Raw genomic sequence first — 57,671 nt, forward strand, 5'->3', positions numbered from 1 at the left:
ATAAAGAGCCTTCCAGCTGCTGACGAGCCACAGGTTCGGAGACGCCTTGGATGTCCTGAATTAATTGGACGGTGTGATCGACGTCTTTGGACAGAAGCCCGGACTCTTCATTCAAGCCTTCGAACACTTCATGCACGAGTTTAGGATGTTCTTTCAGGAAGCCGTTTCGCACAATATATACCGTATCGTTCTCGGAATCGATGTCGCCTGCGGAGATGACCAGCTCTGCACCGAAGTCGACAAGCGCCACGGCGGTGAACGAACCCCATGTCGCCCAAGCGTCGACTTGGCCGCTTTCAAAGGCCGGTCCTGCTTCCGTTGGCGGAAGATAGACAATCTCGACTTCGCTTGCATCGAGTCCGCCTTTCTCCAGCGCTTTATATAGTAAGTATTCGCCGGTGCCGCCGCGGTTGACGGCGATTTTCTTACCGCGGAGGTCGGAAGGCCCCTTGATGCCGGCTTCCGGCTTGGCGACAATGCCTTGATTATCTTGATCGCCAGGCTGCTTCGTAAAAATCGTAAATTCCGAAGAGCCTCCGACAAGGGCGCTGATGGCTGCCGTAATGGAGCCGATTGTAATATCGATCGAACCGGCGTTTAACGCCTCGATCGCCGGTGACATGGCGGCGAAACCGCCGGTTTTTTCAATGCTCGCTCCGGCTGCTTCCAGTCTCTTATACAGGGGCCCGCCTTCCTCGGATAAACTTAATGGCTGGGCACTGCGCAGTATGCCAAGACGAACGGGTACGGCCTCATCCTTGGCACTAGCTTGTTTCGCTTGGCCGGCGTTACCGCAAGCCGATAACGTAACTAACAGAATTACTAATAGTACATGTAAGCTTATTTTTCGCATAGGACACTTCCCTTTTTGCCGGATCATTTAGTGGATGTTATGAGCCCAAGTGAAGACCTTCTCCTGTTCTTCTTGCTTCGGTGTGGTCACGTCCTGACGGTTATCGCGTAGATGGGGCAGGATGTATTCTCCTACACGGTAAGCTTCTTCAAGCAGTGGAACACCGGAGAAAATAAACGTTGAAATGCCCGCATTCTGATACTCTCTTAAGCGCGCCAGAACGGTTGCCGGACTGCCTACGATCGTGGTGCCCGGACCTGGTCGTACCAGACTCATCCCGGCCCATAAATCCGGATAAATTTCGAGCTCCCTCGCGTCTTTAGGAATTTGGCCGTTGTGATTGCGAAGCATGCGCTGCTGCCCCACCGAATCGCTGTTTCGCAGAACGGATTGCATATGCTCCACGGTGTGCGGATCCATCGTCTTAAGCAGCCGATCCGCTTCTTGCCATGCTTCTTCGTCCGTATCGCGCACGATCAGATAAAGCCGGATGCCATACCGCATAGTACGCCCTTGTTCAGCAGCTAAAGCTTGAAGATCTTTGATCTTCTCGGCAACTTGCGGAGGCGTTTCGCCCCAGCTTAGGTACGTATCGATATGCTTGGCTGCCGTGAGGTGAGCCGCTTGCGATGATCCGCCGAACCACAGGGGCGGCGTTGGCTTCTGCGTGGAGGAGAGCTGTAAGGCTTTGCCTTCGGCGGTAATATACTTGCCATGGAAATTCAGGCTTTCTCCGGCTACCGCTTGTTTCCACACCTGAATCCATTCATCCGTGTAGGCATAACGTTCATCATGCCCAAGCGTTGATCCATAGGCGCGCATTTGCGCCGTGTTCCCGTTCACGATGTTTAATAATACGCGGCCTCCGGAAAAATCATCGAAGGTTTGCGCCATTTTCGCGGCGAGCACGGGGGAAATCAACGGTGGATGAACAGCGATGAGAAAACGCATGTTGTTTGTGCTGGAAATCAAGGAGGAGCCCAGCACCCACGTATCATGCGGGCCCGTTGCCAGCAAGGCGCCGGTAAACCCTAATTGGTCGACAGCCGAGGCAATCTGCCTTAGGTAAGGCAAATCGATTTTGCGCGCACCCTCCGTTGACCATGGACTGCGGCCATCCGGCGCGGTTAAATACCAATACACTTCAACGTTCTCTTTGTGTGCAGCCATGCTATTTTCCTCCAATTTCTACGGGTACGGGCAGAACGGCATCGGAAACGATAATGCTCTTAGGCAAAATATGCTGCCTTGCTAACAGATCGGCAACCCGCTGCTGTTCGGTTATGAATTCCTCGGTAATCGGCTGCAGCCCCCAAGGTCTCCGCCGAAGCGCGGCTTCCCATGAATCCACGGAAGGCCAATCGGGCAAGTCCCGGGCAAACAGCTCCGCCGCTTCGCGCGTGTTATCTTGAATCCACTGATCTGCTTGCTGCAGCGCTTCGACTACGGCCTGGATCAGCTGCGGCTGATTTGTCGCGAAATCCCGGCTGGCAAACCATACGGAACGGTGAGAGATATGGGACTCAAGCGGCACGAGCGTGCGAATGAGACCTTTGTTATGCAGCTCCGTCAGCTGCGGATCGTTGCCGACCCAAGCCTCCACTTCGCCGGCCAGCAATGCCTTTGCTCCCTCATTGCCTATATCCGCACGGACGACATCATCATATAGAAGGCCTGCCTTATCGAGCGCGGTTGCCAGAAAACTCGTATGCCAGGACCCTTCGGACAGCGCAATGCGCAAGCCTTTCAAATCCGCAACGGATTGCACCGGCGATTCCTTGCGAACGACTAAGGCGCCGCTGGCTGTACGGGGATTCGATACTGCAACGTACACAATATCGATATCCGAAGCCTGCGCGGTTAACGGCGGGGTAGACCCTGTACCTCCGAAGTCGATTTCGCCGGAAGCGATCCGCAGAGGCGTCCTTGCTCCGTCGGTGTAATCAACCCAAGCAACGGATGAGTTATGGTCTTTAAGAATCTCTTCCAAAAAGCCCAAGCGGCGCAATACGAATAACGAATGATTATTGGGATGGACACCGATGGTTACGTCTGCTTTCGTTTGAGTCATGTGAGTGACACTCCTTTGGCAATGTTTTGTTCAGCCGCGGCTAACGGTTCTGGAAGAATCCAGTCCCATACGTTGACGGGATGCGGGAGGAAACCATGCTCGAACAGGAACCTGCTCTGGGCATCAAGCGCCGATAAATAGTCTTCCCGTAGTGCAGGTCGAAGCGAAATATTACGATAAGCGGAGGCTACATATTCGGATGAAGCGCCGGTTTCCTTCGTAACAACCCGAATGAAATCATCGGGATGATCTTTGGACCAATCGGCGGCACGAAGCAGCGAAGTGAGAATCTGTTCCACGATATGCTCCTGCTCCGTCAAGGCCGTATCGACGGTCACGGTTCTGGGGACGCCATTGTTGACTCGCACCAGCGGATCCGGATGGAACCCAAGCTCGATCACTTCCTTCAGGCCAACCGTACGGGCGGCCTCCAGCCCGGTAGCTCCTTTGACAAAAACAGCATCGATCTGACGCCGCTGCAGCGCCTCGATTTCGGTATTCCACGAATCCCGTCTTCCTTCGCGAACGGCTTCAAGATCAATGATGTTGACGTCATTCAGCGCTAGATTCGCAAGCGAGAGGGCATTATGAAAACCGCGAAGCGCTTGGGCCGCCCGAAAATCGATCTCTAAATACCGATGACGAGGAATCCCGATTCGTCTTCCGCGCAGATCGCCAGGCTCCTGAATATCCGAGTCGGGAAGGGTGAGGATGGCTTGATATTCATCAACCCAGCTTAGTCCGATCAGCCGCGTATCGCTCCCGGTTGAGCGTGCCCATAAAGCCGGAATGTTGCCTCCTTCCCGCACCAGGAAAGGCAAGGTGTGATTAAAATGCGCATCAGGCAGAGCTTGACGGGTGTCTCTCGTTAGTTCCGCCGCCGTACATCCGGACTTTTCTAGCTCCTGATGAAGCAGCCCGAGATCGAGGGCCAAGCTGGCTGCTGTCGGAACCGGGCAGCGGGTAATCCTAATTTCCTTCACGATTTCTTGCGGGTTATCGATGTTAGGCATGCTTTCGGGCTCCTTTCTTTTCTAGATATCAGAAAGTATAAACTTCGGTGAATCTGCTGCCTGATATCGCAAGAAAAACTACCGCTAAACGCGGTCTGTCTTCTTTGAAAGTACGTCGATAGACGTTTTTCTTACGATTTCACGTCCGGTCAAACGCTCGCTTGTGATCCACCTCCTTCAAGAAATGGTGATCGAAATCCCCTCCCAAGCGGGATGGTGTCAGACACCTATGATCCTTTCTTTAAGGGATAGGGGAGGTCTTCTGCTTCATGTCGGCTTTCCACTTCGGTTATGCCCATGACCCGTTTCAGGATGTGATCGATGAATGCTGCCACTTCGGCATTTCCACGTTGACGGGGGCGTGAGAAAGGAACGGTTCGATCCATCGCAATCCGACCTTCCTCAATGAGCACCACGCGATCGGCCAGGACGACAGCCTCTTCGACATCGTGCGTAATCAAGACCGTCGTAAATGGCTGCTGCTGCCACAGCGATTCGATTAATTGCTGCATTTCAATGCGGGTCAATGCGTCCAGCGCGCCTAAAGGTTCATCGAGCAGCAATAATTTAGGTTGGCTGGCTAACGCTCTGGCTAAGGCGACGCGCTGCTTCTGACCGCCGGAGAGCACGGACGGCCATTCATTGGCCCGGGCACCAAGCCCAACCTGATCTAAAGCGGCTTCCGCTTTATGTCGGTCTTCTTTTCGAAGTCCGATCGCTACGTTATCGATGACCTTATTCCAGGGCAGCAGCCTGGCGTCTTGAAACATCATCCGGGTTTCGGCATGCACCTGGTCGACCGGATGGTCATTGATCCTTATGTCTCCCGACGTGGAGGGTTCCAAGCCGGCGATCACGCGCAATAGCGTGCTTTTTCCGCAGCCGCTTCGCCCGATGATGGCAATGAACTCTCCGGGCTTCACGTCTAACTCAATGCCTCGAAGTACAGGTTGCTCGCCAAAGCTTTTCTGTAATTGGGTTATACGAAGATGCACACCATGGGTAGAGGATTTCAGGGTCGACACATCCTTTCAGAGCTTACTTTTGATAATTCGGGTTCCATTGTAAGAAGCGCTTCTCTAAGAGCTTCGCGATGGAATCGGCCAGCTTTCCAAATAAGGCATACAGCACAATGGTCAGCAGAATGATATCGGTTTGCATGTATTCTCTTGCGTTCATGGCCAGAAAGCCGATGCCCGAATTCGTAGCAATCGTTTCGGATACGATGAGGGTGAGCCACATAATGCCTAGAGCGTAGCGGAGTCCGACCAGAATGGAAGGCAGGGCGCCAGGCAGAACAACTTTCCAGAAGAGCGAAGCGGAGCGCAGCCCGTATACGCTGCCCATTTCGATCAATCCGTTGTCCACGGAGCGGATGCCGTGCAAGGTATTGATGTAGACCGGAAATAACACGCCAACCGCGACCAAGAATATTTTCGACTCTTCGCCAATACCAAACCATAGAACGACTAGGGGAATCATCGCCAGATGAGGAACATTGCGTACCATTTGAATCGTGGTATCCAACAATTTTTCGGCGATGGACGATAAGCCGTTGATAAAGCCCAGTACAAGACCGATCCCCCCGCCGATTAAGAAACCAATGAACGCTCTTTGGAAACTGATGGCGATGTGTTCGATTAACTTTCCAGATAACAGCAAATCCCTGAAAGAAAATAAAACGTCTTGAGGCAGGGGGAGGATTTTCCTCGAAATCACGTCAAGATTGGATAATATAGCCCACACAACGATTAGTAAGATGGGGAGAACCCAAGGCAAACATTTTCCGAGGATGGGATTGGACATGAGCTTTCTCATCACTTCAACTCACCTAGCCTTCAAAAATAGGATCAAAAGAAAAAGGCCACAACGCCAGCACAATATCTGCTGAGGCTGTGACCTCCATTTGAATGGTCGGTATCATTTAATATTTAATAATTCCTATAAGTTTAATATGGATTTGATTATACTTCCCGATTTTGGTTTCGTCAACCGGAAATATGCGAGTCTATAGTCTATGGAAGAGGCTATGTTAAAATATGGTGTAATGTATATTCCCCCATACGGAAAATACGTTCTTAATTGAAGTGATATATAGGAGTGTTTCATATTAACAAAATAATTGCCCTATTGTATGTTGTTCTTGTTGCTTCCCTCCTAACTTCCTGTTCGCCAAGAAACCCGGATCGAATAGAAGAATCCGGCTCGTTGGAGATGGTCAATATCTATTTGTATCGTAATGATACACATCGCGTTCAACCCGAACTGATCAATGTTCAAAGTGACCCTGATTTGCTGAGGAATGCCGCACAATGGGCACAGAGTGGAGAACCCGAACAACTGCCCAATATTCAAGAAATTAAACAAATGTATGTCTTTCAGTTTCAATTTCGCAACGGGGATACGATACAAGATGTCTATTATATGTATGTTACCGACACGAGTAATGAGCAGTACATGAAGGAATTTGAAGGGAGTCTTAAAAAAGATACGGACACATTTGATGCTTCCGAAAAAGAACGGATACTAAATTTAGTAGGACTTGAAGGCTGGAAAAGGATTCCAGCATCAGGCTTATTCAATTCATGATTGTTAGATTGAAGTGTGTCAATGTTCACTAGAAGGACTAGCAGAAGCTTGTTGAACGATATACATCGAGGAGGTTGACCCAACTTTTATGAAAGCAACAATCGAAGGACTTCTCCATGTATTAGGAGAGCACCACAAGGAGGCCCACGGCATTTCTGAGGCGGACATTCAAGCAAAGGAACAAAGCTTGGGTTTCCCGTTGCTGACGGTGCTGCGGGAATATTATAAGATTTTGGGACAATCCCCATATATCACGCAAGGGTGCAATAACCAATATGAACCGCTCCCTCTGCAGGATGTGTTTATTCCTGATGACACGTTTTTTACGACAGATAAGGCATTTCTGATCTTCTATCAAGTAGAGGAGTCCGTAATATATTGCGGGATCCGAATTCAGGATTTGGAGCAGGAAGATCCACCGGTCTATTTGTGCGCGTGGAACTCTCCCGACTGGCAACTGGAAAATCGGTCGCTTCAACGTTTTCTCGCCGGCAAGGGACTTGTTCAGTTAGGCGTTGAGGATCGGCTGCCGTATTGGGCCATTTTCGATGAGAGCATGTGGAGCTTGCCCGACTATCGCGGATGTATGCGTCTGGAGGAAGCGGAGCATGAGATGGAGGAAGGATCGGAGCTGAATGCATGGAAAATCTATCTGAAGGACGATGTGCTGATCGTGTTTGAACTTGACGTATCCGAAGAGGAGGCGGATGACCCGCTGGCCGTATATCTGGCGTCATTTGAGCAAACTAGTTTGGAGAAGCTACTGAGCGAGATGGGGAAGGCAGCCGATTTGCCTGCATTTCGAACGAATCTGTCAGCGCAGTGATGGGTTGAGGGAGTGAGTAAGTAATTTTAAAAAAATGTAGGAATTAGATTTTAACATCGAAGTCACCGTGTTTCCAATGTTGGATAATATCTGCCAGAGCAAAAACACCTCCAAGGTTGTCTCCATATCTCATGACATGGTTGCATTCTCTTGAAGGTGTTTTAATTTATCTCATGTTATGGGGTCAATCCCAGGGAACCCTTACGCTTTTTTTGTTGCACATGGGAGAGTTGTTGAAGAATTTCAGTATTACAAGTACTGCACGGCGATGAAGAAGAACATACCGTCCGAATTGAAGTTACCTGTAATAGTAGGGGCTCCTTTTTTTTCAAAAACAATGCGGTCAGATGGGAAAGCCCCCTTCGTTGCTTTGTATCCGGTCAGATCAAGGCCAAGCCAAGCTTCAGCCTGCTCTGTTGCTTTTGCCAACAGCTGCTTTTCGGTGAGCGCTTTGATGCTTTCTTCATATTTATCAATAGCATCCTGATCCTTGCCATACAGATCATCTGCCAGGGCTCTAGCGTTCACACTCAGTACATCAAGAGTGTTTTTGTCGATCCCTATCCACGTTCCGAAATCACCGTCCACGAACATGAACTCATACACTTGTTTAGTCCCTTTTTTAATAAGAGAGACATTGGCCAGTTCTCCTTGCTCCACACCTTCCAGCTTGTCGAAGACAGCTTCCGCAGCTTGTTGTACAGAAGAGTCTACCGCATCCAGTTGGATTGACTCGGAGGTGTGACTAAGCTTGTCCTCATTGATGTGGTAGGTCCGATTGTCAGTGCTGATGCTAGCGACACTAATTTTTCCTTTTTTATCTAATATAACTTGGCTAAAAGGAGAATTTTTAACGGAATAGGACCATTCCTTCGTGCCGATGGACTCACCTTTGTAAAGTTTATAGGCAGTGCCTGTTATTTTCTTTAATGTTTGCTCGGCTTTCTTGACTGCCGCAGCAGGTGCAGTTGTTGCAGCTTTTTCAGTTGCAGTAACCGTTGTTCCGACACTGGCTGCACTTGCCTGTGTTTGATAATATACCATAGAAGTGGCACCAATGATTCCTGCCAGCGCTACGGTGCTGAGCACTTTGTAAACCTTTTTCATAATGGTTCCTCCATATATTGTGTGATTTGTTCTACACCTATATAACAATCAAGAACCTGTCGATTGTGACACGGATTATTTTTGTTCCTAAAAGCATGCTTTTAGACACATTAGTTTACAAAAAAACGGGCCTCCTACATCGGGAGATCAGAGCTTTCTATGCAGAAGTCTTTCCTCGTAATTCATCGGTGCTCCCTGTTTAGCAACCATTTAACCGTCCAAATGAAGCCTGCCAGTCCTATTAAAAACACCAGAAAATAACTGGTATCTGCTAAGGGAAATGATGCGACTCCACTTTCCTTCAGATGCAACGCAGGTACAGACCAAGGCAGATACGTGCCAATGTCAGTAGATCCGAATACCAATGCCAGCATCAAAGTTGTAAACGCAAAGCCGATCGGCATCAGATAACCGCGCGATATAGGCAAACCGAGCAAAGCCTTAAGCGTCCGATCCGAATACTCACGGCCAAATGTCCAGCTTGTCATCAATCCAAACCCCAGCAGCCCAAACACGGATGCATACAAAAACGCAGTCCGTTCAAAAGGCCAATCGTACCGAGTTTGGACAATCCGGACTGCTCGATGTGCCAGATCCTGTAATGGCTACAAAGCACTTCGCTGCCTATTGGTATTTGATCAACCGAGAAATACCGGGACAGTAGAGGAGGAACAAACCAAACGTATCATCATTGAAGGCGTACGCGTTTTTCTTTGCGCTTATGCACCGCGCACCGTTCAGAACTGAAAAACGCATCTCCATGAGGAGGTGCGTTTTTTTGTGATGGATATGCAGCGGGACCCGATAGAGGGACCTCGTGGAGCATTTTATGAAAGGTATCATCTGATGGGTAAGATCGTTAACGTTCGACTGCCAAACATGGAGGGATCCTTGAAGCTCTGTGTTGGGACCGGAATAAGGATACTCTCATAAAAAAGCCGGTGTAAAGGATGTTATATGCATGGTTGATATTATTACCGTTGTATTTGGTGTAATTGGGACTTTTACTGTTTTTAATTTACTATTTGTTTAGTAAAACGCTTGGGAATGGGTTTTACAGATGGATTATACGGAAAATGCGCTCTCCCGCATTTTTGGATATCTTGGACTTTTCTGCATTTACAATGCTGGGTAATTTTATGGTACAATATGTATATAATAAAGTGGAGTGAGGATGCTGCTAACATCCTCACTCCTGACAACAACCGCTTTTAAGGGCGGTAGGCTGTACAAGGTTCAGAAATAGGTCGTCACCCTTGCCTAGGGCGGCCTATTTCTTTTTGTTTTGGTTCAATGCTAAGACAATCGTTACGACCAAACCGATCAGCGTGACAAGCAGCGAACCGAATTGGATCATTAATGTCAAAACATCCTTAACCTCCACAGGCATCACCTCCCTTCCGGGAGACTAGCCGACCGCCCATACTAGCCATTCTGTTGTATGGGTAATTATACCATAATGGAAGAATAGCGACTATTATGACGTCTCTCAAGTTAGTTAAAATACATCCGCGTTTCTATGGGTTCTTGGAGGCGCTGGGGGACTAACCCCCATACAAAAAAACCACCCCCAAAGCCTACGACAAACGTAGTCTCTTTGAGGGCAGCCCCATTTAATCTTACATACAACTCCAATTACCTTGCCTACAACCTACTTCGCACTCGGCAGCAATTTATTCAACAAGATCGCTGCAAGCGAAGCAGCCAGAATCGGCGAGCCCAACAAATACTGCACGAACGTAGGCAGCGTGTACAAGAAGTCTTTCGGAATGAGCACTAACGCCAACGTCAAAATCATCGGGATGGCGATAATGTACATTTCTTTTTCCCCGATTTTTTCGTTCTTCATAACCTGGATCCCGTTAATCGAGATGATGCCGCAGACGATGGCGAATACGCCGCCGATGACCGCGGTTGGGATCGAGGAGATCAGCGCGGCCAATTTGCCGGAGCAGCCGAAGAGGACAAACCATCCGCCTACCGCCAGGAAGACCCGACGACTGGCCACACCCGTGATGGAGATGATGCCTGCATTGGTGGAATAGCCGGTAACCGGCGTGGAGCCGAGCCCCGAAGCAATCAGGCAGCTAATCCCCTCACCAATAACCCCACGGTTAATGTTCTTATCCGTTAACGGTTTATCAATGACATTGCTGATGGCAAACCATGTACCCGTCGTTTCTGCCAGCAGGACGAGATAAATAATGATCATGGTGATGATCGCCGAGAAGTCGAACGAGAAGCCAAAATCCTTAAACGGAATCTGCGGCATGCTGAACCACTTGGCATTTCCGACAGCGCTGAAATCCAGCACCCCCATAAAGTTGGCCGAGATACATCCGATAATTAACGCGACCATCACAGACGTAACGCGGAATATCGCGCCTCTCGTGCGGAACAAAGAACCCAGGATGACGAACAGAATGAGTGCAGCCGCTGAGATCAGGGCCAGCAGCACGTTCTGATTGATGGTAGCGTCCGTGGCGCCGTAGATATTGTCTCGGATGGCTACCGGCAATAAGGACAGACCGACGATGAAGATGATCGTGCCCCCGACAATAGGCGGGATGAAGGAACTAACGATTTTATTGAAGATTCCCGTATACCCCAAAATAATCACGAGGATCGCGCCAATCAAGCTCGCGCCCAGCACGGAACTCCAACCCATCTCTCCGCCGCCGCTGGCGGCATATATCGCGACAATCGCGCCGAGTGGAACATAGGAAGGGCCCTGCGCCATCGGCAGCTTCATACAGAAATACGTTTGCACGATCGTGGCAAGCCCGGCCGCAATAAACGTGGATTGAATCAATGCGCTGGACTGATTGGGCGCTAAGCCGATTAACATGGCAATCAGGAAAGGGACGACATAGACGTCCATCGCGACGACATGCTGTAAACCGAGAATGGCGGATTTCCCGAATGATATTTTACCGTCGGGCGGAACCGTTAAATGCTGTGATTTTGTTTGCGTGCCATTTAGCTCTTCTGCTTGTGTTTTCACTCCGCTGGACACCTCGAATGTTAGGATGAATTGCTTGTTGAACAACCTCTATTTGTCTTAACGCGTATGAACCTTTTCCCCTTGCACCCACACCTCGCGGATATGCTCAGGCCGTGCCAGATACATGATTTTCTGAAAAATATCTTGTATGTCTTCAAACTCGTCAAAAATCGGCAGCTTTGCGGATGGAAGCCTCGTATCGATCACCTGCACATCCCATGCATAGTTTTCTTGAATGCGACCGATTGGCAGGCTCAGACTTTCACCGCCCCCGGCCGTAGCCAGATAGAATGCCTCATGGACCGTAATCCGCGAGTCGGGTACCCCACGAGCTTCAGCAGGAAGGGAGGTGTTCACGCCATCTTCCAGCATCCGCGAAGACATCACGGCTTGCCTTATATTATCGAAGAGACTGGGCGAGAAGCCGCCGGATAGATCCGAGCCTAAACCGATCTCCACATTTTTAGCATGGAAGCGGGCGACCGGGATGACGCTGTTAGCGAAATACGCGTTGGATATCGGGCAGTGCGCGATCGCGGTGCCCGTGTCAGCGAACAATTCGGCATCTTGATCATCGAGAAAATTACAATGAGCCATAACCGATTTATCGCGCAGCAGGCCAAAATCATGCAAGGCAAACGCATCGTTTTTCTGGAATCGATCTTTCACATACCCGTGCGCCCAATCGCTTTCGCTGCAGTGGGACTGTACATATGTGTCGTATTTGGCTGCCAGCTCGCCAAGACCCTTCAGCCCCTCATCCGTACAGCTTGGGATGAAGCGTGGGGTGACGACGGGATACACGCCTTGTTTTGTGGTTTTGGCGAGTTCCTGTACAGCGATAATAAATTCCTCCGTATCCGCCAGTGCCGTGGATGTGTCCGCATCGCGGTAGTAACCCGGATTCTGCTCGGGGTCGTCCATGACGACCTTTCCGACAAGTCCGCGCTGGCCCTTGCTCGCACAGATTTGGGCTAACAACAAGCTGGCTTCTTTATGCACCGTGGCAAAATAAAGGGCTGTCGTTGTTCCATTGGCCAGCAGGGTGCTTACCACATCGCCGTAAACCTTTTGCGCAAACTCCAGATCGGAGAATTTCGATTCCAGCGGGAACGTATAGGTATTCAGCCAATCGTAGAGCGGAATGTCCAATGCGGTTCCGGATTGAGCCCATTGCGGGGCGTGAACATGCAAATCGACAAAGCCAGGAAGGAAATACTGTCCTTCCTCTAGTCGGTGAAAGCTGTCCGTGCCTTGATACGTATCCAGCAAGGATTGATAGTCGGCATCTTCCGGTGCCACAACTTGCTCAATCATGCCGTCCGTGTTGACGCAGTAAAGATAGTCTCTCAATACTTGAATTTCTTTGGGAGATTTGCTTGAAAAAGAAGTCCCTTGAAATAATAACATATATTTACTCATGTTTACCGCCTTAATGTTCGTTTTTTGGAGCGCTTTTGTCATTATAGTCCGTTAAAAATGAGATGTCCATAGTTTAAAGGCGAATAGGTGGGTTTTGCTGATTCTGATATAAGAATGAATGTAAGGTTGATCCAGGGAAACTAGAAACAAACGGTTTTCAGGATAAAGATCAATCACAACCGAAGTATCAGGGGAATATTTAATTACCTTGATATTAATGTTTGATAATACTAAAAGGATCTAAAACGTCTCAAGGAAAGCCAATGAGTTAAATGAAATTGAGTTAAAGTTTATCCTGAAAAATTAGATAGACATTTATTTACTATTTTTTATAAAAAAACCGTAACTTTCCCAAAGAGTTAATGAATATTTATAATAAGGACATCAATATTCTAGTTAATGATTATGATCAATACTATAACGAACTGAGGAAAGGGAACTACATTGAGGGAGTACTTGATCGAGATGAGGGTTTATCAGCGACGGATATTGCTAAGATTGGGCTCACCCATGCCAACAAAGCAAGAGATGAGGCATTAAAAAAATATCCAAACTCCAGTGATGTCATGTTAAGAGATGCTTACAGACATTTCACTTGGAATTATTTATCTACCAAGGATGTAGGGGCTATTAAAACAAGAACTGCTACGATAAACCATGAATGGGGGCTCGTGCTGTTAAATCCTGTTATAAACTATTACAATAATAGATACAATTACTACGTTGGCAATGGTTCTGGTGCCGCAGGGTACGATGCATTTATTGACACAACACTGTATATTCCGAATTTAAAATTTCAATTGATCCTTGTGTGTCAAGCGAACATCGACACTTTTAAAGGCTTTTTTGATAATGCAAATATAATGGATTTGCATAATAACGTATACGGAAGAGCCTACGCGGCTAGCCATCCATCTGGTTACGACAGTGCCTTCACAAGTGCAAAGAACGCCGGTGATTTGATTCTCAGTGAAAGTAGTGTAACCAATTGGAATTATACTTATGTTTGGCAGAATAATTGGTGGACAGAATAGACAAAAGAGTTCAATTTCCTTTTCTAAATACAAGGGGGTAGGGTAATGATTTACTATATATGGATCGTCTTCTCCCTGTTGCTCTCTGTATATGGTGTTGTCTTTTACTGGCCAAATTACACACTAGACGATGAATTCATTCTTTTTAATGATATAGCAACTATTATAATTTTTACCCCTTCATTTTTCGTACTATGTTTTTCAGTATTACTGCAGGTTGTGCAAATGCTTCTGAAAAATAATAATCGCTTAAAACCATTAGCTTACATTGCAATTTATTTCATTAGCGTAATAATTTTTTCTGTAATCACTGTCGATAAATGGACAGCAGTGATTATAATTTTAGTAAACATAATAGGGTCAATCTTGGGAGTAATACACCATTTCCTTTCTGTCTTAATAAAAAAACTAAACAAGATAAATCCAAAAAGCGACTCATATTGAGTTGCTTTTTTATTTGGAAGAGTTTGAAAACACTTCCTAGTTTATATCAAGGGTGTATTTTTGGCGCTTCCTGTCGCCTCTAGATATGGAAGAGAAAACTCGAAGTCATCAGGATATGTATCTAGTAGTTCTTGAATTGATTTTAATTGTCTACTCACGGATCTGATTAAATAGCGTATCTACTTTTACTATTAAGTAGAGCACTGTAAACCTACTGAACTCCTACTTCAGATATTCAATCAGCCAACACTGCCCATTGAACCCAAACCATTTTGTTTTGAAATATTAAGCAAGCGACCATCCTTTCTCAAAAAAACCATTATCCATCATACGTGTTAAAATAGAACCATCATTCGTTGTTATTGGAGGTATCTTCATTGAACATTCAACTGGGCCATTTTGAAGTGAATTCCGGACAATTGGTTGTGGCCGATCCTTGTTATGAATTGGATGCGAACATTATTATCATGGGCGTGTTGGAAGCCGTATTAAATGGAACGTGGGTAGGGGAAGTGGAGAAGGTGGAGATCCCGGACTGGGGCGAAGCCAACGCCAAGCTGACGGCTTACCATCACTCGGTAGCAGAACAAGGGGCGTTCCTGGAGTGGATCAAGTGTCCTTTTGTGGCTGGAGTGGATAGCGGGCAGGCGGGGATTTTTGATATTCAAAAGTACCGAATTCCGGATGCGAATTCAGCATCGGATAGCTCGGACACGGATACGGAATGGTATTATGCCTGCTGCGACATCACCGAAAGCGGGGAAGAAGCGGGTGTCCTGGATGGGGGCGTCGTATCTCGTACCGGCATCGGTGATGGTGCATACGGCGTGTATAAGGCCGTGAATGAGCAGGATCAAGTGGTTGGCGTGAAAATTGTGTTTATTAAGAGCTAGTCGAGCGCTAAAGGAAACTGAATAAGAGCAAGTGCAAACAGTCATGGAAGGTAACCCTTTTATGGCTGTTTTATTAGGGATACACCATGATGCCAACCAAACCTGTCACTATACTAGATACAATAGAGGCATATTGGGGCTTCTGTACCAAATGGGAGCATGGAGGCCTTACTTCATCCTGCTTGCATACTCTAATGCCTTCAATATGAAGGACTCTGGAACCTTTTCCATATCCTAGAAGATGGATACAATAAGGTCCAATGAAACGTTGGAGAGGATGCGAATGCCTAGAATACTTGTCCTGCCCGAGGTATTAATTCGGGTGTCGGAGGAAGCCGCCAGGGCTGCGGAAGAACTGGAAACGACCAAGAATCGGCTGGACCAGCAGATTACATATATGATGTCTTCGTGGGAAGGAACGACACGTTCGCGGTTTTTCGAAGATTTTCAGCGTGCCCATGGCGAAATGAATAAAACGATTGAGCATCTACGGATCATCGGCCAGGAATTGAAGGCCATTGCTTTCCGGTTCATCTCAGCTGATATGCATGAAGACCTCATGATGGCAGCATCGGCAGCGAGCGCTGCGAACGAGCCCAAAACGTTCTGGGACCATGCAGGGGACTTCTGGCAGGGGCTGCAGACCGGGGCGAAATCCGTAGCAAATTCGGTAAAGGATACGGCTACGTCCTTGGTAGAAGACCCGCTTGGCACTGCCAAGGACATGGCCTATAATGCAACTATCGGGACGGCGGAAGAGATCATCGACACGGCGGTTTGGGGAGGCAAAATGATCTTTGATGCCGATACCCGGGAGAAATTTGCCGCTGACATCGAGGATTCGGGCGGCGCGTCCAATTACATGGGGCAGCAGGCGGCCATGATTCTGGCCGGCCTGGCCACACGCCGGATCGGCGTGAAGACCCACCCGCACCTGAAGCATGATTCGGGTGGGGATGGGGGGAAGGTTGAGGGGACGCCGAGATTTGCGTCATCAAGTGGTGATTTAAGTCAAAACTTAGTTGACCATATACTTAATAGACACTCTGTGAATAGCACTAAGAATCAGCTCCCATATCTACAAAAGAAAATGTCGGATGATCAAATTGATGAAATGTTAAGTAAAAAGTCTTTCTTTAATAAAGAATGATCGGATAATAAAATTACTGAAGCTTCTACAGTGGCTGTTAACCAATTAAAAAAGCAGGGAGTAACTGATGGATTGCATACAGTTACTGTTTTTGGTGAGCCAATTAAAGTATTTATTAAAAATGGAAATGTGGACTCTGTTTATGGAACAAATATGTATAAACTAAGCGATTTATTAGATTAGGAGGACCGCACATGTTTATTATTTCCTTTAAAGCATATGATAATTTTGATGATATTAAACAAATGTCTGCTGAACAATTTGATCAAACTAAACAAGATATAGAAGGTATCATTGAACTGGATTTTAATGGCAATAAATACGGGTTATTCTTTGATGATTGTCCTTTTGGCGAGGAAAGACTTGTTCGATGGTTTGTTGACTTATTAACGATTGCAAAAAAAATAAAAGAGCATAATTACGTTGCGTATCGAATTCCGGATAGTGCAAACCTATGGCTTGAATTTATTATGCAGGAAAAGGAGCTGAGTGTGAGCCTGGTAGAGGATGTTGATCGAGAATCAATAATAGATCTATTTATTGATAAACCATACAAGGAATTTAAATATTCACAATGGAACGGAAGTAAAATCAGCACAGTTTCTTTTGTGGAGGAAGTAATAATAAATGCAAACAAGTTGTTGAATTTTATATCGGTGTTGAATCCTCAACTATTAAGTAGCGAGAATATTCAATTATTAAAAAATAAAGTGAAGAGCGTCCAGTTGAGATGACTCCGATGGACTCTCCTTCACCCGGTTATAATTTTGTGAAGACAAAATATAACTCTACATGGAACCAATACGGTTCATTGTATAAAAAAACTACAGTATCCGACACCACCTACATTGATGTACAATTCTCTGCGGGTACGGCAGTTGCCACTATTTTGTCAGTTATCGATATTATTTGGACAAAAGGTGGACTGACCACCCTATTAAAAGCATTTGCAATTACAATAACAGGATCTGTTATCGATACAGCATGGTATGGAATTCTTGATGCTACTAAGTACTTGACGCAAATCGAAGTGTTTTCACAAGGCAAACTCGGATTAAGAAGTGAACAATATATTTTAGAGGCGAAAGTAAACGGAGTGCCAAAACAAGTGCATGATGGTGGAGATGGTCGTACGTATGATCAAATGATAGATGATGCCATTTATAATGTAATTATTCTAGGTTAAAAGAGAGGGTCTTCGTCATGAAAAACTCATCCAGAACTACATATTTGAGAAGACGGCTTATATCGGACGTTGTTTATTTGGTACTTTGTATTTTAGGGATAATTCTTGTTGCGAATACTAGACATTACTGGCTTACATTAGTCCCTATATTAGCATTAGTTCTTGGAATATTCATAATAAGATATCATCTAAAAGAATACAAAGATAAATCTGATAATGGATGATTTAACGAGCCTTTTAGAGGCTCGTTATTTTTCATGCTGGAGTCCGACAAAAGCTTTTGTTTTAGGGTAATTCGACCTGTGCAAGGATGGAGTGAAAACCGGCTCACACCATACAAGAGATCTATACCGTCGGGAATCCAGAGAAGTTAAGCAGCCTCTAGGATGATTTCCGATTTAAACACGGTATATTAATTGATGAATTCCGTAAGCAAGCAATAATAACCGAGCGAAAACTCAGGGCCGTTCCCTGTATTCGCTCGGTTTTTCGTTATGACAGCCCCTTCCTATGAACTTGAAACAAAATTGAGACAGTCTTTGTTCCATTGTTATATTACACTTAATTGGAGATGTCGAAATTTATCAGATCACGGAGTGTTTCTATGACTCCTCGATGATTGTACTGATGCAAAGGAGAAACCTGTTTATGAAAAAAATGTCCATGCTTCTGGCAGTAACGCTCATTTTTTCGATGGTGCTTGCTCCCTTGGCTTCCGCTCAGCCGGTGGTCCGGGCTGGTAACGACTCGGTTCCGGTTGAAGCGGACGGTTGGGTTCTCGTAGGTACGGCTGAAGAACTGGCCTATATCAATCGGAATCAAGCGTCCTACCTGGATCGGAATATCCGATTGACCAGCGACATCGATATGACCGGATACGATTGGGTGCCCATAGGTGATGAGTTGACCGTCTTCAGCGGTATTTTTGACGGAAGGGGACACCGGATTGAAGATCTTACCATCGATGATGGAGGAGTTCTGCAATATGTCGGCTTCTTCGGTCGCGTATCGGGGACCGTTCGTAATCTAAGCATTTCCGCACAAGTCAATGGCGGCAGTCATGCCGGCGGATTGGTGGCCCATCTGATAGGCGGCAGCATCATCAACTCGTATTCGCAGGGTTCCGTTACGAGCGGAGATACCGGTTTCGCTGGGGTGAGCGTAGCCGGCGGGTTGGCCGGGGGAGCCAGTGGGTATTCGACCATTCTTCGCTCATCTTCATCCGCTGCCGTCAAGAGCGGTGATGCCTCTAACCAATATGCCGGAGGGCTTGTCGGATCCCAAGGTACTGGCTCCATTAGCGACTCTTATGCCACAGGGACGGTGACCAATTCGGATGGCGATCACTATTTCTTTGGGGGCGGATTGGCCGGACAGCTAGTATATGGGGATATTGCCAATAGTTATTCGTCGACAGCTGTCACCCAATCCGGAAGATTCAGCTATGGCGGGATGGGCGGCTTTGTCGGTTTCATTTTCGACGGGACGAATCCCTCGATCCATGCCTCGTATTTCGATTCCGTTGCTACCATGCAAACCAGCGGCGTAGGATATGGTAGTGGTACTGGCTCGGTTCACATTACGGGCCTTACAACCAACGAAATGAGGGAAGCATCCAATTACCAAGGCTGGGATTTCACCGATACCTGGGCCGTCGATGCCGGTATTAATGGAGGATATCCTTATTTTCGTCCGGACATTTTGACAACCGATCTGCCGCGGGCGGACAAGGACGCTCCTTATTCCTTGGTCCTTGAAGCTTTCGACGGCGCAAAGGGGGGCTTGACTTGGAACGCCTCCGGACTTCCCGATGGTCTATCGATGACTGCTTATGGCACGATCGAAGGCAGTCCTACGGTGAGCGGTACGTTCCCGGTTACGGTTTCAGCGACCGATGCAGGCCAGAACATCGCCAGCGCTGTGTTGACTCTGTACGTGGATGAACCGGCACCGGACATCGGGGGGATTGCTATTCGTCCAGGCAGCGCGAACGGTTCGACGAGCGTGACGGCGGTTCCGGGTAATCCGGGGCATACGTATGCTTATTTGCTCGGACCAGATGCCAGTGTGCGTCCTCTAGTGGGGGATGCGTTGCCTGGCGAAGCGGTCTCCTACTCGTTAGGAACGGACATTATGGATCCCATTCCGGGTCAATATCTTCAGGTTTTTGAACTGGATGCACAGCAGCGCATCCAGGCATGGAGCGTTATCCAAGTGGAAGCGAGCCATATTCGTAACACCATCCCCGTTACGGGGGTGAGTCTGGATCAGACGGCTTTGACCCTTACGGCAGGAGGTGCTCCACAGAAGCTGACAGCCGTCCTTATGCCTGCGAATGCGACGAATCAGGCGGTATCCTGGAGTTCCAGCGATTCAAGCGTCACCCAGGTGGACCAGAGCGGCGAGGTGACGCCGGTCGCTGAAGGTACGGCGGTCGTTACGGTGACTACCGTCGACGGCGGGTTCACGGCCACCGCAGCAGTGACGGTACATTCGGCTCCAACGGATACGGGGACGGTGACCGGCGCAATCTACGGTACAGGGAATACACCGCTGGCCGGTGCGGCGGTATCGGTGGGCGGAATGAAGGATATGACCGACGCCGAGGGGAGATTTGCGCTGAACAACGTAGTGCCAGGCCGTCATGAACTTACGGTGACGGCAGCGACGTATAACGATTATGCGACAACCGTAAATGTCCTAGCTGGGGAGACGGTCGACGTAGGGCGCATCGATATGAGAGCCGCCTATACCCCAGAACCGGAATCCCCATCCTATAGCTGGGTTCCGGTTCCTGCCCCTTCCCCTGCGCCGGACCCAAGAATGATCGTAACGATCAACGGCAAACAAGTTCGGGTCACCGCTAAAAAAGAGCAGGATCATGACGGGCGCACCGTTCTGAGACTGATACCGGACTCCGATCTGGTTCGGTCATGGGCCGCTGGCGGGGAGGATATCGTCATCGACATCGATAATGATGATCCGGTGGTGAAGGTCGATTTTCCGGCTGAAGCGCTGCAGGTTCTCCTTGCGGCCAAACCGAATGCAGCCATTCGGATTGGGGTGAACGGGGCAAGCTACAGCGTTCCGCTGCACGTGCTGAGCGACCTCCCGAACCGAACGACCGTCACGGTTGTCATCGCCAGAATGACGGATTCTGCAAGCCGTGAGCTGGATGAGGAATTGACCCGTCAAGGCTATGACATGCTGACTAGGCCGACGAGCTTTGAGTTATACAGCGACGGCAATGAAAAAATCGAAGGGAAAGGCACGTATTTGGAGCGCACATTCTCAATGAACGGTGCGGCAGAATCCGACCATTCCACCGTCGTGCGGGTGGATGGCCCAGGGAAGCCGCGCTTCGTCCCTTCCGTTTTTGAAGGGGAGACAGCGACTTTTTATGACGCATATAACGGCTTGTTCACCGCGGTTCGCTCCAACCGAACCTTCGAGGATATCCAGGGACATTGGGCGCAAAGCGACATCGAGCGGATGGCGAACAAGCTGATCGTGAACGGATCGGCTGACGGCACGTTTGATCCTAACCGTACGGTGACCCGCGCGGAGTTCGTCGCGATGCTCGTGCGTACGCTCGGACTGGCCGAGAAACCGCAGCTAGCTTCCTATTCGGACGTGGGGCCGAACGAAGTTTGGTATGCCGGTGCGATAGGGGCCGCATCCGCGACTGGTTTGATTGAAGGCTACGCCGACAGTTCGTTCCGACCGGACGCTGCGGTCACGAGAGAGCAGGTGGCGGTGATGCTGGCCAGAGCCGTTCTATATGCCGGCGAGCTTCCGCGGCAGGACACATCTGCGTTGGAACGCTTCTCGGACCATGACCAGGTATCCGAGTGGGCTAAGGGATCGGCTGCCGACCTGCTGGCCGCGGGCATGATCGAAGGCGTTGGGAACGCGGCGTTCGCTCCGCAGGCGTATGCTACGCGCGCTCAAAGCACGGTTCTGCTGAACCGGATGTTGAACTATCTGAATTTCATCAATTAATTGCAGCCAACAAGCTAACGCGCACATTCCAGCCAAGAATGTGCGTGTTTTTTTGCGTCTTTTGCGTTATGAAGCCTATTCGTAGACTCGAAACATAGTATAGTATAAAAAATAATAGGTTTAGTAGCTATAAGACTCAACGGACGAGAAGCGGATGGAGTGAGGATGTAACGAATGGAGAAGATTGCAAAACATCGCATCATCGGTTTGGATCGGGAAATGATGAGTTTCACGGATTGGCTGGCAGATCCCCGGGCGCAGACATCCATTTTTTCAATATCTGGAATTGGCGGCATTGGCAAAACAACGCTGCTGCTGCAAATGGCCCGCACGGCAAGGCAGTCCTCGGTGCGTTCCCTTTGGCTGGACGGGCAAGGAGGCTTAACGACGTCGGGCGCTTTTTTGGCGAGTCTGGAGATGAGTCTTGCAACCGAATACGGCAGAACCAGGGCTCCGGAATCCGCGCTGCTGCCATACATCGTTAACGAGCTGCAGCTGCAGCGTACCGTGTTGTTCATAGACAATGGCGAGGAGATCGAAAAGCTGGAAGGGTGGCTGTTCTCCAGCTTTCTTCCTGAGTTGAAGTCCGCTCGCGTGTTGATCGTATGTGCCTCGCGCAATGGACTGCCGCTCAAGTGGCAGACGAATCCCGAATGGAAGTCCCAAATCCAAAGGCTCCCTTTGCGGCTGTTTACGCGAGAAGAGGTCTACGATTATTTAGACGGCAGCGGCTTGTCTGCGGAATGGCAAAGGGCTATTGCCGAGAAGACGGAAGGCCATCCGTTGTCGCTTGCCTTGACCGTGGATATGCTGCTTTCCGAGTCTGGGGAGCAGTGGGATGTATGGCGAGAGGTTCCGGCTGTATTGAGCGCCGAATTTTTACGGGAAGCGGCTTCTCCTGGCGTGTACCGCGCGCTGACGGTTTTATCGCTTCTGCCTGCAGCCGACGAGAACATGCTGAACCGGATGTTGGATACACCCTTGGAAGGGGCGGACTATTACCATCTGAGGGCACTTTCGTTCGTACGGGATACAGTGGATGGGATAACGCTGCACCAGGTCGTTGCTCGAATGTTGCGGGATGACTTTGCGCGCAGAAACCCAGCACAATTCGAAGCGGTTCGCCATCAGGCGTTCGTTCTGCTAGCCGAACGATTCCATTCGGTCGATCAACGGATGCAGATGCGCCTGAGCGCCCACATCTTGGAGCTGTACCGCGAATTTTTGCCTTCGGCCCATGCATATGCCAATTTCTCGTCAAGCCTGAAACCCGGCGAACAGAAGCCGTTCCGGCAGGAGGATATGCCGTATTTGCAGCGTTTTTTGCAGGCGTCTATTCGGGGTTCCGACTGGCAGTCCGAACTGGCCGACTCTGCCGATTACCCGGTTTTGCTGGAGGAGATTGCAGCTCATTTTCCTGAAGGAATCTTTATCGTGCGGGATGAAAAAGGGACGCCGTTGGCGTTCTGCGCAGGCGTATGGCTGCATGCCTTAAGCATGCCACTGTTGGAACGGTATGCGCCTGGGTGCAGGGGGATGCTGGGAGAAGAGGCTTCTTCGCTGCATCGGCTTCCTCCAGAGGCGGCCGATACGATATTTGTGCTGTTATCCGCGGTAAATGCCGAACAGTCCCTGTATCGTCCCGAAGAGCTGGGGGCTTTGCTGATGCAGCAATGGCTGGTTCGCATGACTGGCGGTTTGCGGGGGATATTGGCGGCGGGGGATCCGCAGTTGAATTCCTTATTGTCGATCCTGGGATTCAAAGCATGCGGGAAAGTTACGGGATATGCGGGCATCGAATTGACGACATGGGAGCTGGATTTTAGGCAAACGAGCTTTGATCAGTGGATTCAGCGGATCATCCGGCAAACGGAGACAGCAGCAGGACAAACGGCACATCAGCGGGAGGATGAGTATCCCCGGGCCATTGATAGAAGCGTAGTGAAGGAAATGCTGGAAAGGCTCTTCGACCCGGACAAGCTGGAGGGACTCCCTGTCATTCGGCGATTGGGTTGGGACGGGATGCAGGTGAGGGACATCATTCAAGGGATTCTGGCCGACGGACGTCCGATGGAACCTTTGACGCTGTTGGAGAAGGAGATTCTCATCGCTAGTTATCTGCGCAAGGACCGGAACAAAAGCCAGCTCGCAGCATCCTTCCATATGAGCAGAGCCACCTTTTACCGCCATATGCGTTTGGCCGAAAAACATCTGGCTTTTGTGCTAAGCGATATGATGAGGTCCGGATTCTGAGCACGCATAATAAAGGCGTAGTTAAGCTGTAGGATCCCATAGTTCATTTACACGGGTTGCAGCATAGGACAAGCGAAATACGCATCTCTTTAGGAGGTGCGTTTTTGGTGATCCATTTTATTAGAGATACTTACGCTGCTGCTAAAACGGAAGTTGCCATGATACTAGAAACATAGCGCTGTGGGGCTTCTGAACCATATAGGAGCATGAAGGCTTCGCTTCATCCAACTTGCATACTCCCATGCCTTTGATATGAAGGACTCTGGAACCTTTTCCATATCCTAGAAGATGGATACAATAGGGTCCAATGAAACGTTGGAGAGGATGCAAATGCCTAGAATACTTGTCCCGCCCGAGGTATTGATTCGGGTGTCGGAGGAAGCCGCCAGGGCAGCGGAAGAACTGGAAACGACCAAGAATCGGCTGGACCAGCAGATTACGTATATGATGTCTTCGTGGGAAGGAACGACCCGTTCGCGGTTTTTCGAAGATTTTCAGCGTGCCTACGGCGAAATGAATAAAACGATTGAGCATCTACGGATCATCGGCCAGGAATTGAAGGCCATTGCTTTCCGGTTCATCTCAGCCGATATGCGTGAAGATATCATAATCGCGGCAGCTGCAGCGAGCGCTGCGAACGAGCCCAAAACGTTCTGGGACCATGCAGGGGACTTCTGGCAGGGGCTGCAGACCGGGGCGAAATCCGTGGCAAATTCGGTAAAGGATACGGCTACGTCCTTGGTGGAAGACCCGCTTGGTACTGCCAAGGACATGGCCTATAATGCAACTATCGGGACGGCGGAAGAGATCATCGACACGGCGGTTTGGGGAGGCAAAATGATCTTTGATGCCGATACCCGGGAGAAATTTGCCGCAGACGTCGAGGATTCGGGCGGCGCGTCCAATTACATGGGACAGCAGGTTGCCATGATCCTGGCCGGCTTGGCCACACGCCGGATCGGCGTGAAGACTCACCCGCACCTAAAGCATGATTCGGGTGGGGATGGGGGGAAGGTTGAGGAGGGTAAGGTAAAACCTCATTATTTAGAAACAGTTAATAAATTTGAAGATCACATTCGAAATAAAACCTTGGAGCATGGTCAGTTTTTTGATAAAAATGGAAATTCAATTGGGGAGACTGTGGTAGGCAACGAGAAATCTATAAACATTAGCATGCATAAAGATATTGCTAAAGATAAGGTATTTACTCACAACCATCCTACGAATGGTCCGTTTAGCCTTGAAGATATAGCCACAGCTGTAGATTTTAATATGTCAGAAATAAGAGCTGTCTCACCTAATGGTACTAATTTAAGTATGAATAGAGGGACAGACGGTTGGAAAGTAAACGCTGAGGAATTAGGGAATATATTTGCTAATGCTCAAAAAGAGCTGAGAAACGATCCCATAGCCAAAGAATATTTTAGAACAGGAAATAAAGATGCTGTATGGGATATGCTGTATGATAGAGTCGCCGAAAAAATAGGTGGAGAATATAAAGTACATAGAAAGTAGGTAAACAATGAATAAAGATTTTCTTTATAGTAAGCCATATGTTCCTGGAATAATAGACGATACACCAGTGGATTTAGATTCATGGTTTTTAGATGATTCGAGAGAGAGGATGGAGGAAAAATTAAGAAACAGTCCTCTAAGTGAAATGATTATTGAATTTATATATATCTTTAAGGAAGGCGAGCCCAATTACCAAGTAATCTTAAGTTTATTAGGTGAAAACGTTGTTAAGGAAGTTCGAGGCGAGAAAAATCTGTATTGTCTAACTGGTACTATGCGATCTTATAACGATATAAAAAGAGTTGAGATAGAAGTTGATGTGGAAGGATTGAAAATAAAAAAAATGAGTTTATTCGTTAATTCGGACACTTATGGAGCTTTTGAGGACGAAATAACTAGTTCAAACCGTGATGTACACATTCAAAAAACAAGTGATGTTTTATCAATTTCTGTCAATGATAAGACCATCGAAGTATTGGCGATTTAGTTACTGACGGATACATGGGGGAATATGGTATTTACAATACAACTAGCGCTATTGTAAAGCTATTATGCAACTTAGAGTAAGTAATCAACAATCCAAGCACACTAAAAAATGATAGGATTGAAATAAATGAGTCAAACCATTAAAGAGATTTATTCATTGAATCAAAACAATCAGAATGCTGAACCCGAGTATGCATTGGATACATGGTATGCTAGACTAATTAATAAAACAGCGGACGAGATTGATTTGGAAGATGTATCGAGGATGTTATCTCAGAATGTATTTATGGACCTTGGCATAAAAAAAGCGATGGAAATCTTATCGGAGGATCCGATTGCTGGCGTATTTTATGATGGTCAATTGCTGGAGTTACTTAGTGCTGTCGATTTAGATGAATTTAAAGATTTGTCCCAGCTTAAACTTCTTCTACAGAAGATCAATAATAATCTTTCTAATTTAGATTGGAGTAGCGAAGAGGATCAGATCGAGTACAATGAGTTGTTAACCAATTTTTTGAATAAGATTAATCTGTAATATAACTTGAGAAATACGTGAAAGTTTCAAAAAGCTTATTCCAACTTGACGATGAGTTAGGAATAAGCTTTTTTTTTGTAAGTTATAAGGGATTGGGACAGCCCTTGTTTTTCATTGTTGTATTACACTTAATTGAAGGTGTTGAATTCTTTCAGATTCTGGTGTGTATCTACGACTCTTCGGTTGTCTGATGCAAAGATGGAGGATGCCTGTTTATGATTAAGTACAAGTATAAATTAAAATATATGGACGAGGATCCATTTTACGACGAACATGAAGATGAGGTTGAAGCGATCTGTAAACTAGAAACAATTGAATTTGTAAAAATTATATTAGTTTGGGCTTATGAAATCTATAAATATAAAAGGAGAAAGGGAGTTATTGCTCTAGAGGAAGCAGAAGTTGCTATGAATGGGATTAAGCAAAAATTGAAAGAAGTTAAGAGTTTAGAGAATATTGAGTGTCAATAATACATTAATGAACATAAATAAGATAATTTTGAAGGAAATCCAGAGTGAAACTACTTGAACGTGCTAAGGGGACTTACGCCGATAAGCAGATTCCAGGGAAAGTTGAAATATGGATTAACAATGGAAAGGTAACGAATTAGGAGGAATCAAAATATGGCTCGATTACAATGTAAGTGTGGGGAGTACTTATCCACGGTTGAGGCTCCGAACGATGTTCAATTGCATGTCTATACAGATAGGGAATGGGACGAGATTATAAACATGGGAGATTCTATAGACCCGCTATTAATACCTGATCCTAAGAGAGAAGTATGGAGATGTACTAATTGTGATAGAATTTACGTTTTTAACGAGGATAATACAGTAAGTAAAGTCTATGTAGTAGAACAACAGTAAGAAGATCAACATGATGAATGCTTATTCCAACTTAGGTATGAGCTTTTTCATGCTCAATGAAGCGGTCTTGCCATTCGGGGTAAGGGATAAGTTACTCTAAGACCTTAAGGGTGCGGGGCGCTGTGGAAAATTGCAATAAGGAGTAATGGCTTATAAAACTTGTAGGTACAATCGAAAAAATTATCGTAGTTGGTTATGAACGACTTATTTATATAAGCTTCACTGCAATAGAAAAAAAGTTATGGTGTCTCTTCATTCAACACGAGGAGTATTTGGAGAAGGTGAAAACCTCTGAAATTCTTCATGTAGGATCTGGTTAGTATAGATGGTCATCATCATTTGCTGAATTGTAAAATTATAATGTCCCCTCTTCATGCACATAGAAAGCCAAGCAGGTATAATGTTCCCCAATTGGGGGCGGCTGCCGGAATCCGGCAGCCATTTAAAAGTGACAGCGCTTTGGGGAGGCAGGCTGTAGGAAAAAGATCTCCCGTTCCATTCCGCTTTAAAGGTCAGCTCCGCGGTTCCCGGATTGGCGGCGATCAGAACGAGAGAGCCGTCGGGATTCTCATAAGCCACGGGTTCCAATTTCCCCTCGTAACGGGTGGATGCGATCCGGACAGCTCCGGGATCTACAAATTTGCTGGCATGCCCGAGGGCATAATACTCCGCGTTTTTCTCCACGTCTCCCGTTTCCGGATTCACCGTAACCACACCGCGACAGTCCTCGCAGCCCCCGTTGGTCGGGCCCCCATCCGGGTCAAGGGCCAGGTTCCAGAACAGAACAGTTTTGGCAGCGTTGCGCGGCGCACCGATGATAAGATTGCTCATTTGCCAGCTCAAGTTATCGCCGAAGTCCGGGCTCCATTGTCCGCCGCTGCATTCCGTGAAATAGATGTTTTTGTCCGGAAAATCACTTTGAACGGCCAACATGGCCTCCGGTGAACCTTCATAACAATGGTACGCAGTCCCGTCAATGTAAGAAGCGGCCCCGCTGTCTCCAAGCACTTTCCCGGCGTACGCTTCGCCAAGCTTCCAATTGTGGTCGAAAGCGATAATTTTAGTCTTGATCCCTTGCTGGATAAAGGCGGGGCCGAGATAATTCCGGATGAACCTGGCCTGCTCCTCGGCTCCCATGCTCATGCTTGGATAGCCCGGGGACGTGAACTCCGGTTCGTTTTGAACCGTCAAGCCATAAATCGGAATTCCTTTTGCCTCATACGCTTGAATATATTTTACGAAATAATCCGCATAAGCATCATATACCGTGGGATTGCTATAATCCAGATACCAGCCGTTGTAGGTGTTCTCCCCATATTTCATCCACGGCGGGGCGGTCCAGGGGCTGCCCAGTATTTTGACCGCAGGATTGTTCTTCAGCATGTTTTGCAGCAGGGAGACCACATCCGCATCCTTGTCTATGGAGAAATGCTCCAGACCGTAATCCGTTCCCGATTCGATATCATCATACGTATAGCTGCTCGGTTGGCCGTTTTCGTCCACGGAAAAATCGGAAGCGCCGATCGTATGTCTGACAAAGCTGAGGCGGATGCCGTCTTCCGTGAACAAATCGCCCAGAAGGGAGTTCCGCTGAGCTTCGGTCATTTTATGGTTGATCAGATAAGCCGAAGAGCCAGTAATCGCTGCGCCAAACCCGTCCATGGTTTGATAACGGACCTCCGGACTCACCTTGACGGTGAGCATTTCCTCGCTTGAATCTTGGTCCGTGAATACGACCGGCGCTTTTTTGGTTAAAAGGTTGGTCCGGTCCCCAGTTGTTAGCCATACCTCGGCAGAAGTTTCGCTTCCCGTCCCGGACGGGACGGCCAAGGAGCAGAACAGCAAGGTGAGAACCAGCAGTGCGCTTAGCAGGATCCATTTACGCCGCTGTACGTTTTCCGGTTTCATCGCTCTGTCCGCATGGAGCTTGGGGCCGGCTTTGTTCTTGTCTTCCATTTTTCTTCCTCCTTTCTCCTAAACAAAAAGTCCCGGGGCGAACAACGCCCCAGGCTGAAATATAGAATGAGTCGTATGATTTACTTGCCGGAGCCTTTAACGGTGACGCTGCCTGTAAGACGAATGTCGTCGGAGGCACTGCCCACATAAATCGGCACTTTTCCGGAAGGCATAACCCAGGCCTTTTTATTTTCATCCCAATAAGAGAAGGCCTTAGGATCGAGTTCAACCGTTTCGCGCTGCTGTTTGCCTGGTTTAAGCTCGATTTTGGCAAAGCCGGCCAGCTGTTTGGACGGTGTATCTACGCTAGTTGGGAGTTTCCCGGTATAGACCTGTACAACCTCGGCGCCGGTTACAGCTCCGGTATTCCGGAGGTTAAGCGAGACTTCAATCGTGGAGTCCTGTCCGGTGCCTTTGGCTTTCGTCTTCAGGTTTCTATAGTCAAAGTTCGTGTAAGAAAGACCGTGCCCAAACGCAAACGCCGGTAGGATGCCTTCTTTCTCATGACCCTTATATCCTACGTAAATGTCTTCGGAGTAATTCGCGTCTCCGTTTACCCCTGGGAACTGCTTTTCATCCGATACTGGAGTGGAATGCTCGTCGACAGGGAAAGTCACCGGCAGTTTACCGGATGGATTCATGTCGCCGAATAGCACGCTGGCGATGGCGTCGCCCTGTTCCTGCCCGGCATACCAGGCTTGCACAATGGATTTAACGTCATCTTTCCAGCCGTCCATTTGCACGGCTCTGCCGCTCATTTGAACCACAATCGTATTTGGGTTGGCTGCAGCCACCTTCTTGATCAATTGTTCCTGGTTATTCGGAAGATCCAAGTCGGATCGGTCAATGTAGCCTTCGCTTTCATAGGTGCGCGTCACGACGACGGCAACGTCGGATTTGTCCGCAAGGTCAACCGCCTTCTGCATCTTCGAATCGGTCACCTCTTCCGGCGCTTCCCAGCCGAAGCGGACCAGTCCGCCAAAATCGCTGTCGCCATCTGTCCAATCCGTGCGGTATTCAATGCGCACGTTGTGGCTTTCGCCGGCTTTCAGCTGCACCGCCGCTTTCTCGGTAGCCACGTTCTCCCCTTTATTGTCGATCATAAGCTTGCCGTCGAAATACATCTTGCTGGAGCCGAAGCTCGAGAGCGAAAGGGTGTATTCGCCGTCCTGCGGAGCCGCAATCGCGCCGGTCCAGCGTGCCGACATTCTGCCGTTCAAATCGCCAGGGACGGGAGTCAGCTTGGAGGACTGTCCGTTTAATCCGTCATAATTATAAAAACCAAGGTTCATATTCACTTGGCCATCCGTTCGTACCACGGAAGGTTGGCCTTCAAGATTCGTGTTATTGAAATATTCCGCGCGAAGTCCATGCTCGCCTTTAATCACATTACCGTTTTCATCAACGGGGCTCAGCAGCGAAGATGGAATGGCCGATGGCCCATTCATAATATCCGCTGTGGAAATCGGATCGGTACCGGCTGCGTAATTTACTTCAACGCCCTTTCCGGCACGTTTGCGGATGGCCTCCAGCGGGCTTACCGTATAAGTCGGCTTCACAAGCGAGCTGCCGCCAACCGTTGCGTAGTTGTCCGCATCCGGACCGATGACAGCAATGGATTTCAGACTGCCTGCTTTCAGCGGCAGAGCCTTGTCTTTGTTTTGCAGAAGCACCATGCTTTCTTCGGCAATTTGCTGCGCTTTCGCGCCGTGCTCAGCTGCCGGAATCTGCCTATTTACCGCAGGGTGATCAAAAAGCCCTTTGTCAAACATCTGGAACAGAATGTTACTTACCTTCTCATCAATGACATCCTCACTAACTTCACCTTTTTGAACGGCGTTCATGAGCTTAGAACCCCAAAATCCGTAAGGGTCTCCGGGCGTTTCCAAATCGAGGCCCGCGTTGGCGGAAGGAGCCGTGCTCAAGTTGGCGCCGTAGTCACTCATGACGAAACCATTAAAGTTCAGCTGGTCTCTGAGCATCGTGGTCAACACGTCTTTATTTTCACAAGCCGGTGTGCCGTTGATCTCGTTAAAGGAGCACATGGCCGAACCCAGGCTGGCTTTCTCGATGGCTGCGGCGAATGGACGCAGGTATACTTCCTGCATCGCGCGTTCACTTGCGATCGAGTTCACCGTGAAACGCTCGGTCTCCTGGTTGTTCAACAGAAAATGCTTGGCTGTCGCGATAACCGGGTATTTTTGAACCGCATTGACATAAGCAACGCCCATCTTCGACTGAAGCAGAGGATCTTCGCCCATGGATTCAAAATTCCGGGAACCCCAAGGCAGACGGGCAATATCGAATCCCGGGCCGAGCAGGACGTTATGGGTGGTGTTGAAGGATTCATTGCCCACCAGGTCCCCGTACTCCGAGGCGGTTTTCGTGTTCCAGGTTGCGGCCAGCGCAATCGGAGTAGGGAGAGCCGTCGATTTTTTATCCTGAATATCCGGATTGGCGACCCGCACGCCGGTTGGCCCGTCGGCCATGGTCAGCGCGGGGATGCCAAGCCGTTCAATAGGGGCGTTATAAAACCCGTAATAGTTATTGACGTTGCCTGTAACAAAATCAATTTTCTCGGAAAGCGTCATGGCGTCAAGCAAAAGCTCCGTGCGTTTCTCAGCGGATTGAGAGGTATCCATCCACGGACGCGATCCGCCGTCATTCGATTCGGCGCTTGCAATCTGCAGCGGAGCGGCAGCGATGGCACCAATAACGGTAAGTGCAACTAGTTTAGAGAATAATCGAGATTTGAGCTTCACTGGTATAAATTCCTCCTTAATTTAGCGTTTGCCCCTGCATAAGCCGTGCTATGTACTCAGATACATTCTTGGTCGCTTGTTATCAAGTGATCAGAGGGGCGTCAAAGTTGAGATTCCTTACCCGGCCTTGTCATCCTAAATTTAATATTTTCCGATGGGGTAAGTTGGATAATGGAAAACAGCTAGCACCTTCACCTGTTTATGTTGGCCGTAACATGCTGATGATCTAAGGTATTGTGCCCCTTCAACCTATATTGGGGGTTGCAGGATTTAAGGACAAGCAAGACCGGGAGCCCATCCGATTGATCTGCGGCATCCCTCTTGGGTGAACTGGTTAGCATCTCGGCAATTAGACTATCGTACTTTTTGAAAAAGTGCACCGACCATTTCCTGGATATTAATCCTTTATAAATGACAGCAGTGTCATAAAATTGGGTCTAAAGATTACAAAAACGTTAATAATTAGGCCCCATTCCTCTTGAATTTACCTCGTCCGATTTAGTCTGGCAAAGTGGATGTCGGTCTCTTGTCTTAGAAAAATAGGTCTGATTTATTTCAGAAAATTAGATATATTTTTCAGAAAATGGAACGAAAAGGATGGGGAAAAGAGCTGCTTCCGATACTCTATTGGAGGCAGCTTATCTAGTCTTCGTTGTGGCCGATGTTGATTGTAGAATCGTATATACTCTTCAATTCTTCTTTATGCTTCATCCATATTTCGGTCATAATGGTAGAGTCCTTCCGTTTTGAGATGCGAGAAGAAGCCCTCCATAGAGGCATTGTCATAGCAATTGTCTCGGCGAGACATGCTGATTCGGGCGCCAACCTTTGGCAGCATGTCATGATAGGCATGGGACGTGTACTGGAATCCCTCATCGCTATGAAAGATCAGTCCACTCACGTCTTTATGACGTGAAATAGCCCCCTTTGCTAATAATAAAAAGAGGAAACAACATCATATATTCGAATATACTCTAGAAACCATAAGAAGAGAGGGATACGCTGATGAATATGCAGATGCTAGCCGAGAAAACGAGTGCCGGCTTGTTTAACGATATCCTAAAACGTGACTTTTCGCAGGACATGATTTCGGAATTGGAACAGATGAATGCAGTTCAATTGGAACACAAATTGAAAGACACGCTAGAAGTGCCGATAAGCATATCCAAGCAGAGGGTATTCGAATATCTTCAACTGTATTATTCCGCATCCTGGCAGAATCTCTTCAAGGAGCTGAATGTGCCCCGTGCTTTAAGTCTTTTGGAAGTCGGTGCAGGCGATGTCATTTACATTCCCAAGGCTGTAGACGCCTATTCCCATGAAGCGGGGGCCTACGTGACGGCCAATCTCAACAGGGAGCTGACACAACATTTTTGGGAGAAAACAAAAGGAATGGACGTCAGCATACGGGTGGTTGAGGACGATGCAGCCAATATCGGTTTATATTATCCGGAGTCCTCTTTTGACGTTGTCGCTTTTCATCACGCTATTAACGATATCATCCAGACCATTATCGCGGATCGTGAAGGCATTGATACAGTAAATCAAGATTGGTTGACGATCGAACCTCTAATGCTGCAAGCAGTGATGGATTATCACCGCAAAGGTACGCTAAAAGATGCAGCGTATCAGGCGTTTATCCAAATCATAGACACAAGCTGTAAGCAGTTAAAAAGCGGAGGATACATGATATTCGATAATATTACCTATGCCGGATATGATGAAATGGGTTATTCCTCCGAATTTCACAACGACTATATACAACTGGCTAGAAGTTGGATCAGCGAAGCGAATCTAGGTCTGGAAGAGATCGAAGTTGATTCGTATGATAAACAATGGTGGATGATATGGAAAAAAGTATGAGCTTCTTATCGAAGTCATCGTCAGGAGGGATTTAGTAGTGAGTAAGCCGATTATGCAGGTCGCTCTGGTTGTCGGACCGGATTGCGATATGGAGAGCCAAGCCGTAAGGGCGGCTCTGGAGTATTTCGGGGTGCGCGTCTTTACATACTGGATCGGGAGGCCGAATGATCTGATCTCCGTCTTGTCAGGCGATGATTTATATGAAGGCACCGATATGATGTTGTTGAACTTTCACGGGGATGAGGGCAGCATGATCATGCCGGAGCTCGGTGAAGAGGTATACGAGGAGGATGAGCCGAGGGGCGGCTTCGGGCCAGGCGAGATTATGCGATACGCGAAGCTGGAGGGGAAGACAGTCATCGCGAACGGCTGCTCGCTGGGGGATCCAGCACTGGCGGAAGCTTTCCTGGAGCGGGGCTGCCGGATGTATATCGGGCCGGATGACTATCCGGACGGCAACGATGCGCTGATGTTCGTTCTCCGGCTGTTCTATGAGATCGTTCAGCAGGGACGGGACGTGAAGGAAGCCTTTGCGCAAGCGGTGGCGATGAGTGGTGAGCTATCCATGTACCGGCTGTATGAACGACAGGAATCATAGATAAGAGATTCTACACCCCTACTGAAGCTAGCAGGGGTGTGTGCAAATATAGAGTACCTCTAGCATCTAGATTTCCCGTTCTATCCGTTCTTCTCCTCGAAATATTCCTGATACTGGCTCGGAGTGACGTGGGCGTACTTCTTGAAGATGCTGATAAAATACTTGTAGTCGCTGAATCCGATATCCTGCGCGATGGTATAAACCTTGTTGTCGCCTGACTTCAGTAACTCGATCGATTTCTGGATACGGTAACGGTTAAGAAATTCATTGAAGGTATAGCTTGTCTCTGCCTTGAATTTCTGGTTCAGGTAATAAGCGCTTAAGCCGAGCTCTTCCACGAGGTCATGAATGCTGATCTTCTTGGCATAGTTCTCCTGTACATAGGCGATCATTTTGGACACGTATTTCGAGGTTTTGGTTTCCTTCTCCAGAAATTTGCTGTTCAAAATCTCTTCTTTTTCCTGCGGATGATTTGAAATTACTTCATATTTGCGGATTAAATCCACTTTGGCTTTGGCTGACTCGAGTGCCGCCACCAGCTGCTCATCCTCTAAGGGCTTCACCAGGAATTCGGTGACGCCTAACTGGAGTGCCTGCTGCGCCAGGTGGAATTCATTATAACCGGAGATAATGATGCTGCTGAAGGTATGCTGCCGCAGTCCTTCCCGAATCATCGAGATGCCGTCCATGATCGGCATGGTGATGTCGGTTATGACGATATCCGGCCTCAGCTCGCAGATCTTCTCGTAGCCGTCCTGTCCGTTCAGTCCTTCTTCAATGACGATGCAATCGTATTGAAGCCAATCGATGCTGAACCGGATGCCCCGGCGAATCATATCCTCATCTTCGACTAGCAGTACTTTAAACATGATATTCACTCCATTCGTAAGGAATCGTAAGGACGACACAGGTGCCTGTTCCTTGCGTGCTGTCAATATGGATGCCGGACGCTTCGCCATATAGAAGCACCAGACGGCGATGAACGTTGTACAGCCCGATATGCTGCGTCGTGTTTGTCTGGCTTTGCAGAATCTGGTTCACTTCCTGCAGTCTCTCTTTACTCATGCCTTGCCCGTTGTCGCGAACCTCGAGCATGAGCTTGCCGGCGGAGGTGTAGATGTTAATCTCGATCAGCACATCACTTTGATTCTCATACCCATATTTGATAGCGTTTTCGATAATCGGCTGCAGCAGAAGCTTGGGGACGTATACATCCAACGTTTCCTCCGCTACGGTAATCCGATAGTCCAGCCGGTCATTGAACCGGATTTGCTGCAGCTTCAGGTAATCCCGGATATAATACATGTCATTCTTCAGCTGGACGCTGCGATCATGTCCGATGCTGTACCTTAGCAAACGGGATAGAATCAGCACGATCTCCTGGGCTTGATTCGCGTCAATCTTAATGGCATAGCGCAGCGTTTCGAGCACATTAAAGATAAAATGCGGATGGAACTGCGATTGGAGCTGCTTCACCTCGATAATCGTGCGGAGCTCCGACAGCTCTTTATTTTTCTCGATCAATTCCTTCAGCCGATCCAGCATCACGTTGTACTCGTTGCCGAGTATTTGAAACTCGTCATTCGTCTGAATGTCGACATAACCGTTGAAGTTCCCTTCGCGCAGCTGGGCCAAAGCGTGTATGAGTTTATCGATCGATTCGGAATTGCGCGCCGACATTTTGTTCGCCAGGAACTGGATCAAGACCCAGAGCAGCAGGCTGGCCGCAAGGACAAAGAAAGAAACCGTATAATAGGTGTACTGCTCCGATTTGTAGGAATTCAGCGTAATGACTTGAATCGGCGTGCCAGGAATTCGTTTGGAATATTTGTAGTACTTGCCCCCGTTCAGCAGAACATGTCCCTTGTTATCCACCTTGGGGTTGAATTTGTTGAGCACGCCTTTGGTCACATTGCTGGTCGTGGCAATAATGGTGTTGTGTTCATCGGTGATCAGGGCGATTTCATTATTTTGCTCGAAAATCACCTTCTGGATGTCCGATTCGTACAGCTGATAGATGATATAGCCTATCGTCTGCCGGTCCTTCACGATGGCTTTGCCGAACGTGTAGCTCGTATCGCGGTCATGCGAATAGCGGAAGCTGTTCATTTCGGTTAGCGTGTCGCCTGGCCGCTGTTCAATCCGGTGAATGAGGTTGCCGAAGGCAAAATTGGAGTACAGCGCATCCGCCGGGGCGGAACTGGCCAGGAAAACGCCATTCGTATTGACGATATGAAAAATACTCTTGATCTTCTGCCGGTTGTTGAAATCATAGAACTCGGAATATACTTGTTCGCTGCCCAGATGGGAGCTTACATAGTTGATCACGGTGGGAGATTCGGCCATCCGCTGAATCTCCTCCTCATACTGCCGATATACGCCGGATATGGACTGGCTGATGGACTGGGCGGCTTCGGTTGTTTTTTGGGTTAAGTTCAAACGGCCGTTCATAATCGTGAACGCTAAGAACAATATGATTAAGATGGAGAAGGGGATCATCGCATAGACGCGAAACAAATGACGGGTGGATTCCTTGAAATTACGATAAGGTGTTGGTTTCATGCTGCCCTCCATCTGCGATAAGAACCTCGATCCTATTATACTGAATCGCGGTTAAGCGCAGATAATCCAAATACATCCAAGCGGCCCTTCATGCTGCAGGCGCCGGCTTGGATGTAGGTCTACGATATGATGACATTACATTTACATGGAAACTTCCTTTTGTCCGGATAGCTTCAGGAAGACGAGCAGCGACACGACCGTAATGACGGTAAGAATCGTGGAGAGTGCTGCCGCCACGCCGTAGTTTCCGCGAATGACCTCGGTATAGATGGCGACCGTGACGGTCTTGGTTTTGCCTGTATACAGAATGATCGAAGTGCTTAATTCGGTAATGATGGTAATCCAGCTCAGGATCGCGCCGGAGACGACGCCTGCCAGCATCATCGGAAGCGTAATCCTGAAGAACGTCTTCATCTGGGAGGCGCCCAGGCTGATCGCCGCTTCTTCGATCCCGTCGTTAATCTGATGCAGGATGGCTGCGCTGGATCGTATCGTATAGGGCAGGCGCCGGATGACAAACGAGATGATCATGATGACGGCCGTCCCGCTTAACGCCAGCGGTTTATTGTTGAACGTGATCAATAGGGCGATCCCCAGTATGGAGCCGGGAACGATATACGGGAACATGGTGAAGATATCCAGCGTATTCGTCAATGCATTCTTTCTTCGAACGGTTACGTAAGCAATCAGTATCGCTAACAGAATGATGACGACCAGCGACACGATAGCCAGGAAGAACGTGTTCAGAATGACGCCGCCAATATTACTGAAGGCATCACGGTAGCTTTGGAGCGAGAACCCTTCCACGAAAATTCTGCCGTTGGATTTCAGGAACGAAGTATAGATGACATAGAGCTGCGGCAGCAGCGCGATCAACGTATACAGATAGATAACCGCATGAGCCGCGATATTGCCGATGCCCTTCTTCTTCTTGGCTTCGATCGGATGCAGTGCGCTCATCGTAAAGGATTTGCGATTGGCTACGAATTTTTGCAGCAGGAATATCGTGGTGGCGAACAGAACGACAATGACGCTAATCGCCGCCGCAAAGCCGTCATCGCCGCCGACCTCACTGATGAACTCGTTAAAGATCAGCACGGGCACGGTCTTATATCCCTCGCCGATCAGCATCGGCGTACCAAAATCGGCAAGCGCGCGCATGAAGACGAGCAGTCCGCCCGCCAGCAAGGTAGGCGTAATGAGCGGGAGGAGCACTTTGCGCATTTTGGCTAAGCCTGTATAGCCCATGCTCTCGGCAGCTTCCATCAGCGATTGGTCCATATTCTTGAGTGCGCCTGATACATACATGAAAATCAGAGGGACCATCTGCAAGGTCAAGACCACTAAGATCCCCGTAAATCCGTAGATATCCGGCATCGTGACGCCGAATGTGCTGCTGACGAATTTCGTAATGACGCCGCTTCTTCCGAGCAGCAGGATCCAGGAGTAAGCGCCAATGAACGGAGCCGACATCGACGAGATCAGAATCAGTACGCGTATGGCCGAGCTGCCTTTAATCTTCACCGTAGCCATGATATAAGCCAGCGGCGTTGCGATAATCGCGGCAAGCAAGGTTACGCTGACGGTCACCTTAACGCTGTTGAACAGGGCATTTAAATAGTAGGGCTTACTGAAAAATTTCGTGAAATAGGCAAGGGAAAAATCGCCTGTCGTGCCATTGTACACACTCTTGAACAGCATCGTAAACAAGGGCAGGGCCAGAAACAGAATATAGAACACAAAGATCAGTAATGAAATGTTGGTCCAGACATCAAATCGTTTGCGCGTCTCTCTCATAGCCGGGCGCCCCTTGTATAGTTCAGTTCGCCGGTCGCATCATAGACATTAATTTTATCTTGTTTCACCTTGAGATAGATGTCTTGACCCGGCTCGAGGATCTGGGACGTTTTCGATTCCTGCGTGATCTCCACGCGTTGACCGGATGCCAAATCCACAAAATAATGGGTGTTCTGCCCCAAAAATACGCTGTGTACGATCGTTGCTTTCATGCCGGTCTGGTCCTCGGTCAGAATGAACTCTTCCGGCCGAACCGAGATTTGAACGTTAAGCGTATCAGCCTTGGCATCTGACTTCGGCACCTCGATGTTCGTCATCTCTTCCGAATAGCCGGAGCCGAATGCCAGGGCATAGCTGCCTGCGGATTTCGTTATACTGCCCTTAAGAATGTTGGTCCGACCGATAAAGGTTGCAACGAATACGTTTGCAGGACGCTGGTAAATCTCCTGCGGCGTTCCCAGATGCTGAATCACGCCGGATTTCATGACCGCGATGCGGTCGGAAACCGCCATGGCTTCCTCCTGATCATGCGTGACGTAGACGGTCGTAATCCCGACTTCCCGCTGAATGTCTTTAATCGCGTTACGCATGTCGACCCGAAGCTTGGCATCCAGATTGGACAGAGGCTCATCCATCAGCAGGACGTCCGGCCGGATGACGATGGCCCTGGCTAGCGCAACGCGCTGCTGCTGGCCGCCGGACAGGTTCTTCGGCATGCGGTCTTTATAGGGCTCGATCTGAACGACCTTGAGGATGTCATCGACCTTGGCGTTAATCTCCGCCTTTGATAATTTCCGATTCTCCAGCCCGAACGCGATGTTTCCTTTGACGGTTAGATGAGGAAAGATCGCATAGCTCTGAAAGACCATCCCGATATTCCGCTTGCCCGGTTCCACCTGGTTAATGACGCGCTCGTTAAAATGTATGGTTCCGCCTTCAATGCTGTTGAAGCCGGCAATCATGCGCAGCAGTGTCGTCTTGCCGCACCCGGAAGGCCCGAGAAGGGTGAAGAATTCACCCTTCTTGATCTCGAGGGACAGCTCGGGAATGACGGTTGTGTCGCCGTATTTTTTGATTAAGTCTTGAATGGTTATGGTTACGCTCATGGTTGTCACCTGATTCTATAGTTTATTTAACGCTAGTGAACAAATCGACATAACGCTCAACGATCTCGGATTTATGCGCACTGACGTAGTCCGTGTCTTCATCGATCATGTGGATCTCTTCATAAGGCTTCATGTGGTCGCCAAGCTTGGTATTTTGGCGAAGCGGGCGATTCGTTAATTGCGTGCCGAACGCATCCTGCGCTTCTTGGGACAGGATGAAGTCGATGAATTTCTTGGCGTTGTCCATATGAGGCGCATCTTTGATGATGGCAGACCCCGCATCCAGGAATACGGCGCCTTCTTTCGGATACACGATTTCTACCGGTGCGCCGTTCTTTACATAGGTGCTGGAAGGGTCTTCGTAAGTAAGGCCCACTACGTATTCGCCGTCCGCCACGCTTTTGTGGACGGCGCCGGAACCGCTGGCGATTTTGCCGTCCAGGTTCTCGATCAGTTGACCGACGTAATTCCAGCCCTGCTCACTCTCATAATCGCCGCCCATGGCTTTCAGCATGTTCGTTAACTGTGCGAAAGCGGAACTGGAGCTTGCCGGGTCGGCCGAAGCAATCTTCCCTTTAAGCTGCGGGTTCAGCAAATCCGCGTAACCTTCGATTTTGATATCGCCGATCAGATTTTTGTTCACGAGCAGCACGCTGCCATCCGAGATATAAGGGGTGGCGAAGCCCGACGTATTGCGGTGTCCTTCCATTAAATTCTTGTCTTCAGGCGATACGTAAGGCTCGTATAAAGCTTCGTTTTCGCGGAAGCCGGCCATGGAACCGCCGAACATCACGTCAGCGTACGGGTTCTGCTTCTCGGACTGTAAGCGCTTAATAATTTCGCCGGTGCCAGCCGTTACAAGCTCAACCGTGATCCCGGTCTGCTTTTCGAACATCGGAATGATGGTTTTGATGATCTCCTCGCTGTTCGGACTGTAGATCACGAGCTTATTCGACGAACCCGAATCGGACTCGCTGCTTGCACAACCGCTCAGCGCCCCTATAATGAGCACGCAGGTTAACAGTAAAATCGACAGCTTTTTCATGAATAATCCCCCTTGAGCAAAAGCTCGTTTCGTAATTGCATGTTCATTGTAGCAAGCTTGGTACCGTTTACATAATCCCATAATCCGCAAACATCGTCTAAAATTCGCAACCTATTTTCGATTAGTAAGAAATCCGAACCGGCATATTTTACAGAATTCTTTTAGATCCGTTAGGGCAAGATATGGTTTGGAACAACGTCCGGCAAGATGGAGCTGTTCCTGTCACAAATTGCGAAGGGGTGAGATGGATGGCTAATAAAAACGATCGTAATCATAAGGCTGATTCTGACCGCGACACGACCAACATGGGCGTTGACGCTGGAGAAGCTATCGGAACCGCGGGCGGCGGCGTTGTGGGTGCTGCTGTAGGCTCCATACTGGGTCCGATCGGAACGATTGCCGGTGGTATCGCAGGCGCAGCATTGGGTAACAAAGCTGGCGAGGCTGCAGAAAATGACGACAACGATTCCAAATAAACGGCGTTAACACGAGTAAAATAAGGGGCTTGGGAATCCGGTGGGCCCTAAATTATTTGTAGCTGTATGGTTGGACAAAGAACCGCGCTCCTGCGCGGTTCTTTCATTTTACATATATGTTCTATGCAGCAGTAAACTTCATTTCCCTTCGCTTGACATATCACTACGTGATGTAGTAGGTTATAATTACTACATCGTGTAGTAATTAGTTCGTTATGGACGCATAAACGACGTAAAGAGGTGTTCACCGTGAACCAGATTCAAAAATTATCGGATACTGAAATGGAGTTAATGGAGGTGATTTGGGAGTGTACGCCGCCTGTCACATCCACCGAATTGCTCGCACTGTTCGCACAAAGAGGAAGAGAATGGAAGGCACAGACCATGTCCACCTTCCTGTCGCGTTTGGTGGACAAAGGGGCACTTACGGCTGCGAGGGATGGACGGACCAATAAATATACGCCGCGCATTTCGCCTGAAGATTATAAGCTGATGGAAGCGCAGCACGTCCTGGACGGATTATATCAAGGCTCGGTTAAAAACCTAATTTCGGCTTTGTATGACGGCGAAAAGCTTTCAGATGAAGATATTGCAGAGCTGAAGCAATGGTTCTCGCAAAAGTAGGGGGTGCTTATGAATACTATTCTTGAATTGCTGTTAACCCTTACCGTTGCTGGAAGTGCCATTGTAGCCTGCATTCTTGTCCTGCGGATCGTATTCGTCAATGCCTTTCCTACAAAGTGGCGCTATGAAATTGGCAAAATGGCAGTAGTCTTTTATCTTTTACCGGTCGTCCTTGGTATTCAGTGGATCTCGCCGCTTTTTACATTTAACGCCGCAGCAACCGTTCCCAGCGTGAACGAATTGTCTTCAACTGTGCAACATGCGCTGCCCGGTCCATATTCAGGGATTGGTTTGGAGCCGCTCATCCCGGCAAAGACCATATCAGCAAACGTAGCCCTTCCCCTTATTGTCTTATGGGCACTCGGCGCTATAGCTTTTGCTGCATGGCAGATGTATTGTTATCGCAGATTTTTAAAGAAACTAGAACATTCGCGTGTCACCGTTCCGATAAGCAGCGAAGCAGCGAAACAGCTTGCCTTCATCAAGGAAGCCCTTGGTGTGAGAAGCAGCGTCGGGCTTGCCTACAGCTCCATCATTCGGAGCCCTGTTCTTGTCGGCCTGTGGAAACCTACCATTTATCTCCCTATAGAGAATACCGTTAACATGGACATGGTAATCCGTCATGAGTTGATCCATCTGAAACGGAAAGATTTATGGGTCAAAGCGTTCACGCTCGGGGCAAGCGCCCTGCATTGGTTTAACCCTTTAGTGCACATTCTTCGCAAGGACCTTCATATATGGAGCGAGCTGTCTTGCGATGAAGAAGTCGTGAAAGAGATGTCCTATGCTGAGCGGAAACGCTATGGGGAGACGATTTTAAGCGTCATGACAGGGTCAAGGAATTTACCCGTGCAATTTATTGCCTCCTTATCCGGTGACGGCAAACAATTGAAAAGGAGATTGATGATGATGCTGAATGTAAAGAAGCCTAAAAAGAAAACAGTGTATCTCACAATAACAGCGTTGTTTTTAGTGGGTGTAATTAGCACATCCGCAGCGGCATGGGCGTCTGGCAATTCGCCCAAAGTCGTTGGCAATGAGGAAAGCCAGCCGGAAGCTAAACCAAGGGAAGCGGCCCCTAAAGCGGCACCTTCTGAAGCCGTAATTGAGAATGAAGGAAACCATGTTGTAGATTATCCCAAAGAAGCTCGTCCTGCAGCTATCGCTAAGAATGAAGGAAACGATGTTTCAGCTTCCCCAGAAGAAGCTCGTCTAGTGGCTGTCGCTGAAGGAAACGATGTTGTTGCTTATCCAACAGAAGCTCGTCCTGTGGCTGAAGTTAAGAATGAAGGAAGCAATGTGGTAGCTCCTTCAACGGAAGCTGCCCCTTCGGAGGCGATTGTTGAGAGTGAAGGAAACCCAGTTGTAGCTCCTTCATCAGAAGCTCGTCCTGTCGACCAGGGATATAAGTCTTATCCAAACGAGACTCCCCGAGTACTTCCATTACGATAAGATCCATGACGCTTGAAGAACTTGCTGAGAGTGATCGATGCTGCTGAATGACGCATTCAAACATGAGGGATGAACATTATTTAGAGCAAAAACGAAAGAAGAGGGTTCTCCCTCTTCTTTCACTTTATATAGAATGGCATCAGATCGCATTTATAGCTGTAGCTGTAAATGCCAGCCTATGGTACGATGTGAAGGATTGGCAAGCGAGCAAGCTGGCAAATCGTCATACGATCATAGACATGGGATTGGGGATAACATCTTGAAGACGTTTAAGAAAGTTTACATAGAAATCACGAGCATTTGTAATTTGGCCTGCACGTTCTGCCCGCCGACGGAGCGTAAAGCCAATTTCATTAAAGTGGAGGACTTTGCGAGAAGATTGGATGAGATCAAGCCGCATACGAGTTACATTTATCTGCATGTGAAGGGAGAGCCGCTGCTTCATCCGAAGATCGACGAGCTGCTGGATATCAGCCATGAGAAGGGGTTCAAGGTCAACATCACGACCAACGGCACGTTGATCGCGAAGAACCGGCATAAGCTGCTGGGCAAGCCGGCGTTGAGACAGATGAACTTCTCGCTCCACAGCTTTGACGGACATGTCGGCTCCACGGACCGTGAAGGATATTTGCGGGACATCCTCTCTTTTGTGCGGGATGCGGAGGAACATAAGGTCATCTTCTCGTTCCGTCTGTGGAACCTAACGCAGGACAACCAGACGAACCTGGAGAAGAACCGAAACCGCCAGACGCTTGAAATGTTGGAGCAGGAATTCAATCTGGACTACCGCATCGAGGAAAAGGTTGAACCCGGCGGTGGCGTAAGGGTAGCCGAACGCGTCTACCTGAACCAGGATTATGAGTTCCAGTGGCCGAGCCTGTCGGCCCCGGAGGATGACGGCAAGGGCTTCTGCCACGCGCTGCGCAGTCAGGCGGCCATTCTTGTAGACGGGACGGTCGTGCCTTGCTGTCTGGACGGGGAAGGGGTCATTAACTTGGGCAACCTTCATCAGAAGTCCTTCTCGGACATCGTGGATGGGGAGCGGGCAAACAACCTCCTGGACGGATTTTCGCGCCGGGAAGCGGTTGAGGAATTATGCAGAAAATGCGGATATCGGCAGCGGTTTGGGGCTTAAAACGGAGGCGGAGGAAAATTCCGCTTCTTTTTTTATGCCGATCTGTGGTATCGTTATATGTTATGACGTCAATATAGATATTCACCATAAAGGAGATCCCATGACATTTGAAGATTTAAATATATCCCCTGTCATTCTCAAGGCTTTGGCCAAGGAGAATTACAAAGCGCCGACGCCGATTCAGGCTCAGGCGATCCCGGCTGTGCTGGCCGGCAGAGATTTACTGGGCTGTGCCCAGACCGGAACGGGGAAGACCGCCGCTTTTTCGGTGCCGATGATCCAGCTGTTGAATCAGCAACCCCCTAAACCGGGCATGGGGCGCCGCATTCGCGCATTGGTGTTGTCGCCGACGCGGGAGCTTGCCCTGCAAATTTCGGATAACGTCAAAGCTTACAGCCAGTTCACCAAGCTGCGTTCGACGGCCATTGTTGGCGGCGTTTCGCAGAAGACGCAGGAACGCGCGCTTCAGCAGGGAGCGGACATCCTGATTGCGACCCCAGGCAGGCTCCTGGACCTCATGAATCAGAAGCACGTCGATTTGCAGCATGTGGAGATTTTGGTGCTGGATGAGGCTGACCGGATGCTTGATATGGGCTTCATCCATGACGTGAAGCGAATCATCGCCAAAATGCCGAGCAAAAAACAAACGCTGTTCTTCTCGGCCACGATGCCTGCGGAAATCACCCAGCTTGTCCAAACCTTGCTGCACAATCCCGTAAAAGTCGAGATCACGCCGGTCTCCTCTACGGCCGAACGGATCGAGCAATCGGTGTACCTGCTGGAAACCGGGAATAAGCAGCAGCAATTGAATGAGCTGATGAAGGACCCGTCTATCGTGTCGGCATTGGTCTTTACCCGTACGAAGCGGGGAGCTGACCGGGTTGCGCGCGGTCTGAACAAGGTGAATATTACGGCTCAGGCCATTCACGGCGACAAATCGCAAACCAGCCGCCAGACGGCGCTCAACAATTTCAAAAGCGGGGCGACCCGCGTCCTGGTGGCAACGGATATTGCCGCGCGGGGGATCGACATCGACGAGCTGTCGCATGTCATTAACTTCAACCTCCCGAACATTCCGGAAACGTATGTGCACCGGATTGGGCGCACGGGGCGCGCGGGACTGAGCGGGACGGCGATATCGTTCTGCGAAGTGGACGAGGTTCCTTTTCTTCGGGATATCGAGAAGCTAATCGGAAAGTCCATTCCGGAAGTGAAGGACCATGACTTCCCGATGTCCGGGGCGTTAAGAGCCGCCAAGGTGGACCCAACGCCAAAATCCGGCTCGTCCAAGCCCGGCAAAAGCAAGTCAGCTGCATCGAGACCTGCTAAACCGAAGGCGGATGCGACCCGCAAACCAAAGGCCGACGCGGCACGCAACCCGAAGACGGGTGCACCCCGCCAATCCAAGACGAACTCGGCGCGTAAGCCCATGACGGAAGCCGTCACGAATCCATATTCAGAGATGGCACGCAAGCTGAGCTCGGAAGCAGCTTCGAAACCTAACAACGGCCAGGCCCGGAAACGCAAGTCCGGCGGATTCAACAAGGGAAGCAGAGCCGGCAGACCTTCATAAGTGGAAGCGGCGATTGGGGGATGACTTCTTACCATGGTCAACAGCCATTCATGCATGCCCTAAACCACGCACCATGCGCATGAATTATGCAGCCGTTTCCGACGAACCCATTAAACATAAAAAGCACCCTTTTTCACTTGTGAAGTGGAAGGGTGCTTTTTTTCTTGATGCCGCTAGTGAGCTACTCGCTCTTTCTTCCCGCAAGAAACAGAAACAACGGAATTCTGCGCCTGCGCTCATAGGTTTCCTCGTTGACAAAATACTCTCGCATAGGATGGGACTCTCTCAAGCGCTCCACGATAAAGCCGGCTTCCTGCATCGCCCGGAAGTAATCCTCGACGGTTCGATGGTACTTATGAACGGTGCCGCCGAGCCATTGCTGCTCCCGGTAGCCTTGGATGAAGTAGTTGTCCACCACCCAATTCGTTCTGGTGCCGGACGGCTGCAGCGTGGAGGTAATGACGGGATGCTCGACCGAGAAGACGAACCTTCCGCCTGGCTTCAAGGTCTGGTGAACGCTTCGAAAGATACCCCCGATATCCTGCAGATAGTGAAGGGCAAGCCTGGAGAGCACTACATCATAGGTGTCGCGCGAATACGCGTAATCTTCCATCCTCATGTGTTGAACGGTTCCGTTCTTGTAATCGGCCAGGTTGCTCGAAGCGGCCTCCACCATGTTGCGGGAGCCCTCGATTCCGGTATAGGAGGCACACCCCTCTTGAAGCAGTTCCACGCCGAAGCCGGCATCCCCGCACCCCAGGTCCAATACATGAAGGCCCGCGATATCCCCCAGCAGCTGCCGGATGACGGGCTTCTCCAACGTATCGTTGGCATTCTCCTGCCACTGCCGCCGTTCCATGTATTTCTCGAAATTCTTGTCGTTGTCGTAAAAATCGGATCCGTGATAGCTCATAGACGCCTCCTTCGGATAACAGCCTAATTCATCTTGATGTACTGTACCACATCGCAGACGCCATATGAACGAATAAGCCGGAAAAAATATTACTTCATCATGGTATTGATATTTGCCGAGTTCTTTTGCGTTCGTTGAGCGGATCGTTCCTCACGGAACAGGATCCATGTCACCACGAGGATATAACCCACAGTGCCGATATGAATCCACGCGCTGGCCGGAGCTGCCCCGTCACTACGCAGAACTAATATGGCATCTATAATAGGCATCTCGATGCTGAGGATGGACAGGACGATGAGCACTCTGCGCATGCGCAATAACAATAGTGCCCCAATGATCAGACCGATATATAAATCGCGATTGGCCTTGATGTAGATGATGGCTGTATCCGATGGGTGGAAAAGAGTCAAACCAAAGCCTTGAATGGCAGCCTCCGGCTGAATAAACGTATTGGTTCCTAGAAACAGCATAAACAGCGAAAGTGAAGCGACCAACCAGTAGGAATAAGAACGCGGACCCCAATTCTGCGATGTCCAAGAGTTGCTGGAACCATATGAATTCATAACATAGCCCTCCTATTATTTTCGATAGCTTCCAAGCTGCGGTATAACGTATCCTGTCATGCTCCGGTTTGCATTGACTTTAGACTAACATGCGCCATAGAATCTTGATAAGAACGCACTTTCGAGTAAGGAGCTTACTTTAAAGTAAGCCATAGAGGAGGGCTGTATGAAAACATCTGCTAGGGCTTTCGTTAGCGAATGTCCCATTGAAACGGTCATGCATGTACTAGGCGGGAAGTGGAAGCCTCTGATCCTATGGCATCTGATGGAATCCACCAAACGCTTCAGCGATTTGGAAAAGGACATACCCGAGGTAACGCAGAAGATGCTGGCCCAGCATCTGCGCGAATTGGAGAGTGACGGGCTCGTCGTTCGGACCATACACCCCTCGGTTCCGCCAAAAGTCGAATATGCTCTGAGCGAATATGGAATCACGCTGCTGCCCGTGCTGGAATCGATGTGCAACTGGGGGACGATTCACAATCGAATAGCCGCAGGAAGTTTCTGTGATGCAAAAATGAAATAAAGGATTTATTTCTGGCATCCGACAATAGGCGGTTTGGAATGGTTATTTCCGCGAAATCGGGAAGGATCTTAAAGCCTGAGGAGGAAGAAGAAGATGAGGATTGAGGTGCCACTGTATTAATGATTCACTACGTTCAGGCATGGGGTGATTCCCATGGCGAAGGAGCGGAAGAATCATCAAGAAGCCAAGTAAAAAACATACGCCCGCCCATTCATAAACGAGGGTTAAGGAGAGCTCGTTTTTCAAGACACCCGAGCACCCCATCGTGATCAGCATCGCTCCTGTCATCAGCGGCGTACGGATGCCGGTGACCCGTCCGATGTAGGCTTGTTCCGTTTGCTGCATGACCAAGGCGTGGTTTCCGATAAAAATCGCCGGCTGCAGGAGCGCGATGATGAATTGCGAGAGCATGGTCAGCCAGAGGACCGTCGACAGACCTAGCATGAGAATGCCTGCGCCGTTCACGATCAACCCCATCATAAGCAGCCGCCCGGGGGCAATTCGGGATGCGAGCATAAACGTGACGATTCCACCCAGAATTTCGCCTAATCCGTAAGGGATGGTGATCCACTGCAAATGCTGGGCGGACAAGCCGAGACGTTCGGTGACCAGGAACACGCCGAGCGGTGAAATCAGTCCGACGCCAAGACCGACAACCATGAAGCAGAGGCTAAGCAGCAGCAATTCTCTTTTGAATAGGACATAACGAATGCCATCGGCCATATCGCGCATAATGGAGCGAGCTGCCGCTGTTGGATGGGTGGTTGCTTCCCGGTCTTTAGGCACAAATAGCATCGCGAAGGCAGATAACAGGAAGAAGACGCTCGTTAACAAGAGGGCAATCTGAGCCCCCCACTGCTGATACACCCATGTGCCCAGCACCGGACCGAGCATCATGAAGATCGAAAACAGGGTTTGCAGTAGGGACATTCCGATCGAGGCATCCTCGTCCCGCACATGGATTTTAAACAGCTTCATGCCGGAAGGCTGGGCGAACTGCGACAGGATGGAAGAGCATAAGGCCGCGAAGAATACGGCCTCCCAAGAGCCGGATTCCAGCATCAGAAACACGATAAAGACGGAGCAGGCACTGAGCATCTCGCACCAGACGATGGTTGCCTTGGGACGCCAACGGTCGGCAAATACGCCCCCCATGAATGAGAACAGAAAAATCGGTCCATATTCAGCGACGGAAATCATGGAGACGGCAAAGGCATCTCCGCCTGTCCTATCCATGACAAAGAGCAGAACGGCAAAGTTCCGGATCCATATTCCGAGCTGGGAGCACACATTCGATATCAGGATCGCTCGGACGAAGCCGTTGCGGAGCAAACGGATGGAGCTTGGCATAGTATATTCCTCCTTACAGAATCAATGTAGAGCCTATTGTGAGGTCTTCTGTAAGGGGAGAGTCAATGGTAAGATCGTATCAAGCGGAAAATAGGCTGTTGGAGGAGGGAGGACATGTTTATCGTCAACGTGGAAGGAGCCGTGCATAAGGACGGGCAGTGGCTGATGATAACGCGCAGCTTGAAGGAAGAGAACGCCGGCGGAACGCTTTCGTTCGTGGGAGGCAAAGTCGACAAGGAAGGCAGCACGCTGGATATTCTGGAGCGCACGGTAAAGCGGGAGCTTTACGAAGAAGTTGGGGTCGAGGTGAAGGAAAGAATTACGTATGTCTACAGCTCTTCATTTGTCACGGGCGATGGACGTCCTGTCATCAATATGGTGTTCTTGTGCGAGTATGATGGAGGAACGCCGTATTGCAAAAGCCCGGACGAGGTCGATTCGGTGCAGTGGATGACGCTGTCGGAAATTAGGGATCATCCCCAGACGCCGCCGTGGACGATGGAAAGCGTGCGGCGGGCGGAGGAGGCGCGAAGGAAGCTCAAATAAGCATGGTTTTCGAAAAGAAAAGTCCTAAGAAACGGGGGAAGGGTATGAGCAGCCTATTGCAGGTTCGAGTCACCGGGATTTTGATCGAAGAAGAACGGATTCTGCTGGTCAAACAGAGCGTTTCGTCAGAACGCGGCTGGTCGCTTCCCGGAGGAAGGGTAGAGCAAGGGGAAACGCTGGAGGAAGCCATGATTCGGGAAATGGAAGAGGAGACCGGACTTATTACAAAAGTGACGAAGCTTCTGTATTTATGCGATAAGCCGGATTCATCGCCATCCCTCTTGCATATTACGTTCTTGCTGGAACGCTTGGAGGGGGAAATCCGCCTCCCGACGAATGAGTTCGATCTCAATCCTATCGGCGATGTGGTCATGGTCCCGATCGCAGATTTAGCAAACCACGGGTTTTCCGAGAAGTTTATGACGATCGTTCAGCGCGGATTTCCGGAGTCAGGAAGCTATCAAGGGCTCAAGCGCAATATTGGATTATAGGGAGGTGCCGATCCTATGAAAAAAATATACATCGTACGCCATTGCCAAGCGGAGGGACAAGCAGCGGATGCTCCGTTAACCGAGCAGGGGCTTCAGCAATCGCTTGAACTTGCTGAATTTCTGCACGACAAAGGGATTGACCGTATTGTTTCAAGTTCTTATCGCAGAGCTCACGACACCATTACACCTTTGGCTGATCGCATAGGCGTGGCCGTTGTGTTGGATGCGAGGTTGACCGAGCGAATACTGTCGGGTCGAAATGCTCCTGAATGGCGGGAGATGCTGCGCAGAACCTATGAGGATCTGGACTTGTGCCTTGAAGGTGGAGAGTCGAGTCGTACAGCCATGCATCGTGCGGTAAGCGTAGTTCATGAGGTCCTCCGGAGTTCAAGCCGAAATGCCGTTATCGTATCCCATGGCAATCTGATCTCGCTTCTGCTGAAGTATTACGATAATCAGATCGGCTTCAACGAGTGGGAGGCTTTCTCCAATCCCGACGTGTATAAGCTCAGCTTCCGTTCAGATGTACCGGAGATCCAGCGGGTATGGAATTCATAGCCACGAAAGAAGGCGTATGTAAAAAAGACTTCATAAGCATTTATTCCCTATATTTGGCGACGGCCCGTCCCCTATAATGGAGTTGCACGGATATCCGGCTTGTCCATCCTAAGGACTGAGCTTCGTATAACAAAGAATAATCGCGGCGGAGGCAAGCGGCGTGCATGGGTTCGCAACAACATTCGAGATTATGAAATAAAGGGGATATGAAGATGGCCAAAACAAAACGGGGCCGCGCACTATGGAACATGCCATCGCGCGGCCGCGGCACATGCCCGGTATGCAGCACGTCGCGCATCAAACTTCTCTACGTCGCCAACAAATCGGACGGCACGGCGCTGAAGGTATGCAAAAGATGCCAGAATGCCGATCAGTCCAGAGTGGACGCAGCGGTAGTGTAAGAAGCGGCTTAGCTGATATCTAGGTCGACAGCAACAGAGCAACCGTGTTCCGTACGTGGAGCCGCAACATCCGAAAAACCCGTTCCTTCATGAAGAAGGGCGGGTTTTTTATGGTGCCAGAGCCTTCATTCTTCAAGAGAGGTTTACTTTGTAATCCGGATGGTTTAATATCTGATTTAACAAATCATAAATTAGATGAATGTTAAATTTATATAAGGAGTTGAGTCGATAACCATGCAATTGGATAAGGTGGTCAGTTATCACAAGGCGCTCGCAGACCCGACCCGAATCAAGATGCTCATCCTGCTTGCGGAAGGCGAAATGAACGGCCAGCTTCTGGCCGAGAAGATCGGCGTCACGCCGGCTACGATTACGCACCACGCGGCAAAGCTGCGGGAAGCGAGCCTCATCAACGAACGCAGGGACAAGAACACGATCTTTTTTTCGCTGAACGATTATTTTATTAAGAACAGTGCGACAGCGACGGAGAATCTGATTTACCAAAGAGTCCGGTCCGAGGGCGGTCCGGAACACTTGCAGGAAGAGGCACGGCGGACGAGGGATTCCGTAATCAAGAACTTCTTCACTTCCGACGGGAAACTGAAAAGCATCCCTGCCCAGCTGAAGAAGAAACTTATCGTGCTTACGCATATGGTATCCCGGTTGGAGAAGGGGCGGAAGTACAGCGAGAAGGAAATGAACGAGTTTATCAAAGAGTATCACGAGGACTTTGCAACGATCCGCAGGGAGTTTATCATGCATCACTTCATGTTCCGGGACAACGGGGTGTACGAGCTGAATCCGCAGGAGATGTGGGCAAGGTGGGAGGATCTGTCCTGATGAAAGAGGTGAATCGAATGACGATAGACAACCCATTAAACGAAGCACCCAAGCTCCAATCCTTGAACAAGCCGTTGCTAAAGAAGGTTCATTGCAATTATCTCCCGGTAAGGAATCTTCCGCTAGCGGTAAAATGGTACTCGGAGCTATTTGGCCTTACGGTGAGAAAATGCGACGATACAGGCGCCATCTTGATCTTAGGGGACGGACAGTGGTTATTCCTGCTGGAAACACTGGATAACCGAACAGCCAACTTCATAACCAACCAATGGGAAGGGGAGAATTATGAGATGTTCTCGTTAACCTTCGAGGTCGAGAATATTACGGAGCTGCATAAGCGGCTGCGGGAAAATGGAGCACAGGTCGAGCCGCTGGTAGATCACGGTTCCTGCGGATTGCAGTTCAAATTCAAGGATCCCGACGGCAACAAGTTTAATGTTTGGCAGGATGGACCCACGAGCTGACCCATCGAACCACAAGAATGGAAAGGCAAGCGCTGGCTTTTAATGAGTCAGAGGGCTTGCCTTTTTTTATTTCCGCGATTCCGATTGGAAACGGCGGCATCTTATGACGTCTAATGAATATTCACTCCAGGACCATCTGTCGGTTGCAGGTGGTGGTCTAATTCTCCGTTAGCGTTTACAATAGGCAATATAAGGGTTAAATGCCAAATGAGGTGATTCGATGGAATTTTACCGCTGCATGAACCATTCCGAAAGGGCAGCCGTCGCCCAGTGCACGCGCTGCGGGAAGCCGGTGTGCGACGAATGCCATATTCCGGAGACGGGCCGCTGCCGCTACCGCTGCGGCGAAATGCCCCCCGCTCCCGGCATGCCCGGACGATCCAGGAACATATGGGTGACCGTGATCGTCTCCATACTAGCCATCTTGGGCGGGCTTACGCTGCTGCTGCTCGCGATTTGCGGAACGATCCTGTTTTCCTATTAAAGAACGCGTTTCGAACTCGAACAAGGTCTTATTTTCAACTCAAGTTTTCATTCAAGGAGTGGGCGGATGGAATTTCCTGTTTATTTGTACCTGGGCTCCTGGCGGATTCATCCGCATGTGTTATTTGAATCGCTGGCCTACTTTATCGGATTTCGGGTGTATTTATGGACCCGCCGGCCGAGCGGCATGACAAAGCTGATGAGCCTGCAGCTGCTGGCGGGCATCATCGCCGGGGCTGCCATCGGGGCCAAGCTGCTGTACTGGTTTGAGGATCCGGCGGCCACTTGGGAACAGCTGCGCCAATTCCATCTCCTCTGGGGTGGCAAGACGATTGTCGGCGGTCTTCTCGGCGGATTGATCGGCGTTGAGCTGACAAAACGCTGGGTAGGCTGGAAGCATTCCACGGGCGATGATTTTGTGTACCCGCTGATGCTGGGCCTGGGTCTTGGGAGAATCGGCTGTTTTCTGACCGGCCTCGACGACCACACCTATGGCACGCCGACAACCTGGTTCACGGGCGTGGATTTCGGCGACGGAATCTATCGCCACCCGACTCAGCTGTATGAGATCCTCTTCCTGATCGTGCTGGCCCTGCTGTTGGTGCCGCTGTACCGCCAAAGCCGCGGCAGATCGACTCGCGAGGGCTATGTGTCCGGGCGGATGTTCCAATGGTTCATGGCCGGGTATCTGCTGTTCCGCCTGGCGATCGAATGGATCAAGCCGACGCCGCATCCTTACCTGGGATTGAACAATATCCAGCTGGCCTGCATCGCGGGCCTCATCTATTACGCATGGCTGATCGGCGGCAGAAACCGGGTTCGCCGCTTCACGCCGGATTCCCGTCTTCCAAGCTGACCAAAGGAGTTTTGATTATGCCAAAAAACCGGCCTTATCTGTATCATGAACTGACGAACAGCATATGCACGACCTGTTATCGCAAAGTGGAAGCCAAGATCATCGAGGAGAACGGCATGGTGTATATGCTCAAAAGATGCCTCGTGCACGGTCCGGAAAAAGTGCTGATCGCAACCGAGGCCGAGTATTACCATCAGACGCGAAAGTTCATCAAGCCGTCCGAAATGCCGCTCGTCTGGAATACGCCGATCCGTTACGGCTGCCCTTACGACTGCGGACTGTGTCCGGACCATGAGCAGCACAGCTGCCTCACGCTGCTGGAGATTACGGATCACTGCAATCTGCAGTGCCCGATCTGCTTCGCCGAATCGTCGCCGCACCGCACCTCCTACCGGTCGCTGGCACAGATCGAATTCATGCTCGACCGGATCGTGGAGAACGAGGGGGAGCCCGACATCGTGCAGATCAGCGGCGGCGAGCCGACGACGCACCCGGATTTCTTCGACATTTTGGATATGTGCAAAAGCCGTCCCATCAAGCATATCATGGTGAACACGAACGGCATCCGCATCGCTCAGGACCGCGATTTTGCGCGGAGGCTGGCCGAGTATATGCCCGGCTTCGAGATTTACCTGCAGTTCGACAGCTTTGAGGAACATGTGCTGAAGGAGCTGAGAGGGGCGGACCTGCGGCGCATCCGCCGGCAGGCCATCGAGCACCTGAATGAATTCAACATCTCCACAACGCTGGTCGTCACGCTGAAGAAAGGGCTCAATGACGGCGAAATCGGCGACATCATTCAGTACGGGCTTCAGCAAAAGGCGGTGCGCGGCGTCACCATTCAGCCGATTCAGGCGGCGGGACGGCTGGAGGGGTATGATCCGGCAACCGATCGCCTGACCGTAAGCGAAGTCCGGCGGATGATCATCGACCAGTCCGAGGTGTTTACGGATGCGGACATTCTGCCGGTGCCCTGCCACCCGGATTGCCTCGCCATGGGTTATGCGTTGAAGCTGGGCGGGGAAGTGCTGCCGCTGACGCGGATGATCGACCCGGAAATCCTGCTTGAAGGCGACAGCAACACGATTGTATTCGAACAGGACCCGGTTATCCGGGGCAAAATGTTTGAGCTGCTGTCGACGGGCCACTCGCCGCAATCCTCGGCGCTTTCCCTGAAGAGCCTGCTCTGCTGCCTGCCGCTGGCCGCCGTGCCGGAGCAGATTACGTACGACAACGTCTTCCGGGTCATTATCATGCAGTTCCTGGATGCCCATAACTTCGATGTCCGGTCCGTCAAGAAATCCTGCGTGCATATCATGCATCCCGACGGGCGGATGATCCCGTTCGACACCTATAACATGTTTTACCGGGATGACAAGGAAGAGCTGCTGAAGGAACTGAAGGAAGAGGTTGCCACCGCGTGGGACAGATAAGCCGTTCTAAGGCAATGTACTTCAATTCGAGCTTACATAGGGAGGCGATACATGGTGCAGAACAATAGCCCTGAACCTGAGAAGGTGTCTCCGTTTCAGTTAGATCAGAACATGAAGATCGATAACGCCAAGGCGGACGAACTAATATGGTTATCCCCATTGGAAGAGCCATTCCGAGTATCCGGCTTTGCCTGGTTCGACACCGAACGCATCTATCGCAGGCTGCCCGCCGTACCTGAGGTCCCCGTCCGACCGGAGGTGGATACGCTTGCGAACTGCACATCGGGCGGTCAAATCCGCTTCCGAACGGATTCGCGGAACGTATCCGTCCGCGTGCGGTTGACGGCAGGATCCGGCATGTACCATATGCCCTCCACCGGGGAGTGCGGAGTGGATGCGTATATCGGCGGCCCGGGCGAGTGGAAACATGCAGGAACCGCCCGTTTCCAGCCAGGTCAGGCAGAGTATGAGAGCAGCCTTTTCACTGTCGAGGACCGCAAAGCACGCTCGTTCCTGCTCAACATGCCTTTATACCAGGGCGTTGAGGAGATTTGGATCGGAACGGAGCCGGGAGCCGAGGTCCTCGCGCCGGACCCCTATGATTCCAGCGCGAGAGTGGTGATATACGGAACCTCCATCACGCAAGGCGGATGCGCGTCGCGGCCCGGCATGTCGTACACGAATATCTTAAGCCGCAGGCTCCATCTGGAGTTTATCAACCTGGGCTTCTCGGGGAACGGCAAGGGAGAGCCGGAGCTTGCCGAACTGGCCGCCCAAATCTCGGAGCCGGCCTGTCTGGTGATTGATTATGAGGCGAATTGCGGAGGGACCGAAGCTTATCGGCAGACCTTGCCGCGGTATATCGAGATCTACCGGAAGTTCCATCCCGAGGTTCCCATCATCCTGGTATCCCGCATCCCTCATGGAGCCGAGTCGTTCATGCCGGAGTTTCGCGAAGGACGGCTTGAACGGAAAAAGTTTCAGATGGAGCTCATTCGGGAGCTGACAGAGGCCGGAGACCCTAACCTAACGTTTGTGGATGGATCGGATTGGTTAGGCGACGATCCCGGGGAAACGACCGTTGACGGGGTTCATCCGACGGACCTCGGCTTCAAGCTGATGGCGGACCGGCTAGAGCCTGTGCTAAGACAAGTGATCGGCGATATGGCTGCAGCAGCAAGGCGATAGAACCGTTAACAGGGTAGACACTTAGCGTGCAAACAGCGTAACGAAACGCGTAATGAAACATTCATAAGCTACAATCGTGAGAGAGCCCGTTTCTGGTTGAAACGGGCTTTTTATCTGCGCTATATCTGCTTTCAAAAGTTTTAATTGTTTACCTAATAAATGAGATGTTATGATAACAATTAACTAATAACTTATCGATTACCTTAAAGGATGTGTACAGGTTATGGCAGGAAAAGTCACGATGCAGCAAATTGCCGATCATCTCGGCCTTTCGAAGTTCGCTGTTTCTAAAGCGCTTTCAGGAAAATCCGGCGTCAGTCTCGAGACCCGGGAGAAAATCGTGAACGTCGCGACCCAGCTCGGTTATTTTGCCAACAAGTCGCCGAAGGCAGGAGGCAAGAAGAACGAAGCCAACCCCGACGGCAGCCAAGCCGCTAAGGAGACCGTCATCGTGCTTGTGCCGAATGTCCGCTACCAAACGCGGGATTCCCTGTATTGGGGGCGGATTATCGACGGCATCACGAATGAGCTGGAGGCAAGGGACACGGGGATGGTCATCGTGACCGATCAATTCAAGGACAGCTTCGCGAATTTGATTAATCCGAGCGGGGTAAGAGGCATCATCGGCGTCGGATTCATCTCCTCGCAGCTGCTGCTCGAAATCCGCAGCCTGGATATTCCCTTCGTTTTGATCGATCATGAGGATCCGCTGATTCCGTCGGATGCCCTGTTCATGAACAATGTGGAGTGCATGAGACGGGTGACCAATTATTTGATCGGGTGCGGGCATCGAAGGCTTCAGTTCGTGGGGAACGTCCGGTTCTCGCGCAGCTTCGCCGATCGTTATCAAGGCTATCGTTC

At 49.6% G+C, this 57,671-nt stretch carries 55 protein-coding genes (2 of these 55 running past the window's edge); 32 read left to right on the forward strand and 23 right to left on the reverse strand.

Going from position 1 to position 57,671, the window contains the following annotated elements; all coding sequences use genetic code 11:
* From BMX45_RS23735 to ssuC, 6 genes are all read right to left on the reverse strand, one after another.
* Window positions 1-853 carry the 5' portion of an ABC transporter substrate-binding protein gene (locus BMX45_RS23735; RefSeq protein ID WP_090912509.1) on the reverse strand. 134 nt of this gene lie to the left of the window's left edge, so only the first 853 of its 987 coding nucleotides appear in the window; its start codon is at window positions 851-853; its stop codon lies off the left edge, out of view.
* Window positions 854-880: 27 nt separating this feature from the next.
* Window positions 881-2,023, reverse strand: a complete 1,143-nt coding sequence (locus BMX45_RS23740; RefSeq protein ID WP_090912395.1) for an LLM class flavin-dependent oxidoreductase — start codon at window positions 2,021-2,023, stop codon at window positions 881-883.
* A 1-nt stretch (window position 2,024) separates the two neighbouring features.
* The gene (locus tag BMX45_RS23745; RefSeq protein ID WP_090912397.1) at window positions 2,025-2,924 is read right to left on the reverse strand and encodes an aliphatic sulfonate ABC transporter substrate-binding protein; all 900 of its coding nucleotides are present in this window, start codon (window positions 2,922-2,924) and stop codon (window positions 2,025-2,027) included.
* Window positions 2,921-3,937, reverse strand: coding sequence for an ABC transporter substrate-binding protein (locus BMX45_RS23750; RefSeq protein WP_090912399.1), 1,017 nt, complete (start codon window positions 3,935-3,937; stop codon window positions 2,921-2,923). The genes BMX45_RS23745 and BMX45_RS23750 overlap by 4 nt, the downstream gene beginning before the upstream one ends.
* Window positions 3,938-4,164: 227 nt before the next feature.
* Complete coding sequence (locus tag BMX45_RS23755) at window positions 4,165-4,962, reverse strand: ATP-binding cassette domain-containing protein (protein WP_090912401.1); 798 nt, start codon at window positions 4,960-4,962, stop codon at window positions 4,165-4,167.
* 13 nt (window positions 4,963-4,975) lie between these two features.
* Entirely contained in the window at window positions 4,976-5,755 is a 780-nt protein-coding gene (ssuC, locus tag BMX45_RS23760; RefSeq protein ID WP_090912403.1) for an aliphatic sulfonate ABC transporter permease SsuC, read from the reverse strand.
* 411 nt (window positions 5,756-6,166) lie between these two features.
* On the opposite strand from ssuC, the gene BMX45_RS23765 reads away from it, so the two are divergent.
* Both BMX45_RS23765 and BMX45_RS23770 read left to right on the forward strand, forming a co-directional pair.
* Window positions 6,167-6,526 carry a hypothetical protein gene (locus tag BMX45_RS23765; RefSeq protein WP_254778220.1) on the forward strand — a complete coding sequence of 120 codons (360 nt, stop codon included), beginning with the start codon at window positions 6,167-6,169 and terminating at the stop codon, window positions 6,524-6,526.
* A gap of 88 nt (window positions 6,527-6,614) precedes the next feature.
* Window positions 6,615-7,352, forward strand: coding sequence for an SMI1/KNR4 family protein (locus tag BMX45_RS23770; protein ID WP_090912407.1), 738 nt, complete (start codon window positions 6,615-6,617; stop codon window positions 7,350-7,352).
* 249 nt (window positions 7,353-7,601) lie between these two features.
* Here the strand turns inward: BMX45_RS23770 and BMX45_RS23775 are convergent, their stop codons facing one another.
* The 5 genes from BMX45_RS23775 to guaD all read right to left on the reverse strand — a co-directional run bounded on the left by BMX45_RS23775 (window position 7,602) and on the right by guaD (window position 12,885).
* The gene (locus BMX45_RS23775) at window positions 7,602-8,459 is read right to left on the reverse strand and encodes a hypothetical protein (RefSeq protein WP_090912409.1); all 858 of its coding nucleotides are present in this window, start codon (window positions 8,457-8,459) and stop codon (window positions 7,602-7,604) included.
* A 182-nt stretch (window positions 8,460-8,641) separates the two neighbouring features.
* Complete coding sequence (locus tag BMX45_RS23780; RefSeq protein WP_254778221.1) at window positions 8,642-8,974, reverse strand: hypothetical protein; 333 nt, start codon at window positions 8,972-8,974, stop codon at window positions 8,642-8,644.
* A 755-nt stretch (window positions 8,975-9,729) separates the two neighbouring features.
* A complete protein-coding gene (locus BMX45_RS31985) occupies window positions 9,730-9,843 on the reverse strand; it encodes a putative holin-like toxin (protein WP_254778222.1) in 114 nt (37 codons plus the stop codon).
* Window positions 9,844-10,110: 267 nt separating this feature from the next.
* Window positions 10,111-11,463 (reverse strand): uracil-xanthine permease family protein, encoded by a 1,353-nt coding sequence (locus BMX45_RS23790; RefSeq protein WP_090912511.1) that lies wholly within the window; start codon window positions 11,461-11,463, stop codon window positions 10,111-10,113.
* Window positions 11,464-11,520: 57 nt separating this feature from the next.
* Entirely contained in the window at window positions 11,521-12,885 is a 1,365-nt protein-coding gene (gene guaD, locus BMX45_RS23795; protein ID WP_090912411.1) for a guanine deaminase, read from the reverse strand.
* A 362-nt stretch (window positions 12,886-13,247) separates the two neighbouring features.
* Here guaD and BMX45_RS23800 point away from each other — a divergent pair, with 362 nt between their 5' ends.
* The 11 genes from BMX45_RS23800 (at window position 13,248) to BMX45_RS23855 (ending at window position 26,853) form a co-directional block, all read left to right on the forward strand.
* Complete coding sequence (locus BMX45_RS23800) at window positions 13,248-13,919, forward strand: hypothetical protein (RefSeq protein ID WP_090912413.1); 672 nt, start codon at window positions 13,248-13,250, stop codon at window positions 13,917-13,919.
* A gap of 821 nt (window positions 13,920-14,740) precedes the next feature.
* Window positions 14,741-15,256, forward strand: a complete 516-nt coding sequence (locus BMX45_RS23810; RefSeq protein WP_090912417.1) for a DUF4241 domain-containing protein — start codon at window positions 14,741-14,743, stop codon at window positions 15,254-15,256.
* Window positions 15,257-15,539: 283 nt separating this feature from the next.
* Window positions 15,540-16,406 carry a WXG100 family type VII secretion target gene (locus BMX45_RS23815; protein WP_254778224.1) on the forward strand — a complete coding sequence of 289 codons (867 nt, stop codon included), beginning with the start codon at window positions 15,540-15,542 and terminating at the stop codon, window positions 16,404-16,406.
* 194 nt (window positions 16,407-16,600) lie between these two features.
* The gene (locus BMX45_RS23820) at window positions 16,601-17,140 is read left to right on the forward strand and encodes a hypothetical protein (protein WP_090912419.1); all 540 of its coding nucleotides are present in this window, start codon (window positions 16,601-16,603) and stop codon (window positions 17,138-17,140) included.
* 5 nt (window positions 17,141-17,145) lie between these two features.
* Window positions 17,146-17,592 carry a hypothetical protein gene (locus BMX45_RS23825; protein WP_217648130.1) on the forward strand — a complete coding sequence of 149 codons (447 nt, stop codon included), beginning with the start codon at window positions 17,146-17,148 and terminating at the stop codon, window positions 17,590-17,592.
* 648 nt (window positions 17,593-18,240) lie between these two features.
* Window positions 18,241-21,594 (forward strand): S-layer homology domain-containing protein, encoded by a 3,354-nt coding sequence (locus BMX45_RS23830; RefSeq protein ID WP_090912424.1) that lies wholly within the window; start codon window positions 18,241-18,243, stop codon window positions 21,592-21,594.
* A 174-nt stretch (window positions 21,595-21,768) separates the two neighbouring features.
* The gene (locus BMX45_RS23835; RefSeq protein ID WP_090912426.1) at window positions 21,769-23,847 is read left to right on the forward strand and encodes an ATP-binding protein; all 2,079 of its coding nucleotides are present in this window, start codon (window positions 21,769-21,771) and stop codon (window positions 23,845-23,847) included.
* 330 nt (window positions 23,848-24,177) lie between these two features.
* On the forward strand, window positions 24,178-25,362 hold the full coding sequence (locus BMX45_RS31990) for a WXG100 family type VII secretion target (RefSeq protein ID WP_254778226.1): 1,185 nt from the start codon (window positions 24,178-24,180) through the stop codon (window positions 25,360-25,362).
* A gap of 7 nt (window positions 25,363-25,369) precedes the next feature.
* Window positions 25,370-25,849: a hypothetical protein gene (locus BMX45_RS23845; protein ID WP_090912428.1), complete on the forward strand. Its 480-nt coding sequence runs from the start codon at window positions 25,370-25,372 to the stop codon at window positions 25,847-25,849.
* Between the two features lie 126 nt (window positions 25,850-25,975).
* Entirely contained in the window at window positions 25,976-26,383 is a 408-nt protein-coding gene (locus BMX45_RS23850) for a contact-dependent growth inhibition system immunity protein (RefSeq protein ID WP_090912429.1), read from the forward strand.
* A gap of 215 nt (window positions 26,384-26,598) precedes the next feature.
* Window positions 26,599-26,853, forward strand: a complete 255-nt coding sequence (locus tag BMX45_RS23855; RefSeq protein ID WP_254778228.1) for a hypothetical protein — start codon at window positions 26,599-26,601, stop codon at window positions 26,851-26,853.
* 648 nt (window positions 26,854-27,501) lie between these two features.
* Here BMX45_RS23855 and BMX45_RS23865 read toward each other — a convergent pair.
* The 4 genes from BMX45_RS23865 to BMX45_RS23885 form a co-directional block, all read right to left on the reverse strand.
* Entirely contained in the window at window positions 27,502-29,205 is a 1,704-nt protein-coding gene (locus BMX45_RS23865) for a glycoside hydrolase family 30 protein (RefSeq protein ID WP_368087179.1), read from the reverse strand.
* An 80-nt stretch (window positions 29,206-29,285) separates the two neighbouring features.
* Window positions 29,286-31,967 carry a beta-glucosidase H gene (locus BMX45_RS23870; RefSeq protein ID WP_090912434.1) on the reverse strand — a complete coding sequence of 894 codons (2,682 nt, stop codon included), beginning with the start codon at window positions 31,965-31,967 and terminating at the stop codon, window positions 29,286-29,288.
* A 550-nt stretch (window positions 31,968-32,517) separates the two neighbouring features.
* Window positions 32,518-32,661, reverse strand: a complete 144-nt coding sequence (locus BMX45_RS32280) for an IS3 family transposase (protein WP_090912515.1) — start codon at window positions 32,659-32,661, stop codon at window positions 32,518-32,520.
* Window positions 32,662-32,667: 6 nt separating this feature from the next.
* Window positions 32,668-32,868, reverse strand: a complete 201-nt coding sequence (locus BMX45_RS23885; RefSeq protein WP_175495193.1) for a DDE-type integrase/transposase/recombinase — start codon at window positions 32,866-32,868, stop codon at window positions 32,668-32,670.
* Window positions 32,869-33,011: 143 nt separating this feature from the next.
* On the opposite strand from BMX45_RS23885, the gene BMX45_RS23890 reads away from it, so the two are divergent.
* Entirely contained in the window at window positions 33,012-33,830 is an 819-nt protein-coding gene (locus BMX45_RS23890) for a class I SAM-dependent methyltransferase (protein ID WP_254778230.1), read from the forward strand.
* A 37-nt stretch (window positions 33,831-33,867) separates the two neighbouring features.
* Window positions 33,868-34,428: a delta-aminolevulinic acid dehydratase gene (locus tag BMX45_RS23895; RefSeq protein WP_090912442.1), complete on the forward strand. Its 561-nt coding sequence runs from the start codon at window positions 33,868-33,870 to the stop codon at window positions 34,426-34,428.
* A gap of 80 nt (window positions 34,429-34,508) precedes the next feature.
* Here the strand turns inward: BMX45_RS23895 and BMX45_RS23900 are convergent, their stop codons facing one another.
* From BMX45_RS23900 to BMX45_RS23920, 5 genes are all read right to left on the reverse strand, one after another.
* Window positions 34,509-35,297: a response regulator transcription factor gene (locus tag BMX45_RS23900; protein WP_090912444.1), complete on the reverse strand. Its 789-nt coding sequence runs from the start codon at window positions 35,295-35,297 to the stop codon at window positions 34,509-34,511.
* Window positions 35,290-36,990, reverse strand: a complete 1,701-nt coding sequence (locus BMX45_RS23905) for a sensor histidine kinase (RefSeq protein ID WP_090912446.1) — start codon at window positions 36,988-36,990, stop codon at window positions 35,290-35,292. Before BMX45_RS23905 ends, BMX45_RS23900 begins: the two co-directional genes overlap by 8 nt.
* Before the next feature lie 141 nt (window positions 36,991-37,131).
* Window positions 37,132-38,787 carry an ABC transporter permease gene (locus tag BMX45_RS23910; RefSeq protein ID WP_090912448.1) on the reverse strand — a complete coding sequence of 552 codons (1,656 nt, stop codon included), beginning with the start codon at window positions 38,785-38,787 and terminating at the stop codon, window positions 37,132-37,134.
* Entirely contained in the window at window positions 38,784-39,893 is a 1,110-nt protein-coding gene (locus BMX45_RS23915; RefSeq protein WP_090912451.1) for an ABC transporter ATP-binding protein, read from the reverse strand. The genes BMX45_RS23910 and BMX45_RS23915 overlap by 4 nt, the downstream gene beginning before the upstream one ends.
* 22 nt (window positions 39,894-39,915) lie before the next feature.
* Window positions 39,916-40,938: an ABC transporter substrate-binding protein gene (locus BMX45_RS23920; RefSeq protein ID WP_090912453.1), complete on the reverse strand. Its 1,023-nt coding sequence runs from the start codon at window positions 40,936-40,938 to the stop codon at window positions 39,916-39,918.
* Window positions 40,939-41,186: 248 nt separating this feature from the next.
* Between BMX45_RS23920 and BMX45_RS23925 the strand changes: the two genes are divergently transcribed.
* The 5 genes from BMX45_RS23925 (at window position 41,187) to BMX45_RS23950 (ending at window position 46,198) form a co-directional block, all read left to right on the forward strand.
* Entirely contained in the window at window positions 41,187-41,414 is a 228-nt protein-coding gene (locus BMX45_RS23925) for a glycine zipper domain-containing protein (protein ID WP_009592272.1), read from the forward strand.
* A 249-nt stretch (window positions 41,415-41,663) separates the two neighbouring features.
* Window positions 41,664-42,038: a BlaI/MecI/CopY family transcriptional regulator gene (locus tag BMX45_RS23930; protein WP_090912455.1), complete on the forward strand. Its 375-nt coding sequence runs from the start codon at window positions 41,664-41,666 to the stop codon at window positions 42,036-42,038.
* Between the two features lie 9 nt (window positions 42,039-42,047).
* Complete coding sequence (locus BMX45_RS23935) at window positions 42,048-43,490, forward strand: M56 family metallopeptidase (RefSeq protein ID WP_090912457.1); 1,443 nt, start codon at window positions 42,048-42,050, stop codon at window positions 43,488-43,490.
* A gap of 259 nt (window positions 43,491-43,749) precedes the next feature.
* A complete protein-coding gene (locus BMX45_RS23945) occupies window positions 43,750-44,625 on the forward strand; it encodes a radical SAM/SPASM domain-containing protein (protein WP_090912461.1) in 876 nt (291 codons plus the stop codon).
* 100 nt (window positions 44,626-44,725) lie between these two features.
* Entirely contained in the window at window positions 44,726-46,198 is a 1,473-nt protein-coding gene (locus BMX45_RS23950; RefSeq protein WP_090912517.1) for a DEAD/DEAH box helicase, read from the forward strand.
* 181 nt (window positions 46,199-46,379) lie between these two features.
* On the opposite strand, the gene BMX45_RS23955 is transcribed toward BMX45_RS23950, so the two are convergent.
* Both BMX45_RS23955 and BMX45_RS23960 read right to left on the reverse strand, forming a co-directional pair.
* The gene (locus BMX45_RS23955) at window positions 46,380-47,111 is read right to left on the reverse strand and encodes a class I SAM-dependent methyltransferase (protein WP_090912463.1); all 732 of its coding nucleotides are present in this window, start codon (window positions 47,109-47,111) and stop codon (window positions 46,380-46,382) included.
* A gap of 89 nt (window positions 47,112-47,200) precedes the next feature.
* Window positions 47,201-47,674: a DUF4267 domain-containing protein gene (locus BMX45_RS23960; protein ID WP_090912465.1), complete on the reverse strand. Its 474-nt coding sequence runs from the start codon at window positions 47,672-47,674 to the stop codon at window positions 47,201-47,203.
* A gap of 166 nt (window positions 47,675-47,840) precedes the next feature.
* Between BMX45_RS23960 and BMX45_RS23965 the strand changes: the two genes are divergently transcribed.
* Window positions 47,841-48,200 (forward strand): winged helix-turn-helix transcriptional regulator, encoded by a 360-nt coding sequence (locus tag BMX45_RS23965; protein ID WP_090912467.1) that lies wholly within the window; start codon window positions 47,841-47,843, stop codon window positions 48,198-48,200.
* Between the two features lie 42 nt (window positions 48,201-48,242).
* Here BMX45_RS23965 and BMX45_RS23970 read toward each other — a convergent pair whose 3' ends face one another.
* The gene (locus BMX45_RS23970; protein ID WP_090912469.1) at window positions 48,243-49,550 is read right to left on the reverse strand and encodes an MFS transporter; all 1,308 of its coding nucleotides are present in this window, start codon (window positions 49,548-49,550) and stop codon (window positions 48,243-48,245) included.
* Window positions 49,551-49,664: 114 nt separating this feature from the next.
* Here BMX45_RS23970 and BMX45_RS23975 point away from each other — a divergent pair, with 114 nt between their 5' ends.
* The 11 genes from BMX45_RS23975 to BMX45_RS24025 all read left to right on the forward strand — a co-directional run.
* Window positions 49,665-50,096 carry an NUDIX hydrolase gene (locus tag BMX45_RS23975; RefSeq protein WP_090912471.1) on the forward strand — a complete coding sequence of 144 codons (432 nt, stop codon included), beginning with the start codon at window positions 49,665-49,667 and terminating at the stop codon, window positions 50,094-50,096.
* Between the two features lie 44 nt (window positions 50,097-50,140).
* The gene (locus tag BMX45_RS23980; RefSeq protein WP_090912519.1) at window positions 50,141-50,587 is read left to right on the forward strand and encodes an NUDIX hydrolase; all 447 of its coding nucleotides are present in this window, start codon (window positions 50,141-50,143) and stop codon (window positions 50,585-50,587) included.
* A gap of 15 nt (window positions 50,588-50,602) precedes the next feature.
* Window positions 50,603-51,145: a histidine phosphatase family protein gene (locus BMX45_RS23985; RefSeq protein ID WP_090912473.1), complete on the forward strand. Its 543-nt coding sequence runs from the start codon at window positions 50,603-50,605 to the stop codon at window positions 51,143-51,145.
* A gap of 212 nt (window positions 51,146-51,357) precedes the next feature.
* Window positions 51,358-51,546 (forward strand): hypothetical protein, encoded by a 189-nt coding sequence (locus BMX45_RS23990; protein ID WP_009593181.1) that lies wholly within the window; start codon window positions 51,358-51,360, stop codon window positions 51,544-51,546.
* A 234-nt stretch (window positions 51,547-51,780) separates the two neighbouring features.
* Window positions 51,781-52,386: a DUF2087 domain-containing protein gene (locus BMX45_RS23995; RefSeq protein WP_090912475.1), complete on the forward strand. Its 606-nt coding sequence runs from the start codon at window positions 51,781-51,783 to the stop codon at window positions 52,384-52,386.
* Entirely contained in the window at window positions 52,386-52,850 is a 465-nt protein-coding gene (locus BMX45_RS24000) for a VOC family protein (RefSeq protein WP_254778232.1), read from the forward strand. Before BMX45_RS23995 ends, BMX45_RS24000 begins: the two co-directional genes overlap by 1 nt.
* 238 nt (window positions 52,851-53,088) lie before the next feature.
* Window positions 53,089-53,334, forward strand: a complete 246-nt coding sequence (locus BMX45_RS24005; protein ID WP_254778234.1) for a hypothetical protein — start codon at window positions 53,089-53,091, stop codon at window positions 53,332-53,334.
* Between the two features lie 66 nt (window positions 53,335-53,400).
* The gene (locus BMX45_RS24010; protein WP_090912479.1) at window positions 53,401-54,189 is read left to right on the forward strand and encodes a prolipoprotein diacylglyceryl transferase family protein; all 789 of its coding nucleotides are present in this window, start codon (window positions 53,401-53,403) and stop codon (window positions 54,187-54,189) included.
* A gap of 17 nt (window positions 54,190-54,206) precedes the next feature.
* Window positions 54,207-55,622 carry a radical SAM protein gene (locus BMX45_RS24015; RefSeq protein WP_090912481.1) on the forward strand — a complete coding sequence of 472 codons (1,416 nt, stop codon included), beginning with the start codon at window positions 54,207-54,209 and terminating at the stop codon, window positions 55,620-55,622.
* Between the two features lie 51 nt (window positions 55,623-55,673).
* On the forward strand, window positions 55,674-56,810 hold the full coding sequence (locus BMX45_RS24020; protein WP_090912483.1) for an SGNH/GDSL hydrolase family protein: 1,137 nt from the start codon (window positions 55,674-55,676) through the stop codon (window positions 56,808-56,810).
* 223 nt (window positions 56,811-57,033) lie between these two features.
* On the forward strand, window positions 57,034-57,671 hold the 5' portion of the coding sequence (locus BMX45_RS24025) for a LacI family DNA-binding transcriptional regulator (protein WP_090912485.1). Its footprint extends 421 nt past the window's final position; the window shows 638 of its 1,059 coding nt (coding positions 1-638); its start codon is at window positions 57,034-57,036; its stop codon lies off the right edge, out of view.

This window comes from Paenibacillus sp. cl141a (genome assembly GCF_900109305.1).
In the GTDB taxonomy this organism is placed as follows: domain Bacteria; phylum Bacillota; class Bacilli; order Paenibacillales; family Paenibacillaceae; genus Paenibacillus_AQ; species Paenibacillus_AQ lautus_A.

Bases quoted from the DNA above. Each gene is read 5' to 3' on its own strand.
- BMX45_RS23740 (WP_090912395.1), bottom strand. From the start codon at position 2,023: ATGGCTGCACACAAAGAGAACGTTGAAGTGTATTGGTATTTAACCGCG.
- BMX45_RS23745 (WP_090912397.1), bottom strand. From the start codon at position 2,924: ATGACTCAAACGAAAGCAGACGTAACCATCGGTGTCCATCCCAATAAT.
- BMX45_RS23750 (WP_090912399.1), bottom strand. From the start codon at position 3,937: ATGCCTAACATCGATAACCCGCAAGAAATCGTGAAGGAAATTAGGATT.
- ssuC (WP_090912403.1), bottom strand. From the start codon at position 5,755: ATGAGAAAGCTCATGTCCAATCCCATCCTCGGAAAATGTTTGCCTTGG.
- BMX45_RS23770 (WP_090912407.1), top strand. From the start codon at position 6,615: ATGAAAGCAACAATCGAAGGACTTCTCCATGTATTAGGAGAGCACCAC.
- BMX45_RS23775 (WP_090912409.1), bottom strand. From the start codon at position 8,459: ATGAAAAAGGTTTACAAAGTGCTCAGCACCGTAGCGCTGGCAGGAATC.
- guaD (WP_090912411.1), bottom strand. From the start codon at position 12,885: ATGAGTAAATATATGTTATTATTTCAAGGGACTTCTTTTTCAAGCAAA.
- BMX45_RS23800 (WP_090912413.1), top strand. From the start codon at position 13,248: ATGAATATTTATAATAAGGACATCAATATTCTAGTTAATGATTATGAT.
- BMX45_RS23815 (WP_254778224.1), top strand. From the start codon at position 15,540: ATGCCTAGAATACTTGTCCTGCCCGAGGTATTAATTCGGGTGTCGGAG.
- BMX45_RS23820 (WP_090912419.1), top strand. From the start codon at position 16,601: ATGTTTATTATTTCCTTTAAAGCATATGATAATTTTGATGATATTAAA.
- BMX45_RS23825 (WP_217648130.1), top strand. From the start codon at position 17,146: ATGGACTCTCCTTCACCCGGTTATAATTTTGTGAAGACAAAATATAAC.
- BMX45_RS23830 (WP_090912424.1), top strand. From the start codon at position 18,241: ATGAAAAAAATGTCCATGCTTCTGGCAGTAACGCTCATTTTTTCGATG.
- BMX45_RS23835 (WP_090912426.1), top strand. From the start codon at position 21,769: ATGGAGAAGATTGCAAAACATCGCATCATCGGTTTGGATCGGGAAATG.
- BMX45_RS31990 (WP_254778226.1), top strand. From the start codon at position 24,178: ATGCCTAGAATACTTGTCCCGCCCGAGGTATTGATTCGGGTGTCGGAG.
- BMX45_RS23845 (WP_090912428.1), top strand. From the start codon at position 25,370: ATGAATAAAGATTTTCTTTATAGTAAGCCATATGTTCCTGGAATAATA.
- BMX45_RS23850 (WP_090912429.1), top strand. From the start codon at position 25,976: ATGAGTCAAACCATTAAAGAGATTTATTCATTGAATCAAAACAATCAG.
- BMX45_RS23855 (WP_254778228.1), top strand. From the start codon at position 26,599: ATGATTAAGTACAAGTATAAATTAAAATATATGGACGAGGATCCATTT.
- BMX45_RS23865 (WP_368087179.1), bottom strand. From the start codon at position 29,205: ATGGAAGACAAGAACAAAGCCGGCCCCAAGCTCCATGCGGACAGAGCG.
- BMX45_RS23900 (WP_090912444.1), bottom strand. From the start codon at position 35,297: ATGTTTAAAGTACTGCTAGTCGAAGATGAGGATATGATTCGCCGGGGC.
- BMX45_RS23905 (WP_090912446.1), bottom strand. From the start codon at position 36,990: ATGAAACCAACACCTTATCGTAATTTCAAGGAATCCACCCGTCATTTG.
- BMX45_RS23910 (WP_090912448.1), bottom strand. From the start codon at position 38,787: ATGAGAGAGACGCGCAAACGATTTGATGTCTGGACCAACATTTCATTA.
- BMX45_RS23915 (WP_090912451.1), bottom strand. From the start codon at position 39,893: ATGAGCGTAACCATAACCATTCAAGACTTAATCAAAAAATACGGCGAC.
- BMX45_RS23920 (WP_090912453.1), bottom strand. From the start codon at position 40,938: ATGAAAAAGCTGTCGATTTTACTGTTAACCTGCGTGCTCATTATAGGG.
- BMX45_RS23925 (WP_009592272.1), top strand. From the start codon at position 41,187: ATGGCTAATAAAAACGATCGTAATCATAAGGCTGATTCTGACCGCGAC.
- BMX45_RS23935 (WP_090912457.1), top strand. From the start codon at position 42,048: ATGAATACTATTCTTGAATTGCTGTTAACCCTTACCGTTGCTGGAAGT.
- BMX45_RS23950 (WP_090912517.1), top strand. From the start codon at position 44,726: ATGACATTTGAAGATTTAAATATATCCCCTGTCATTCTCAAGGCTTTG.
- BMX45_RS23955 (WP_090912463.1), bottom strand. From the start codon at position 47,111: ATGAGCTATCACGGATCCGATTTTTACGACAACGACAAGAATTTCGAG.
- BMX45_RS23960 (WP_090912465.1), bottom strand. From the start codon at position 47,674: ATGAATTCATATGGTTCCAGCAACTCTTGGACATCGCAGAATTGGGGT.
- BMX45_RS23965 (WP_090912467.1), top strand. From the start codon at position 47,841: ATGAAAACATCTGCTAGGGCTTTCGTTAGCGAATGTCCCATTGAAACG.
- BMX45_RS23970 (WP_090912469.1), bottom strand. From the start codon at position 49,550: ATGCCAAGCTCCATCCGTTTGCTCCGCAACGGCTTCGTCCGAGCGATC.
- BMX45_RS23975 (WP_090912471.1), top strand. From the start codon at position 49,665: ATGTTTATCGTCAACGTGGAAGGAGCCGTGCATAAGGACGGGCAGTGG.
- BMX45_RS23980 (WP_090912519.1), top strand. From the start codon at position 50,141: ATGAGCAGCCTATTGCAGGTTCGAGTCACCGGGATTTTGATCGAAGAA.
- BMX45_RS23985 (WP_090912473.1), top strand. From the start codon at position 50,603: ATGAAAAAAATATACATCGTACGCCATTGCCAAGCGGAGGGACAAGCA.
- BMX45_RS23990 (WP_009593181.1), top strand. From the start codon at position 51,358: ATGGCCAAAACAAAACGGGGCCGCGCACTATGGAACATGCCATCGCGC.
- BMX45_RS23995 (WP_090912475.1), top strand. From the start codon at position 51,781: ATGCAATTGGATAAGGTGGTCAGTTATCACAAGGCGCTCGCAGACCCG.
- BMX45_RS24000 (WP_254778232.1), top strand. From the start codon at position 52,386: ATGAAAGAGGTGAATCGAATGACGATAGACAACCCATTAAACGAAGCA.
- BMX45_RS24005 (WP_254778234.1), top strand. From the start codon at position 53,089: ATGAACCATTCCGAAAGGGCAGCCGTCGCCCAGTGCACGCGCTGCGGG.
- BMX45_RS24010 (WP_090912479.1), top strand. From the start codon at position 53,401: ATGGAATTTCCTGTTTATTTGTACCTGGGCTCCTGGCGGATTCATCCG.
- BMX45_RS24015 (WP_090912481.1), top strand. From the start codon at position 54,207: ATGCCAAAAAACCGGCCTTATCTGTATCATGAACTGACGAACAGCATA.
- BMX45_RS24020 (WP_090912483.1), top strand. From the start codon at position 55,674: ATGGTGCAGAACAATAGCCCTGAACCTGAGAAGGTGTCTCCGTTTCAG.